The sequence below is a fragment of the Pectobacterium carotovorum genome, assembly GCF_900129615.1.
Classification (GTDB): domain Bacteria; phylum Pseudomonadota; class Gammaproteobacteria; order Enterobacterales; family Enterobacteriaceae; genus Pectobacterium; species Pectobacterium carotovorum.
On sequence record NZ_FQWI01000016.1, the window covers coordinates 1 to 56380 of the forward strand.

Consider the following 56380-nt stretch of genomic DNA (forward strand, 5'->3'; position numbering starts at 1 on the left):
CGTTATGGCTTAGCAGGACGGGGGAGGGGTTGGGGCGTTCTGGCAGTCAGCAAGGCCCGGCAATTTGACGAAACCGGCATATGTAGATCCGTGTCGTTGCCTTCTAAAACAATAAAATACGTACATATGTACGTGTTAATAATTGCATTTATAATCAATTGTACGTATAATTAACGACATGGAATCAACGGTGATTCCATATATAAAAGCCGAGCGGCTAGGGATAATGAAATGGAAATGATGTGCAGTGTTACCGCGATGTTTATTTTCGCGGGCTATCGTGATGCGATTATCGAACTGGAAAAAACAGATGCGGATGCCGCAGTTACCGCTATGAATTGGATTGGCGGAGCGGGTGAATTAGAAGTTGCCCAGCGTTTCCGTTCTGTTGAATTAATGATTGATAACGCCGTTGATCCCATTTTATTAACGGAGGGCTGTGTGGGTATATGGGAATACGATGTGGCGGAATATCTCGGTGGTTATCTGGTTAAACATGCCAAAAATGAGAGCGAGTTAACTGATGATGCTATCGTAGAGTGCGCGGTGAGTATAACGCGAGCATGGATCAAGGGGGATGGACGGATCAGTGATTCAGATATCAAATTTTGATTTACTCCTTTCTGATTAAATAATAAAAACTTAAACAATACGTACATATGTACGTATTTTTATTGATTGAAATCCATTGTTTATATATAATAACGGTCATGGGTTGGTAATATTTTAAATACAAAGGCCGCTCGGCCAGGAGCAATAAATGCACTTCACGAATTTTCTCACTAAATATTTCGATGTCGAAATTAACACTGAATTTGACCCATCCAGCGAAAGCAATCTCACTAAAATTTGGCTCTATGAAAAGGGCGAGGATTGTGAACCCGTATTGATTCTGACGCAGGTATATAATGTTTCTGGTGCGTGGCGTATTGGCAACGTGTCTTCAAAACTTGAGCATGATACCCAAATGCAGGAAAAAGAATTGCGGCACGTAGTCAAATCAGGATCGTATAAAAAATGATTAAAAATGAAATCAGTGCTGAATCAAAACGGTCGATAGTCGAAGCGCTGCGCAAAAGCAGCGATCGTGCAGATATCAACACACTGGTAGCGATGCGGACATACACTAAAGCCGGTGATTTAAAAGCGGGTGACATTGTTATTAATTCGCTGACGCGTAAGCCGGAAGTGGTTGAATCGGTAGAACGCTGTTCCAGACTGGGGTGTTATTTGGTGCAGTTGAATACCCGTGATCATGGCCGAGAATTTACGCTGGAGATAGACAGGAGGATAGACGTTTACAACCTATAAGACAGTGTTAAAAAGGCGAAGGCCAATCTGCGCTAACAGACTGGCCCTCTGTGTCATTAATTACCACACGCGAGAGATAATTAAGATGACGAATGAAATTGTACAGTTAGCCCAAAAAATTGTAAATAAGCAGCCTGTACGGATTCCTGCGATGAAAATGCACCAGTGGGATGATCTGAGATGGTGGATGGATTATTTACGTGGATATGCGCTTTAAAAAACACCAAGCCGCTTTTGCGGCTTTTTTATTACCAATTCCCAGGTTCGTTAATTGTGATTGATATTATAAAAATGTACCTATCAGGTAACTTTTAACTGGATTTAGTGACCTGACAGGTACATAATTAACTCATCGAAACGAAAGACGCATTCACTATCGGAGATACAAAATGGCTACGATGCATGTCACATACGTTAAAGTTATCAGCGCCGAAACTGTAATTGACGTTACTCGCGCGGTTAAAGGCTCTATCTATAACTCTGCAACTAACACATTTCAGACAACAATCGGCGAAGCCGTTGCAAACGAAAATTTCGACACCACCAATGGGTCGATGGTCGTTGTTGTTGTGGTTTCTGGCACCGGCGAGAGCGTTTTTATGCATAAAAACAAACCGTGCGTGGTTGTCTATAACGACAGTAAGAACATGAATTCATACGGCCCCGATAAATACAAAACAGTGGTTGCATCACAAAAAAAACTTGCCGAAATTGAATACCTGAAATCGTGTGGTTTCTAATGACAAAAGAGAAACTAATTGCAGCTCAGCACAGCCTTGGTTTAAATAATAAAGAGATGGCCGCCGCTCTTAACGTCCCGTACCGGACATACTACAAATGGGTGAGTGGGGAGCAAAAACAGACAGCAATCGCAAACTCGGCAGTAAAAATGCTACTCATCATCAACAAGCACGGATTGATGGACGAGACAAAAAAACAATTAGAGGATTTCATATGAGTTATGAAAATTATAGGGATATCATTCGTGTTAATGATCAACTGTACCGCAACGGAGGGGCGTGGATGCACAGTGCGCCCAGCATCCCGAGCCTAGCATCAGCTTACGCCAATCCCGTTTATATCACGGCAATCCGTGAAATTGAGTCTCGTTGCAACATTAGTTCACTCGCCGCTGCATGCCTGTTATGCCTCGAAATAGGCATCAGATCTCGGCCTCGGATGTTGATAAAATTCGGTAAAAACTCAATACCTGCCGCATGGTCAAAATTGACATCAGCAAGAGCTGGCGCTGGTACTAATAAATTTGAAAAATGGCTAAAAATAGAGCTGGATGAGTTAGAAGATTGGGAATCATTTTACAAAAACACAACTCAATTTATAGAATTGTGCGTGAAATACAAAATAGGTTTTTTGCCGAGTTCGCTATATGACGTGATAAAAATCAGGGATGAATCTATAAAAAATATAGCGAGTGGCAACTACCCCTCGTCAGATAAAACAAAACATTTCCCGATTGCAATGTCTATAGAGTTTGCAGAATCATAAATCGGCCTCTTATTTCCCCATTTTATGGGGATAAACCGGATGTATAAACTAATGTCTCCGAGCTTCCTCGCGTAAGCGGGAGTAAACCTGATTATTTATATCCTCTGGCCGTTGCGCCGATGCCCCGCGTTCTACACATATCCACAATCCCCCGTCGCGCCCTTCCGGGCGCTTGCCGCTCCCGCTTAGCAGGATGGCTTGATGGCCCCCTGCTAAGCTGGCTGGGTGGAATGTGGATATGTGCATAACGCTCCCTCGTCAAGTCTGCTGCGCGTTCCAGGTATGGCCCCGTAACCGCCTGCTATGTAGTCGCTAACGCGCAGTACAGCGCCCCGCCCCGCTGACGCGGGACGGCGTTCCCTCGCAGGCTCGGCGCTCACTGCGTCCCCCCGGAGGGCCAGTAAGCATTGGTGTGGCCGGAAAGCCCGTTATGGCTTGGCAGGATGGGGGGAGGGGTGCCGGTGTATGGCGGATCGTACCGCCCTGATGGGCGGGCTGCGGCGGATTAATGTCGGTGTTTCCTGGATTGCGGAGTGCCGCCTTTCATGCGCCTAAGCGCATAAAAAAACCCGCATTACGGCGGGTTAAAAGTCAGTTGATAACAGGAAGATTATTATTATGCAGTTTGTTTTTGCAATTCGCGGCGTGCTAATTCAGCGATGAATCCGCTGCGAGAACCTTTATTTAATTCAACGTGATGATCAATTCTTGCTAACAGATTTTGTGGTAATGTAATATTTAATTTAACTGATTTACCGTCATATTTTGACAGGTCGATATCAACAAATGCCCAATATCCGCCCTGACAATCCTCATCAGTGAGATGTACTTTGACATCCTGCGCAACGGGTAATTTTTTACCTTTTTCTGCTTGATATTCTAAATGCAGATCGATGGCGGCATAAGCATCTGTTATCGCGCTGTCGATATCCTCACCGGCAAAAATCACGCCGTCGATATCCGGCACAAATCCCGAAAAACCGCCGTTCTGTGTTTCGTGAAGATAGATCGGAAATTTCATGCTGTTACTCCTACTTGGTACTAGAAAAGGGCGCTGGGCGCGCCACTTGAGTTACATCTGTTTGAGAATTTTCTTTAGCGTTCCTGTCGCTATGTCTTTCTCTGGATGGGGAACCGTGATGTGATGCGCCTTGCCTGCTTTGACGAACACATGATGACTGCCCTTGACACGATCTAAAACCCACCCATTTTCTTTTAACAATTTCATTAGTTCATGACTGCTCAATCTCCCCTCCTTCGTTATCAACTGGTATTCATTATACCCACCAGTAACTACTGCTGCAAGTTGTTTGTGGTTATTGGTGGGTATTGGCTTTTGTTTCACTGGTTAATGTAAAATATACGTACATATGTACGTAATAAATATATTTATTACTTTCTATTGTATGTATAATAATGGTTATTGAATCAGCGGTGATTCTGCTTTACAGGCCGAGCGGCCAGGGGTGAAAATGAGAAAAAAAGCAATGAGCGTGCAATCTGCGGCGTCTGTTCAGTTTACCGCCCCGGATGGCAATGAATATCGCTATGAGCGCGGTATTATCTGTGAGCGCGATGACAGCGCCGTTAAGCGTGGCCCTGGGCCGTTCTTGCTGCTTTGTCGATATGATGTGCAGAAATACGGACAGCCTACCGATCAGAACCTATGGCGTTGCATCAGCGACGTATACGAAACAGGGAATACCTGCCTTTACTTCTGGTAATTTCGCCGAGACTTTGCATCAATAATCAAGATGGAGAAAAGTGATGATGGACGAGAAAGAGAAGCGCGAACCGGTGTATATTGTTTATTGCAATTCTGGCTTACGATCAGAGCGCGGGGCGTTTGATCTCAATAAAATTTTATCAGGCCAGCGTATCGGTTATATCTATTGCGCAAAAAACCAATATTTTGCTGATAAATGGATGCGTCAATATTCATTCAACCGCCGTATTGAGCATACCGTTGCGGGAATTATCACAGAGCAGCAGGCGATGATCATCGAACCCAATAAAAAAGAGCACATCATGGTTGATAGCGAAGATTACTTTAAAGGGAAAAAACATGCAGGCCGTTAAAGTGAAAATTGATGACCGGCATTTTCTATTTCCTGACGGATTCGAATTCCCGTTTCCTGAATATGTCATTCAACATCTGCCGCAGATCCGAGCATACATCAGAGCGGGTGAGGATTTGCTGGCTGCGATGGAGAACCAAAATATAGGCGTAGAGAATATCCTTAAACGCCTCAATATTATCAAAGCCGAATTGTCTGAATTCAAGGCGCGAACGGGTATTATCGGCACCCCGTTTGATTTACGTGATGTCGATCTGTATATCGCTAATAGACACATTGATGTGACGCTGATTATTGACCTGAACCAATACGCCCCGTAAGGGGCTTTTTTTCGCCATCTGTCTAACTCCATTATATATAATTGCGTACATTTGTACGTATTTATAATTGATAAAAAAATCATTTATACGTATAATTATTCTATTGAATCAATGGTGATTCATATTAAAGGCCGAGCGGCCAGAGGCATAAAATGAAAGAAGCCACTAATTTAACAATTTATAAACTCTACTTAAGTTATCGTGGTAACTGCCCGTACCAGATGGTGTTTTTCTCATTAGAGGCTCTGGAGGAATTTACGACACGATTACCTGATGACACGGAAATCAGAGAGCAGGAAACGAAAGTTTTATTTGAACCTTTCTATCGGGACCATTCAATTCCGTGGGTTAAATTAGCATGGCATGAAGGGGTTTTAAATGCGGGATCGGTGATTGAGGACATTCGAGCGGGGTTTGCAGGTAAAGTACGTTGTTACACAATCTCATCACTAATGTCCTCAGCTCAAGAGCGTATAAATGAAATCAACAATGAGCAAAGGAAGCGGGCTGATAGATTCTTTTCTCATTATTATGACTAGTTTCTGTGTGTAAACGCCCTGTAGGGCGTTTATTGCTCGTTCATGTAACTCAGAAAATTATTCATGTACTTATTTGACCTGAACCAACACGCCCCGTAAGGGGCTTTTTTTTCGCCATATTTCTACCTTGCTCTATATAAATACGTACATTAGTATGTATTTATAATTGATAAAATAATCATTTGTACGTACAATTATTCTATTGAATCAATGGTGATTCACATATAAGGGCCGAGCGGCCAGGAATAAAAAATGAATGAGTATTCAAAAATAACCGTTAATGTGCTGATGCGGTGCAATGAATTATTAGGTCACGAAACTTACTTTGACGGTGATAAAAAAACCAGCGAACATGTAATGATTGCATCAATAATTGATGACACACACGCAAAAGAAAACCCGCTTGTGCTTTACGTAATCACGGATTCATCACGGTTAGATCTCAAAGGGGATACGATGCGCGAATATTTTTACAATCAGGACGCATCTGGCTCTGCTAATGATATAGCGGTTTTTTGGGAAGCGTCTGGCGCTCAAATTATCAGTATCAAGTGATTGCACCCTGCGCCTGATCTACGGGCGCAGGAATGAAATTTCTGAAATGAGGAAAGCGTGATAATGATGAATATTTCAATTCAAGATGTTGCAGCTATATTTGATGAGCATGGTGTATACCTTAGCGAACGTGAAGCGGAAGCATTAGCGCAACAATGCAACGACAACGCGGGCCAGGATGATCGGGATGCCGAAGCATGGGCCAAATATTACGCGGCTGGGGAAGCTCATCAGCAACAATGTGATGCCCTCGCGCATGCACAGTTTTGTCGTGATGCATATGGCGATGATTAAGTGCTCCCAAATAAGCCCGGTTTAGACCGGGTTTTTTGTAATCAGTGTCGTTACCCTTCCCTGTCATTCAGTTTTTTTCACGCCGAATTTTTCTGACCGTAAATTACTAACCATCTGTTTTACAACAAAACACCGTCTTGCCTGGTTCGCGCTGGATGGGGTTGGCCAGCAGCTGAAGCTGACGACCGGCAGACCCTGTTTATCAAAGAAATTGACAGGTAGAGAAGAGACATAATTATTGATAAGTAGGCGCAGTGCGCCTATAATTATTTCCACGGTGGCGTTAGAAGGTCACTCGTTACGAGAAGGCCATGCTGCCGATGAGGAAACGAATGAAACTGTCAGATGTTGCGACCGTTCGGGCACATTTTCAGGAAGCTGATTTCTGGATAGTGCGCCGAGGCTCTTTAAAATCCTGTGGTAAACCGACCCGGCAATTTAACCCGGAACATATCGGGATAAAGATTGAACGGACAGATATTCTGTTACCCGATTACCTTTTCCTGTGTATGGAGTATTTACACTCACAAGGGGTGTGGGCGCGGTTAGCGACAGGGGCATTAGAGTTGGTCAACATCAGGGTTTCAGACGTAAGATCTATCGTGCTGAATCCATGCTGATACCAGAGGGGGGGGAACCCCCTTCTTTATCAGTGAACATAAACAGGACAAGCAGATGCTTAAAATAGACATACCTGATATCAGGACGCAAAAAGACATGGTGCGGCGTGATGCTGTTCGTAAGGCTTGCATACAGTTGGACAAAAACTTGCTGGCTGAGCACATTCCAGGGCCAGTACATTTCGATTACCGGCAATATGGCACGCGTCACCTGAACGTTGAAAATGATGGCTGGGAGCCACCGGCGGCGGCGCTGGTCAATGCCTGGTTCGAGCACTTCAAAAGTGCGTTTCCCGAATACGGATCAGACAAGAAATTAGGTATTCTGCTGGGATTGAATGGTAACGTAGATCGGCGTATACGCTCCTTTCGGAACGGTGAACGTCCGGTTCCTTATGGGGTGTGGCGGCATTTTCTGGTCATCACTGGGCGTGTATCTCAGGAAATTATTCCCGTACTGGTCATCATTGATGATGAGTCATAAAAAAGGGAGTTAATAATGAACCATGATTGTAACGGTGATTATTTTATCGCCGAAGGTAAAAAATTTTATCGCTGTATGGTAAACCTCAAACTAATACCAGCTGATGATGCCATGCGAATCTGCCCATGTTGTGGGCGCAATATCATTGCCGGTGATCATGGCGTGGTTCAGGTCACGACACGAGCAACGGTAGATAAAATTGCCATTCTTCCTAACGGTTGCCAGATAATGATTAGTAGTTCGATCTCGGATAGGTCAGAGATGCCTGAAATTATTCACCATGAAAAACATAAATATGGCGATGATTATTTTAGCTTTATCAGTGATAAAACAAGAATCAGGATGGTTATAGCTTTGTTAGGTATTACCACGTTTGCTTGCATTTTATTTTTTATCAATAACTACCTATAAGTTAAGGTAATTATGATTAAGGAAACCATGAGAATTCGTGGAAAGCCTTATCGAGAAATGGGATTTCATAAAGAAAGAACCGGCATAATTCAAGGAAGCGAGGTTTATGTTAAAGTTTAATGTGATGTTCAAATTTAATGGTTTCCTCATCGGTCTGGTTTTGGTGTTAAGTAGCATTGGCAATTTTCTACATTTACCGGAACATGTGACGTTCTCTATTGTGATGGGATGTGGTGCGATTGTTACATTAATATTTATCTGTATGCTATTTAAACGTTACGGTAATTCTGATTAAGGAAACCATGATGGAACATCTATATATAAAGATAGAATCGGCTCAGGAAAAAATTCTCAGTGTCGATCCTCAAGGCGATGCCGTGCTGACAATGGAAGATGTCGCCAGACATGTGAGAGAACCTGCTAAAACAATGCTAACGCGTATATCTAACGGCTCATGCCCCGCTTTTGAGTATTGGGTAGACCGTTTGAGGGTTGGAGAACGTCTGCCTCGCGGGAAATACTTTAAAACCTGCGAATTTTTCCGATCATTTAAGGCCGTAGCCGAACTAGACGATTTCACCGAAAGCCTTGAGAAATTTATCTAGGGACACTTATGAAAAGGAAGCGATTCACGGTACTGATTGACGGTAACAGCGGCTACAGGGATTACCAGGTACAGGCTGAAGATTACAGAGCCGCCGAAGATAAAGGGCGTGAGGCTCATCGAGTCGCATATCCAGACGATGATCAACCTGGTTGTGCAGCGGTAATTGCTGGCTGGCCTACTGTATGGGCGAATGGATAAAAAACGCCCCTAAGCGGGGCGTTTGGTTAGGCAGTCTTATGATGATTCAAATAGGCGGATATAATGAACGGAGTTATAAAACTCACTAAGCAGCATTTACCTAGCCGTTTGCGTATTATTAACGTTGAACGTAAAAATAAAAATTTTAAGTTAGGCAGAATAATGACTTCAATGTCAAAAGTTGGAAGGCGAAATAGTTTTGTTATCCCGACTAAAGCGATATTATGTAAATTACTCTTCCCTTTTCACTTCAAAGCGACTAATAAATGGCAACAGAGATACACTACTCGTATAACCTCATCACGGCAGCAACAGAAAAGAAGCTGAATGAATATATCGCTTCCGCCGTGAAGGAGCCGGAAAAAACCGAAACCTTTCGTAAACACTTTGTTGCCACGTTCTGGCTGTGGTTTGAGGTGACCAGAGACGATCCGCTGCAAAATAATGACGGGCCACGATTTATGGAGTTGCAACTGGCGTTCCCCGACGTTGCCCAGGAGCTGGCAGCATTCGACGCCGCTGACTGACCGCCTCCGGGCGGTTTTTTTTGGCCGTTCGCCCGGATTCGGGTTTACGGATAGTTTACCGAGCCACGCGCCCTGCCCCGTCATTCAGTTTTTTTCACGCCCCACTTCACGGCCACGCTAAACGCTAACCTGCTGTTTTAAATGAAAACACCGCCGTGCCTGGTTCGCGCTCGATGGCGGTGGCCAGCGGCTGAAGCTGACGACCGGCGCAGACAGTCATTCAATCAATTTGAACCCCCTTCCCCCGACCAAACGGGCGCCCGTTTCGGCGGTACGGCACCGCCCGGACTGGCCCTAATCCTCCCCGCGCCGGTGTTGCTGTCACCGATCATCACATTCGGTAAAATGTCCCATAATGGAAGTTTAACCGAACGGTATTCACGGCCAGCGGGGTTAATGTCGATGACAGCGCTTCTCCCCCTGTCCTATCATGTTGCAAAGATGGCACATTGCGGAGATTTAAAAATTGCCTCATTTCCCCCGTGAAATTTCGCAGATTTCACGTAGCGCACTCGATACCATTGCGACACCGGCGATCAATTTCGAGCTGGCGTTATCCGTGCGCCAGCTGGCCGTGATGCACCGCGATTTTCCCAAGTACCTGTTAGAGCCAGAAGTGACACTGTTACTTTCACAGGTGGCGAACCTGCGCCAGCGTATGCTGTTCGATCTCATCTGGAACACAGGCGCACGGCTTAACGAAGCACTGGCGCTGACGCCGGATGACATTCACCTCGATGCGCGACGGCCTTACATCAAGCTGACCACGCTGAAACAGCAGCGTACCCGCAAACCCGGACGCCCCGAAAAAGGCCGAGCGTTCCGTGATGTGCCTATCCTCGATGGGGGATTTGCGGCGCGGCTGGGGGATTTTTTAGCGACGTTCTGCAAGTGGCGCACCAAACCCATCTGGCACGAAACCGACGACACGGCGCGAAACTGGCTGGCAACCGCCCTCACCCGCTGCGCGGATCAGGGGATCGCGCTGTCGGTGCCGGTGACGCCGCACACGCTGCGGCACTCGTTCGCCATGCACCTGCTGTACTGTCAGGCCGCGCCGCTGACGCTCCAGGCGTATATGGGCCATGCGGATTTTAAGAGTACGCAGGTGTACCTGCGGGTGCTGGCACTAGAGGCGGGGATCGGCGGCCACTATCAGGTGCGGTTCGGCATGAGTACCGACGACGCGGCGGCGCTGCTGCGCCAGGCCGGACAGCTGCGGCACGACAAATGATCACCTACACTGTAAACATGGTGTATTTACAGTATGTTTACGATAATGTGTTTACAGTGTTATTACGTTGCATTCTTTTTATGTAATGCTGATGTGTATGCGGTGTATGTACGGTGTGTTTATAATTATGTGTTGATACTGTATGTACGAAGTGATTACAGGAGTGTATTATCATTGTGTGTGCAGGGTGTTTACTCTGTAAATCTATATATGTATTTACCATGTACATACTATGTAATTTTACTGTATGGAGGATGTGATGGGAAGAATCGCGGTTTTTGGTTCAGACAAAGGCGGTGTCGGTAAAAGTACCACTGTTGCTAATCTGGCTGTCATGCTGGCTTATAAAGGGATTAGTGTCATTATCCTGAAAACGGATAAAAACCCGGATATGCTCAGCTGGGCAAAAAAACGTGAGATCCTGGGATTGCCCCCGATCCCGGTTTATGAAGCCTACGGTGACGTCAGCCAGCAAATCAAGAAACTGGCTAAATTATGTGGTGTTCTGCTAGTAGACTGTGCAGGCCATGACAGCGTTGAATTCCGTAGCGCTCTGCTAGTCAGTGACGTGCTGTTAACGCTGGTCAAACCCACGTCAATGTTTGAGAAAGAAACACTCACAACCGTCACCGAAACTGTTCGCAAAGCGCAGGCCAGCGGTAATCCCGATCTGGAGCCCTTTGTGCTGATCACCCGCGTAAAACCGAACAAACTGAGTGATGCGGTAGAACTGACAAAAGAGCTGACGAGTGACAGCGTGTGGATTCAGCCGCTGAAAACCCGACTGTCTGAGCTGGATATATTTGAAACGGCGTGCAATAACGGGGCCGGTGTTCATGACATGGCGCGTGCATCCAGCTTGTCGAAAGCCAAAGCACAGATTGAACTGTTAGCACAAGAAATTGGCCTTGTGGCGTAGTGAAATAAACACAAATACATTGTGTTTACTGTGTATATACATTATTGTGTTTATACCATGTATTTACATTGTATGAGGCGAACAATGAAAGGTTTTACACTAAAAAAACCTGAGATTTCATCTGATATTTCCAGTCCAGAAGCGGTCCCGTCAGGCCATGCGGCGGCGCAGTTTATCAAGGCCGGTGATCGCCGACCTGATACTGGCCGCGCTATCCCTTGCCAGTTTCGTTTAACACAGGGCTTTATCGATATACTCGAAGCTGAATCACTCAGAACGGGCCAGAACAAAACGACGATTCTGAAAGCGGCGATAGCGGCGTATGCCGGGCTGGATGATAACAGTAAAAACATGTGTGTATTGGAGTCGGCCAAAATCTAAGGGAGGTCATATGAGTCAACACTGGATAGAAGGCAACACGGCAAAGGGTAGGGTAGAGATACTGATTGGCTGGGATCAACCGCTGGCCTACTTTTTTATGGTGATTGAGCCGGATTTAGACCCGCCGCTTTACAGCAATCTGGATGAGCCCGATCCGGCGTCTCTTACTCTGGCCCATTTTCAGACCGTGCTTGACCGGTTCGGTATTACGGACGTAAGTTTGCTCCCCGGCCATTCATCCGGGCTGTATGGAATACTGATGTCTGATCGTAAGAATGGCCGTTGACGGCCATTCATTTTAGATAACCGCTTTTACCGAGGCGATTATCTAAAATATGATAAAATCACGTAACGGAATTTCCCCTAGGGGATTTCTCCGTGCGTGAGCATTTCTCTTTTCTGGATCTTGCGATGCGCGTAGCGCATGAAAGGCGGTACGCAAGAGACAAGGGGATCATCGGCATTAATCCGCCGAAACCCGCCCCAAGGCGGTACGATCCGCCATACACCGACACCCCTCCCCCCATCCTGCCAAGCCATAACGGGCTTTCCGGCCACACCAATGCTTCCTGGCCCTCCGGGGGGACGCAGTGAGCGCCGAGCCTGCGAGGGAACGCCGCACCGCGTCAGCGGGGCGGGGCGCTGTACTGCGCGTTAGCGGCGGCGCAGCTGCCGGTTACGGGGCCATATCACGGAACTGGAAGTTTTCAGTATTTATCTGAAAAATTTATAAGAGGTTGGTCAAAATGAATAGGAATAGAAGTTCAGTTGAAAGAATTAAATATCTTCTATTAGGTGTATTGAAAAACGGTCATGACAAGTTAGGGAAATTATCTAACACCAAAATATTTTATACAGGTTTGTTAATTATTATCTTTTCTCTTTTTATGTCTTTCGTTATCAATATGCTAGAGCCGGAGCCTCAAAATATAACAAATCTATACGTACTTATAAAAGTTCTTTACGACGATCTTTTTTGGTTTGGCGTACTAGTTATTTTTATCGCATTTTTATCATTCAGAAAGGGCGTCTAAGCTATTGTAGATCAGTCGGTTACGGGGCCATACCAGGGAACGTGCAGCAGACTTGACCAGGGAGCGTTATGCACATATCCCCATTCCACCCAGCCAGCTTAGCAGGGGGCCATCAAGCCATCCTGCTAAGCGGGAGCGGCAAGCGGCGGCAACGACGCGACGGGGGATTGTGGATATGTGTAGAACGCGGAAAGCTCGGAGTGATCTTGATAAGGAAAAAGGCGGCAAAGCCGCCTTTTTATCTAATTATAAATCAGATACTGCCTAATTTATATAAAACACACCAGAATGTAAATATGAATCCTAATAGAGAAGTTGCTAAAATATAATTTAAAATTGTCGAATTTTTATCTCTTATATTGTTTGATAAAAACTTTATTTTACTTTGGATTTGATCTAAATCGTTTTTACTTCTATCAAGAGAATCAGCCACTTGTTTATCAATGCTTGTTTTTACTGCATTAGATAGCTCATCAGAAATGCGATTAACTTCTGATTTTGCTTTTTCTTCCATCAAAGTTTGACTCTCTGATTTTAGTTTTTCAGCTGTATTCTCGGCTTCGCTTACCGCTCTAGCCAAGAGTTCCAACGACTCTGAAATTGAATCATTGATGACTTTTGGTAGCATCTTAATCTCATCATGTAGGCGACCAACGTCGCCTAATAATTCAATAATTAAAGCGTCCCTAGCTGTTCTTGGATCTTTTTCTTCTTCTGACATGATTTTCCCTTTAGGCAAAAAGCTCAGAGTAGACATGATCTAGGTTTCTTTTTACACTTTTCGCTAAGGATCTTAGGCCAAACATATCAGACCAAAAATTACGATCTTTAGCACTGGCCTCTTTGTTTTTTAACAAAGTTTTGTAATCTGTTTCATCGGCAAGTAAAGCATCAACGGTTAAACCTTTAACTGCTAAAGCATCAAATAATTCATTTTCATAAATGGCACATTCTTTATTTAAAATGAATGTTTTATCTTTTTTGTGTCGAGCTAAAACGAATGTGAATTCATCATCAACATCGCTATCGACACGATTAAAAATAACTTTGATCTTATCAGCTGGAATGCCAATGCTAGCGAGAGTATCAAGCATTTGTATCGTTTCTTTTTGTTCTTTTGTCCCTGATGTGACAGGAACAACGAAATAATCGAATTCTTCATGCGAGTCATCAAATTTAATCATGTTTTTCATGAAGTCTTCAATGTTTGAAGCACCAATGTCAATAATTGCATCGTCTTCTAACATGATTTTTTTGAATAGATGACGAAATTTATCGCCATTCATCTTTTCTACATCAATACCGAGTCCTTCCGCTGTTTCGTTAATGGATTCTATGGCGAAAATCTGTGCTCCATTCATGCGTGGAGATAGTAAGTGTGCTGCAACGGTTGTTTTTCCTACGGTGCCAGTGTAGTTAAGAATTGCTACTTTCATCTTCGTATCCTTGTAAATTTTGGAGTTCTTCTAAATCTATAGGCTTTCTTCTTAGTCTAAGAAGATCTGCCGGGTTTCTGATTTTTGTCGGCAGGTTATTGATTTTTTCACTTTCTATAACCTGTTTTTTTATTGTCGGTTTATGAGCCGGATTACTTTTACTATCACTACCTAAAATAATACGACGTACATAGCTGTTGAATTGCTTATAGCTCAATTCAAAACCATTTTCTACCAAACTGTCATATATACACTTTTGGGTTTCACCGTTACGCAATCGTTCGCTGATCTGATCAACGTGCTGCATGAACGCCTGTCGCCCAACTCTGGGCTTTGTTCGCCAATCTTCCATCGTATACCTCTGATTGCAAGGATCTCCTTATATGTTACCTCATTAGGAGGCATTTGTAAGATTTAGAGAGATTATAAGAGATTTAGAGAGACTGTCAATGATTTTAGAGAGACTTAGAGAGATTTAGAGGGACTTAGAGGGATTTAGAGGGACTTAGAGAGATTGCAACGGGGCTACAGATACCACAGAAGCCAAAAGAGGCACGTGACCGACTGTATACAAAATCCTGCGGATTTCGATACGTCGACGCGCCAAAGGGGGGGCCCCTTTGAAACCCCCGCTGGGGACTGCTTACCTAGCGGTGTTATTAAAAGCTTTTTACCGGAGGTGTTATATGTCAGAAAATAAAAAACAGAAGCAGAATAAGTCAGTTGTGGTTTCATTAAGATTTACCGAAACTGAGATTGCTTCTTTTTCTGATGCTATAAATAAAACCGGGCTAAGCCGCTCTGAATTTTTTAGAAAGTTGATATTGGAGAAGTCTTCATCCGTAGTTATCAATGTTAAAGATACATCTAAATTAATTTATCATTATAACAAATCCGGGAACAATCTTAATCAGCTAGCTTATAAAGTTAATGCGGCTCATTTAACGGGCATTGTCTCTGAAAAGCTCTATGTAAAAGTGCTTAATCGGCTTGTTGATATTGGGAACTTATTATTGACGGGGTTAGGCGATGATAATTAGGCTGAGGGGGTATAATGATGGAGCTAAAGAATATTTAGAGGAAGGTGTTAAGAATGGTAGGGAGTTAACCCGTGATGAGTTAGATGATCGGGCCATTCTTTTTGGTAATCTTGATGTGACACAAAAGGTATATCAGAGTATCCCGGATAATGGACAAGAAAGATATATTTCTGTTACTCTTTCTTTCTTAGAAGATGACATATCCATTGAGAAAATGAGGGATATAACAGAAGAGTATCGTCAGTTTTTAATGTCCGCTTATCACGATAATGAATACAATTTTTATGCTGAGGCTCATCTTCCAAAAATAAAAAAAGTGGAAGATAAAAAAACTGGCGAAATGATTGATAGAAAACCACATGTTCATATAATAATTCCAGAGGTTAATTTACTGTCTGGAAATATTATAAATCCGCGAGGTGATCACAAAGCAAATGAAAAATATTTTGAGGCATTTCAAGAGTACATAAATCAAAAATATAGCCTTGTATCACCACGTGAGCGTGTACGCGTTGATCCAAAAAATTCTGCTGATGTTTTATCTCGTTATAAAGGTGATGACTTTCAAAGTAAGAATCGTGAATTTAAGCAGAAATTAGTTAAAGATATTATTGATAAAGATATTCAATCACGGAATGGATTCTATGCGCATGTAGCATCTTTCGGTGAAACTAGAGTTAGGAATGAAGGAAAGGAAAATGAATACATTGCGGTCAAACTACCAGGCGATGCTAAATTTACTAATCTAAAAGAGAGTATTTTTTGTGATGATTTTATTGTCAGGAGAGAAATTAAAAAACCACCACTCGATAGTAATGTCATTCAGCAGAGGCTACATGAGTGGGTGCAACGTTCCAAGGAACTTAAATATATCAGCAAAGCCGGTGAGTCATTTAGAAGTAAGTATAAAAACTCTTCTCCTGATGAGAAGTTGAAGATATTAGCTAAGACGCAAGCCGATTTTTATAAAACTAAAGGGGTAAATGATGAGTTATATATTAGCAAACGGCAAAGAGGTAACCAGCGAAGTATTACTGAAATTGGAAGCGAAACATCTGCCAGCGTTACCGATGGCTTGCAAAGTATGCACGGTCGGGAAATGGCAAATATTCGGGACGGTGGAAAAACCCAACGTGAGATGTTTTTGCCCGCTGATGCACGTTTTCTCTTGGGACAGCCAGAAGCCATCGGAGGAAATACTGGATTGCGACATGCTCTACGAACCGGAAGAGGACGAAGTACCCCCAGTGACAACCCAAAGCGAACATCCTCAGTTCCTAGCCGTTCGCCAGCAGCCTATTACGAAAGATGGTCAGGAATCCAGCAACGAGATGGACAAAGACGAGGAACATTGGCAGGAGACATAAGGCTACCTGCTTATGCAACGAACCGTAAACGAGTTCCAACTATCAATGACATCGAGCAACGAAGCAACCTCCTGTTAAAGAGGGGGGATCAAGCAGGAGGGAAGAGCCTTAGCCTGGCAAAAGGGCTACCCATACCAAACGCGAAAGAGTCTTCTGCATCCTCAATTCTTGGCCGTTCGCCGACAGCCTATTACGAACGATGGGCAGGAAGTCAGCAACGAAATGGACAAAAGCGAGGAATACTGGCCGCGGAGATCAGGCTACCCGCTTATGCAACGAGTCGTAAACGAGTTGCAACTATCAATGACATCGAGAAACGGAGCAACTTTCTGTTAAAGAGGGGGGATCAAGCTGGGGGCAAGAGTTTTAGCTTAGCAAAGAGACAATGGCCGCATCGAAATAAAAACTCATCTTCAGTAGCTGCGTGGTTTCTCCGACAAAACGAGCAAAACCAAATTTTGCCAGAGCACCGGCGGGCTATACGTGACGTAGATAGCCAGTTTTATACGGCTCGGCGTCTTATTTATCAAGATGAGCGCTTAACCCGGAGCCAAAAGACACAATATTTATCTGTTTTAACTTTTGAGCGGTTAAAAGCTCATCAGCACATTACACACCCGGATCACCCGGATAACTTGGAGAACAATGATATGGGAAGTGAAGATATTAGGAAGTTTATTAAAGAAAAAAATCGTTCATCGAGGAACACAATTGGGGCCGGGGCAGAAAAAGATCGCACTATTCCCCCGGCTAGCCGCCGTTTTTCTCGCATAGTGTTAAAGATGAAGAATCAGATTGAAAGCGGATCAGATACTAACTTGGAGCGTCAAAAAACTTTGACTTCTGCTGATCTTTACACGCGTCGGTCAAAGCTCAGTAAAAACGTTCACTACATGGATAAAAAAACAGATCACACATTATTTGTTGATACTGGCACTTCAATTGCTGTGCGTCGTGAAGGGATGTCTCCTGCTGCTCTGGCCGTTGCACTTGAACTAGCAAAAGAGCGTTTTGGCAGTACGCTAACAATCAAAGGTACTGATGAGTTCAAGAAGCAGGTGATCGATGTTGTAGCTAAGAACAATCTTGATATTCATTTCACTGATAAATCAATGAATCGCCAGTTAGAGGAACGTAAGGCCGAATTAGCCCTAGAACTCGACGGTCAGACGATAGAGCAACCAGAAAATATCCACGCCTCATCCGAAACGCAAAGTCATGTTGAAAAATCACAACCCGCTAGTGACGCAACTACATCGGGAGAAACACCATTTTGGCAGACGATCGTTCATCTCCAGGGAAAACTGATCTCTCACGGGAAAGCGCCGTTGAATCATGAAAAAGGGAAAGAGGAAAGCTATTTTGTAACGATAAAGGACAGCCAGGGAGCTGAAAAAACGCATTGGAGTGCGGACCTTCAGGACATCATGAAAGGGCAGCGCAGAGGTAAAAATATTTCTCTGAGCCTAAACCAGTCACGCCCTGTAGAAATAAATGTCCGTGATGCTAAGGGGAACAGTTCGATACAGGAAGCTGTACGTCACAAGTGGGAATTGTCTCGACTTCCAAATGATAAAACAACAGAAGCTAAGCCTGATAGGGCAACTATTTCAGAGCCTCAAGTGCCGGTATCACCGGAAGAAAATACACCGGCCAGCAATGAGCCGACTAAACAGAAGATTGATGTTCATGAAGGGGTTCTCGTTGCTTGTGGGCCTGCACCATACAGATTCAAACCTGATATGAATAAGCCAGAAGACGAGCGAAATGATAGTTTCTATGTGAAACTAAAAATGGATAACGGAAAAACGCGGACTCTATGGGGGGTGGGGCTGGAGACAGCTACTCGTGGATTTCAGGATGGTGACAGAGTGAAACTGGCTGATAAAGGGGTGGAATCAGTAACGTGGAAGGAAACGCAGAAGGACGGATCTGAGGTGGAAAAATCCGGTGACCGTCGTATCTGGGAAGGTTCTGTGTTAAGTCGTGAGATTGATTTATCAACCTACAGCGACACTGATCGTGATAACGATGGTCCCGGAGTAGCATAGCCAGGTATCAGTCTAACCTTAAATTGCCAGCCTCTAGGGCTGGCATTCTGTATTCAGTTCGTTGTTTCGCCAATTTACATCACCGTGAATAAAACACGAATTCTGCAATACGAGCTGTCAAGTTACGGAATTTGTAGTAGTCTTTGCCAAATGATCCATTTTTGATCCTTGAGGCGGCAGAGATGTCAAACGTCGTAGGTTCAGCTACTTCCTCAAAGAAAACAAAGCGACCGTATAAGAAAGGTAATCCCGTACCTTCCAAAGAACGGCAGAAAGCCTATCTTTCTAGAAAAAGTACGACACATAAGGCTCTTAGCGCCGTTATTCGTATTGCGTTGAAAGATAGGCTAGCTCAGTTTGCAGAAGAAGCGGGAATCACCCAAGCTGAGATGCTGGAAAGATTGATCGAATCAGAAATCAATCGCAGGTTGGAAGAAGATGAATAGTGTACATTTTTGTCACTTTTTACATTTCTTGATCCTTGACCTGATGGGTGCTAGATTACGGAGCAGTTTGTAAGTGAGAATTAATGGTTGCCGCGCCACAAGGCGGTAAGGAACTGGCTAAAGCCAGAAAAGCAAAAACCCCGATAATCTCTAGTTTGGCGACAGGAAGATTAACGGGGTCCTACTAAAACTGTATAGAAGCGTTGCTCTATGCAGGGAGTATAGTTTTATGCCTTTTAAAGGTCAACTCCCCCCGCGCAACATAAGTGACGGGGATTTTGTCTGAGCACATATTTTCAGCATCTCCGCTCGCTGGTGCATACCGTACTTCGCGGCGTGGAGAATCTAACCGCTTGCGTAAAGGTCAAGCGAAAACACACCGCAACCATATCCCTCAATTCAATGAAAAAATTCCGCGTGGCATGGCGTCCAAAGTGGTGGCCTGCATTCGTGGTCACGACTGGTGCCGCAACGGCGACCTGACAGAACTGCGTCGTCGGGGTTACACACCGTACTCGAGGATGTTTGATAAAACGTTCCGCCCGAAACCCATGCGAATCACCCCGCGTTCGGAGAGCCGCGAGGCCCTGACCGCGTTATCATTGGTGCTGGCCGCTAACTGCGACTACAGTCCTGACAGTGAGTACATGTTCGAAGTGATGCTCCCAGTTGAAGAAATGGCCAGACGCATGGGAGTCCTTCACATCTATGCGAGCGGCCGCAAGGCGTATGACGTTCTACTTAACGCCCTGCGGGTACTGGAGCTCCTAGACTATATCGTCGTACACCGAGCTCGTGACACAGACTCCGGCCAGAACAAGCCGATGCGCATCTTCCTCACTGAAAATTTCTTCACTTCGCGCGGCATGACGGTCGAAAACGTGCGCCAGTGGCTGCACAAATACCGCCAATGGGCAGTAGCATCGGGTGTTGCGCAGTCCATGCACGAGAAGTATGAACGTCACCAACTGAAGATGGCTCGTCTGTGCATTAACATCGACGGCCATCACTCCCTGAAGAACCGCCTGAAACAGATAAAGCGCTGGATTGTCAGCCCGGAGCTACGTGCAGAGAAGCAGCGTGTGATCTCCGACATCGAGCGCGCACTGGAAGAGCGTCGGCAGTCGCACCAGAGTAACGGCTCCGACCGCTACCAGAACGCTTGGCGTCGCTATGCTGCCAGTGGCGAACTGACTATGGCTATGCAAATGACGCTAGAAAAGGGAGTTAAGGCTGATTTTCCGCTGCTGAATGTAACCGACGCTGAGAAGTATTACCGTCTGCTGTTGGAACGAGCCGGTATCACCCTCTGAATATACACACCATTAAATAACCGCGCACGTCGCGGTTTCTGTGCTGGCGCTTAACAGTAGAACCTTCGCCTGGCAGGCTTTCGCACGCCTTAAATTTGTTTTTGGCACATTCGTGACTAATTAATCTGACGATACAGTCGGCAAAGTACAGTAAATAGCCAGTTAATTTCGAATACTAGGCGGCAATGCGACCGTTAATACCATTAATTTCGAAAGGAGGATACGGAATATTGCTAATTTCGAACGTTACTTCTGAACAAAACATGCTTTCTAAAGAAAGACTACCCTGAGCCAGCTACGCAGGCTTAGAGGTAGCTCCCTTCGCTATGCTCAGGGCTAATCCTCTGCATAAAAAAACCTTCATAGATGAACATTTGCGCTTTCAAAAGTAGCTCCCCGGCAAGCCGGGGCAAAAAATGCAGACAGTATCAGCTTCATAGAAAATATTGCTTAAAGTCACCAATACACGCCCGTAAGCGGCCTACGGCACGCTAACGCGGAGATACGCCCGGTCTACGCCCGGACCACTCCGACGGCGAAAATAGGCTTCTTCGTGGCTGTAAATTGGTATGGCTTAGCAGGATGGGGGGGTTAATAGGTATATTCTATAAAGGTATCGGCTGCGCCGAGTTTTCCGGCGGATGAAACCACATTGATACATGAGATTTCATTTCCGCCTGCATGTGCCTTTGGCACATCGAAAACCGATCATACTCATCACACGGAGGATCATCATTGGATCTTTAGATCTAAACCCAAAACCCGCTTAACAGGGCGATGGCTCACTACGTGAACCATCACCCAGGACAAGGATATGTAAAAGTGTGTCGTCAAGTCCCAAATCGGAACCCCAAAGGGGCCCCCGCGATTTAGAACTTGACGATATCAGGGGAGCTGAAATACGCGGCTAAAAAAGGTCAGGGCTTTAAAGATGAAGGAATTTCTTCATTAAGCATGATTTCAGTACGTCTATTAAGCAATGACGCAATCGTATCGGTTAATGAGGTTAGATTGGAAACAATTCTTTCTAGCTCAGTTACCTCGCTAGGCGTGAATCTGAATTTTTTATGCCGTTTATGAACAGAAAGCAAATGCTCAGCAAGAAGATCGTCACGGCAATACAGAAAGCATTCAGGAACGCCCAGTATGTCGGCAAAACGGCAGGCTTGCTGAAAGTTTGGGCTATGTGTGTCCGTCTCATAGTGAGAAATTCGGCTTACTGTTAGCTCATCGATACCAGCTCGTTTCGCTAACTCCGATTGTGTCATTTTAGCTGCTTTTCGGGCAGCTTTAAGTCGCTTACCAATCATGCCAAGTCTCCTTAATCCATTACAGGAGTTTAGGCCTGTTAACTAATCTTTATTAGTTAGTAATATTAATAAGTGTATGTTTTACTAACATTTTAATGCGTACAAACGTGTACCTATCGGCAAAAACTATTGATAGGTTTGATCGTTTAAAACGATCAATACATAAAGGATTGATCTATTAAAACAATTAGACTAGATCCTCACCAAACTGCAAAATTAGAGAATTAACAATATTAAATATACTAAATGTACTGTTATCAGGGGGCTGATGCAGTGCGATAGCTATTGTAATTCAATGCGTTAAATCAAGGGAACACTTATGCAAGAGTGGTGTGATGCATGGTATCTTCTGCGCTGCCGTGAAAATGCCTGGAAAATGACGTTACAAAACTTAGATCAGGCAGGGCTGAAAACATGCTGCCCCGTGATTATTGAACGCCGACGACGGAGAGATAAAAAAGAGTCATATAGACTAATCAACATTCCTGCTTTCCCTGGTTATATTTTTGTTAAATTTAATCCATCATTAATACATACCACTGCAATTCAGAGTATTCCCGGCGCAATTGACTTTGTTCGATTCGGTAACAATATGGCTACAATAGCCCAAGAAGAAATCGATGCAATGCAACGAGTGCGTTACGATTCTACACACGGAACGTTACGGTTAGAATCTGTATTATTATCAGAAAAAACTCAAAAACGGATTGCAGAAATTTATTCCTCTGAAAACCCCGGTGTTCGCATTGATTTACTTTTTTCTATGCTGACACGACCTAATAATTATGTAATACGGAGTGAAAATAGTGTCCCAAAAAACAGAGTCCAAGAAAGCATATTCTAATACGGTTTATGTAGCACCTGAACCGCGTAAAAAATTGGAAGAGCTGATTACTGAAATTGGTTATAAAAGAGGCAGGGTGATGTCTGCATCAGGATTTGTTAGATACTTAATTGAAAACTGCGGAGAGGATGCAAAAAGGAAAATTTTAGAAAATCTATCAAATGAGTAAATGACATGACCATATTAACCGCTAGTGCATTTCTGGCGTTAGCAGCACAGTGTGCGCCAAATGTTCATCCAGACACATCCCTCGATGTTGTCAAAACAGAATCAGGCCGTAATCCTTATGCTATTGCAGAAATTATACCTAAATCAGAACGTATACCTGGCGGTAAAGAATTCATAACTCATTTACCAAGTAATAAATCAGAGGCAATGAATATCGTCAGGAGGATTGAAGGTAAAAAACGTCGTTATTCTGTTGGGTTGATGCAAATAACAAGTTCTAATTTTGATAAATTGGGGGTTACTGCTGAAATTTTATTTTCACCATGTGAGAATTTAGCAGCATTTGAAAAGATAATTATAGACTGCTGGGAACGGGGCGGTACTTTAATAAGAGCACTCAGTTGCTATTATACGGGGAATTTTACGGCAGGACTTAAATCGGAATCAGCACTAGCTAATACTAGTTATATTCAGAGGATTGGATACCCCCCGCCAAATGCTAAATATATTGTTCCGGGGACTAAAGATGATCAAGGGAAAGATAATGATCAGTCTAACCGAATCTACGAAAGAACCCCCCCGAGAACATATGAAAGTTGGGATGTTTTACGAGAATATCCCCGAGAATCACAAGTTATACCACCCTCACCAAATAAACATGAAGCGCCAAAGGAAGCCTTAAATGAAAAATCTGAACCTGAAAAAAGCATTTCGTAAGTTAGCATCAATTAATAATTTAATTTTAATGTCTCTTTTCATTCCAATCTATGCACATGCGGCATGGTATGACCCTATTGTTAAATTCGTTAAAGAATTCCAAACGGCGATTATTATCATTGGTGGAGCCGCCGCTGTTGGTTCTCTTGTCTATGTGGGTGTCTGCTGGATCATTTCCCGCATGTCTGGAAACATGGAAACTACAGCGATGGATTACTTCAAACATGCTGCCGTTATTGGCGTGGTAGGGGGTGCTGTCGCTCTCGCAACGTGGGCATACTCTGTTTGGGGGGGACAAGTCAGCTAATGGAGCAAGATGAGATTCTTGAGTTTGATACTCATAACGCTATGAGTCGCGTTCCAATGGCCTGGGGAGTTCCTGTTTTTGCCCTGTTATTTCTCGCAGTTGGCGGTCTTATTGCTACATTCGCTGGCGTGTATTTATGGGGATGGTGGGGATTTCTTGCAGCATTACCATTCATTTTGGTGATTGTAGGATTGAGGGTTATATGTGAACGCGATGATAAAGCATTTCGGCGTCTGCGTTTTTATTTTCGTCGCCAAAAAATGAATCGTAAATATGGCCGCCATCTATTAATAACCCCTAGAAATATTCGTTGGAGAGAAAAGAATGCCAGACGCGTTATTCAAAAACGCATACTCACTGGAAAATGACGCTAAGGTGCCCTGGTTAGGGCACCATGTTCATCCAGAAATATGTACGTTAGGCACCGGGCACCTTTTAGCACTTGTTCGTTTCAAAGGGGTTCCGCATGATACCCGAGATAAGAATACGTTAAATAGAGAGTTCATGCATGAAGCTCGTTGTTTTAAGGCACTAGGAAAACAAGAGGGTGCAAATCTTAAATTACAGACGTATACATTCAAACAACGTATCCATCTTGATCATCGATATAGGATGGAATTGCCGATTATTCAAGAATTAGTGGACGTCTATACTCACCCATTTCGTAATGGAACATTTCGGCAAGTCGGCTATGGAATGGCGTTAATCTTGAAATATCGTGATCTAGATGACGGTATTAGTCGTATGATTGAATTGCTTGGCTTGTGTCGTGAAATGCTGGGCGATTATGGTGTATCTGTCATGGGGATGGAGGAACGTGACGGAAAATTATATTCTCAGATTGGGCGATTTTACTCATTTGTATTAAATGGCATCGAAAAAGATATTCCGATCACCGATACCCGTCTTGGGGATTGTATTATCGAAAGCGAAACAGCCTTTGGTGCCTATGACTATGTGGAAAATCGACCCTACAACGGGCAGAGGCGCTTTGCATCAACGTATGATCTACGTGATTTCCCTTCAAAATCGGTTCCGGGGATGTGGGATGAAGCGATTGATGAGCAGTATGATTTTTGTATGGTACAAAGTTTTCTGTTTGAAGATCGTAACCGTATCAAGCGGCGACTCAAGGTACAAATGGCCGACTTATCTTCAACGGAAGGGCAATCTACCCAGACTGAAGAGCTGGCTGATAGTGTTCAGGAAGTGACGCAAGGCAAGCTGGTGTATGGGGAATATAGTGCGAGTCTGATAGTTTTTGGTGACACACCAGAGCAGGCCGTGGATTGCGGCTCAAAAATGCAGTCTTTGTTAATGGCAAAGGATACCGGTTTTATCCGTTCGACGAGTACAAACTATGTAACGTGGCTGACCCTATTCCCTGGATATGCTGATGTTATCTACTCGATGCCGAAATCTAGCGAAAATTTGGCCTGCGGTTTTTCATTGCATGCAACACCATCAGGAAAGGCATCAGGGAACCCTCCCGGTGACGGTACGGCGTTAATGCCGGTTATGACGGAGAATGGTGGGCTGTTTTTCCTTAATGCACATGACAGCCCGCCAGGACAGAATAATACAGGGGAACAATTTCCCGGCCATAAAACCACTATTGCAATGACAGGGGCAGGGAAAACGACTCTGGAGGCAATGGAGCTGCTGTTTTTTAGTCGTTGGAATCCGATGATTTTTTCTATTGACTATAACAACTCACTAGAGAACCTGCTTCGGGCATTGAATACCCGCTATTTCACTATTGAACCTGGTGTTTTCACTGGAATACAACCATTCCAACTGCCTGATTCTGTTGCTGTACGCCAATACCTTTTTGATACAGTAGTTCAATGTGTCGGAGAGGCAGACAGCAACGAGGAAATCGTGATACAGAAGGCCATTGATAGTGTCATGATGCATCATAATGTCGAGGCTCGTTGTTTTTCATTATTGTTGCAATCTATCCCTGCAACTGGTCCTAATGGCCTCAGAGCTAGGTTAATGAAATGGTGCCGAGATGATGGTAATGGCCGTAGGGGACAATATGCTTGGGTACTTGATTCCCCACGTAATCAGTTTGATCCAGCAAATTTCCGTCGATTAGCTTTTGACTGTACAAAGATTTTGAGTCGTGAATTTGCGAAACAGCATCCAAAAGCAATGGAAGTGTTACTGAACACGTTCTTTTTCCTGAAACGGCGTATGCATGAAACTGACCCCGGTTGCCTTTTAATTAATGGTATTGCAGAGTTTTGGGCACCATTAATGTTTGAAAGTACGGCAAACTCTATTATGGAAATTCTACACGCTGGTAGAATGCGTGGGGAAATGGCGATGATGGATACTCAGGTTCCTGAATATGTTTTAAGTAATGAGAGAGGGCCTTCTGTGATTCAGCAGACCATTACGCAGCAATGGATGGCAAATGATAAGGCTAAATTTGATAGCTACAGTAATTTTTCAGTTACGCGTCGTGAATTTGATAAGATAGCAGAACTGAATCAACACAGCCGCAAGGTGTTAATCAAGCAGGCAGGGGGAGCAGTAGTCATCAAAATGGATTTAAGCGGCCAGCTGAAATATTGGCTACCGTTACTGTCATCAACAATGACAAACGTCAAGGTGGCTAAAAGTGTACGGGAATCTTTAGGGAGCGATGATCCGGCTATATGGGTTGAACCGTTTTTGAATGAAATGGTAGCTATCGATGTGAAAAAGAAGCTGATTCAGCAAAACTCAGAGCTGGATGTGGATGACCCTACGGTGTGGAAGCCTATATTTGAAGAAACTATGCGCGAGTTGGGGCGGTCCGTCTAACTTTACTAAACTGATTTGAATAGTAGGGCTTATCCATGAATAACTGTAAAAACCGTATCATTGCCTATTTTGTACTGGTAGTGTCTACCGCTGTTTGCTTGCCTGTATTTTCAGCTGGGGTGCCGACTGTGAGTGTCGCCGAGTTAACGCAAATGGTATTAAATGCACAGCAGCAGGCTCAACAAGCGTTGGCACAACTTGAAAAGGCAAAGGAATCTATTCAGCAAGCAAAAAACCAATATGATCACTACAAATCCATAATGGAAGGTAATGATAAATTAGGGGCGTTTCTGAATGATCCGTATGTGAATAAATTGCTACCTACAAGTAACTGGCAAGATATTTATTCTCAAGCAAAAAATCTTCCTGATTTACGTAAGCGCTATGGATTCGTCGGGTATGAACCAGAAGCGCAGAAAGTTTTTGATAAATTGTTGTCACAGGTCGGTGTTCTAGAAGAACAGTATGAAGCGACAAACACCCGTAAAAAGAATGCCGAATCTATGCGGGAAAAATTGAACACGGTGCAGACTCCCGCAGAACGTGAGCAGCTAGCATTACGCTATCAGCAAGAGCAACTGGAAATGGCTAACCAGCAGGCACAGTTGCAAAATACCCGTTATCTGATGGAGCAAGAAGAAAAACTTGAACAGAAGAAAAAGGAGCAAGATTTTGTGAATTACATGTTAGGTAAAAATAAAACGCGCCCATAATATCTTTAATTTAAAAACAGGATTGAAATATGAAAAGGTTTTTTTTATTTGCTCTTACTATAATCGCAACATTAATGATTTCTGGGTGTGAAGATAAAGGGCAGGGTTTTATAGGTTCATGGGGGCAAGTTTCAGGGGATAAGTATCCTGCACATATATCTATTAAGTATGATGATGGGGTATATCATGTGGATGTTAACTCTTTAGATGTTGTTGCCGTTCAGAAAAAACAGGAGAAGGCGTTCACCGATTACATGTTAGGTAAAGTAAAAGAAAAACCATCTAAAGACCTTGATCTTTCTGACTGTTATAAATCTATTTCTTTGGAAGCCAAAGCATTAAACGATAGTACATTACAAGGTGATGGATTTTCGATGAGAATGGAAAATGGTAAAGTTAAATACAATGGTGAACTCTTTGCCAAAAAATAGGGTAGGCTATGGATATTCAGGTTACGCAAACACTGTTTGATGCCATAGACTCCGCTTCAAAATCCCAAATGACAAACATGAATACAATCATGTCTGTCATGGGGATTGTTTTTGGTGGGGTTTGGGTTGTTTATTTCCAAATGAAGTCACTATATTGGTATTTCGACGGATTGACGGCGGCTATAAAAGATATTTTCTTTACAATGTTAAAGGGGGGGATTATTTTTTTTATGGCTTTTACTGTTTCTTGGTACACAAGCACAGTAGTTCCTGTGGTTACTGAGTTCCCGCTATGGCTTGGTAATACTATAGCGGGAACTGAAAATGGATCGAAAAACCTAGTTGATAGTGTCATTAGTTCGTACTTAGATGGACTTATCTCACTAATAGATTCTATGGAGTTTGGTTGGTCTGGTGCCTCGGTAAAAGCACTCCTGTTAGGTGTACTTTCAACTGTTATATATTTATTAGGCGGATTGCCATTTCTTGGAGTTGCTGTTGGTACTCTGATTACGTTGAATGTAGCAACGAAGTTAATTCTTATCATTGGCCCTATATTTATAGCTTTTCTACTTTTCCCTCAAACTAATAGATACTTTTGGGGATGGGTAGGGACTCTTGGGGGATTTGTTTTAACGCAAGCTTTATTTGTTATAGTGCTAGGGATGGAAATTGCGTTTATAAATAACTTTATAATTAAAGGTGGTGAGGTAGTTACGGATTTAGCTAGCTGTTTAGCCATGCTTTTTTATTTTGGTGCTTTCACTCTACTAGCTACTGAATTACCATCTTATGCTGCTTCAATTATGGGCGGTGCATCAAGTGGTACAGGTGGGGTTGGTGGAATTTTAGGTAAAACAACTGGAGCCGGGGCAGCAGGTCAAATGAGTCGTGCATTTGGTAATAAACTGATTAATAAATTTCATAGTAGGGGGAAAGGAAATATTTCATAATAAAAATTGTCTTTTTGGTTTCCCTTCTATTTAACGATTAATAATATAAAAAACTCATGACACCCTCACTATTATGCATTGTGTTTTGCACGATGACTAAGCTGCTTTCTGGAGGAATTAAATGCTATTAAATAAAAAAGTAAAGGAAAAAACTGATCTGGAGCGCCAGCTGCATTATGGTGATGGTCCATTAGCAGGTAAAAGTAATGAAGTAGGATTAGATATACAGGCCTATAATAAAGCAGCCCAGTATTTTGAAAAGCGTGTTGCGGAAGATTATCGTAAAAAGGCTAAAAGTAATAAGATATTGGCGTTTTTATTTGGTGGTTTAGCTCTGTCGGCAATTATTGCACTTGTGGGGCTTACACCATTAAAAACCACGGAAACAATAGTGATTCGTGTGGATAAAAACAGCGGCTATATGGATGTGATTCGCCCAGGGTGGAAAAAGGAAGACACGAAAGAGGTTGCTGACGATAAACACAATATAGCTATGTATGTAATGGCCCGCGAAAAATATAATTGGGCTAGTCAAAAAACCAATTTTTCGATAGTGCAACAAATGTCTTATCCCGATGTTTTCACTGATTACAAAAATTTTCAATTATCTAGTAAAGGTTATGTTTCTACTCTGGGAACTTCTCGCCAAGTAGATGTTGATATAGATTCTATAGTCCCATTACCAGTTAGTCATGAAAAGAAATTAGGAGAAAGAGACGATATAAAAACGTATCAAGTTCGTTTCTCTCAGACATTACTTGATTCCGAAGGTAAGCCCGTTCCTGAAACTGGGCAAGCACTTAAACTTGATTCCAGCGGTAGACCTATTATCGAACCTAAAAAGGTCTATTGGACGGCACTAGTTTCATTTGATTACAACAACGCCCCACTTACCGAAGGTGAAGGGTGGGTAAACCCGAAAGGATTTGGTGTGCTGGCATACGGTAAAACACAAGAAATTCGGGAGGGGAAATAATGCGATTTCGTAAAGAGTTGTTAGCTATTTTTCTGACTGTATGGCTACCCCAAGCTGATGCCGAAATTTCGGGGCAAGGTGCTACTAATGATCGTCGTATTCAGACAGCGCTTTATAGCCCTGATAATATTTTTCGAATTTATACAATGAAAAATAGGACGACAATAATTCAACTTGAAACAGGTGAAACTATCAATACAGATGCAGGGGCTATGAGCCTTGGGAAACCAGGTGGTGAGCAAAGTCCCGAATGGGTGTTAGGCGCTAACAAAGAAGGGCGGATCATAATGATTAAGCCCAGCAGCTACGCAGAAGAGCCTGAAACAAACCTCATTATTAGTACCAACCGGCGCACCTACCTGTTTGAACTGAAACTAGCAAAAAATTTAGCATCAACAACGTATCTGTTCCGGTTTGATTATCCTAAACCGCCGGTGATCGGAGAAACACCATTTACGGGCCGCGATATTAACAAGAACCCATGCGACGGAACGATAAACAGGCAATACCAAAAACGTGGAGACGTAGCTATATCGCCTTACTCCGTTTGGGATAATGGTACGTTTACATGCTTCCGGTTCCCTACAAATGCACCGCGCCCTGTTATCTATGAAGTGCTTCCAGATGGCACTGAAAGTATGGTTAATATGAGGCCGGTCAATGACATTATGGTTGTGCATGGTGTTAGTCAGGAATTTAGGCTCCGTCTGAATAAAATGGTTTTAGCGATACGTTCAAAGGTGAATAATACAGGATGGTACAATTATGACGGTACGACTACAGGAGATATCAGGGAGATTAAAAAGTGAGTAATGATATTTCTCCTCAAAGTAGTGATTTATCCGTATCTAATGTTCAAGGAAATAAAATAGGTCAGGGTGGGTTTTCATTAAAACCTGCTGGGCGAAAAACTCCGATTAACTGGAAAATTGTAGCAGTAATTATCGGTGGTATTATTTTTGTGCTTGTCTTCACTATTTTTTTTGCAGCGTTAGTAATAAAAAACAGAGCAGAACCTGAGACTGAAATTGATGAATCTAAAATTAAGACTGAGGTTGTGACACAAGGTAATCGTAGGTCTGAGGATGTAATGGGTGAATACATGGAAGCAAATCGCCCTACTGTAACCCAGGAACAGCCAACAACAGTAACAGCACAGCCAAACACTCCAGTAGATAAACAGGATAATAACGTATCTAACACAGACAGTGCTAAGGCAGCAGAGCATAACACTGATAATGCAGCTAAGGCCCCTAGAGAGCCGGAAACAATGTTTGCCCCAATAGCGCGTTTTGATTCTTCAGGGATGAGCCAAGGAACTGGGGGAAATAGTGATAGTAGCGGAGGGCGTTCCTCTGATGCAGAAGAGCGCCTACGTGCCTTTGCTAATGCTGATCCTACAGAGTTGGTTAACCAAGCGTTGCGAAGCCAGGGGGGGAATAACGATTTATCCGGCAGTACCAGCGGGCGGGGCGGGTTGCTCAGTGAGCTGGAGCCCTCTCGTAATTATGCAACTGCAAAAGCCTATATGTCCCCAGCTCGTAAGTATCTACTGAAACGACAAACCCGATTTCAGTGTGTTTTGTACAATGGTGTGAAAACGGACTATCCAGGCTACATCACCTGTTATTTATTAAGGCCTTTATATTCATCCGATGGCAGTACAGTTTTAGCGGAAGCCGGTGCTGAACTTAACGGTGAGCAGAACGTTGAAGTGAAGGCGGGACAAAGCAGTATATTCACCGCATGGACGCAGCTTGAAACCGCGCCAGAGGGCGTTAGAGCTTCATTGAACGGATTGGGAACAGATTCAATGGGGCGTAGCGGTACAGATGCATATATCGATAATCATTACGGCCAACGTTTCGGCGGTGCGGTCATGCTCTCCTTTATTAAAGACGCATTATCTTCTGCATCGAATGCGACGAAGAAAAATAGTGATGGTTATAGCGTCGATAATACTGAGCAAAATGCAGAGGACATGGCGAGTAAGGCGCTAGAAAATAGTATTAATATCCCTCCAACTGGCTATGTTTTACCCGGAACTGTCATCACTGTTATTGTGGCTCAGGATATCGATTTCTCTAGCGTGTATAAAATTCGACGTAGGTAACTATTACTGAGAGAGCAACGATGATAACGAACCTTATCGCACGATTACCGCGCCGCATTATTTTGGCAGTGAGCATGTTCTTAATCGCCATGTTAATTACATTAATTAAACCAAATAAAACAACAATAAATAAGGAGCCTCCACCTTCTTGTTCAGCTTCACCTCAACTACTTAATTCTTCGGATAATAAACCGGATGTTTGTATTAAAAAAAGGGGAGAATCACATGAATGACTTCATGTATCAAGATTCTACACTTAAAAATGATGAACTGGTTCTTGGTTACCTTGATCAATCCGGTGTGACTGAACGTTTAGCTATGGAGGGAGTAACAGAGGTAGCCATTAATCGACCTTTTGAAATCTGGCATGAAACATCAAAGGGAGGTTGGCAACGTGAAGATGCGCCCTGGCTGACGCTAGATATCTGTGAGCATCTGGCGGGAACGTTAGCTGTGTACAACAGTCGAGAACTAACACCTAAATCTCCAATAAAAACTGTGGAGTTACCAGGCGGTGAACGCGGCCAGTTAGTTATCCCCCCCGCTTGTGAACGAGGCACTGTATCGATGACGTTCCGTAAGCCGTCGCTACAGCGGTTCACCTTGAATGATTATGTGTCTAGCGGTCGATTTGATAAGGCGAACCGCATAGCACACAGACAGACGGAATTATTCGACTGGCAAAAAAAAATGAAACAGCTGATCGAGGCCCGTGAGTATATCGATTTTTTCCAGCTGGCCGTGGAACATAAACTCAACGTTATCATTTTTGGCGGTACTGGTTCCGGTAAAACGACATTTGCTAAAGCTGTAGTTGATATTTATCCCAGTAACCGGCGTTTACTAACGATTGAAGAACTGAACGAAATGAAATTACCGAATCATCTCAATCATGTTCATCTTTTATACGGAGACTATGTAACGCCGAAAGATCTTGTTTCATGCTGTATGCGAATGAAAGGGGATCATATTTTACTGGCTGAACTTACCGGTGATGAGGCGTGGGATTTTATGGAGTTATTGAACACTGGTCATCCCGGAACGATCACTACTGCACACGCCAACGGCAGTCTTCATGGTTATGCGCGTATTGCTGGGTTAATTAAGCAATCTGCTGTCGGAGCTGGGCTGGAATTTAGCTATATAGATCGACGTGTCAGAACATCTTTTGACGTAGTTATGTATATGGAACACACCGAGATTCTTGATGTTACATATGAGCCTGAAATTCAGTTAGCACTTTTGAACGGTGCAAGTCTCGAAAGTGCCCTCTCTGTAAAATGAGGTATTCCAGTTGGAAAAAATAAAACTATTACTAGTCATCGTTGCTCTTTGTTGCCTATTTTTTATTGTAGGTTTGTACGCGGGGGGATGGGTGTGGATTACTTTGTCTGACGTAAAACAACCTTTATCCTTGTTGACTCTCTTTAATCAGGGTGGTGTGCAATCTTTGACTGATAAATCCCGGATGTTATTACCGTGGGCTTGGAGTATCACTGCCGCTATTACTTTCTTTCCTGCCGGAGTCTCACTGTTAGCTATGACCTCTGGATCTAACGGTAATAGAAAAGATCTTCATGGTAATGCTCGATTTGCTAATAAAAGGGAACTCCGTCGTCTTTGGTATACTGGGCCAGAACAAGAGGAACGTGATTAATGAATAAGAAGAAAATACCTAAAGGTTGGGCTATAGAAAATGGTCGGCTGATACAAAAGAAAATAACCAGCTATCCACCAATAATCTATGGCAAAGACCCATTTAGCAATAACCTATTAGCGTCCTACGGCCAGACTTATTTAATGTTAGCAGCGCCGCCTGGTAGTGGTAAGGGTGTTGGTATAGTTGTTCCTAATTTACTATCATATCCACATTCTGTAGTAGTTAACGATTGTAAGTTTGAAAACTGGCATCTAACCGCAGGATTTCGTAAGTCGTGTGGTCAAAAAGTATTTCGATTTTCTCCTGAACGTTTAGAAACTCATCACTGGAACCCTCTAAAAGTTATTAATAAAGACCCATTATTTCGTTTGGGGGATACGCGTACATTGGGATCATCACTGTATGTTCCCGACAACATGAAAAATGCCAGTTGGTTTTCCAAAGCCCGAGACATTTTCACGGCTATTGTTCTCTACTTAATTGAAACGCCATCACTCCCGTTAAGTTTACCGCAGTGCTATGAAATAGCATCGCTGGGAACCCGTCTCGGGGAATGGGCTCAACGAGTAATTGACGAACGAGACGGAAAGACTGATGAATTATCTGCTGAGACAGTTCGTGAGATGGGAGTAATTATCTCTGAATCAAAAAGCAAAGAATTTTCAACTCTTATGTCATTCGTTACTGGTCGCCTGAGTCTATATGGTGAAAAACTCGTTGCGCTGGCATTGACTGAAAGTGATAACCCAGATGAAAACATCGATTTTAGCAAGCTGCGTGAAGAGCCAACTAGCATTTATTTTTGTGTGACCGAAGGCGCGTTAAAGAAATTTGGGCCATTGATGAACCTGTTTTTTTCTCAAGCGATTCGTGAGAACAGCAAGGTATTGCCGGAACAAGGTGGACACTGCGAGGATGGATCACTGAGATTGAAATACCAGGTTCTGTGTTTAAAAGATGAATTTGCCGTCATGGGGCGCATAGAAGTAATGGAAACAGCACCGGCATTGACTCGCGGTGCAGGGCTGCGTTACATCATCATTTTCCAGAATAAAAGTCAGGTTTGTTCGGATAGCTGCTATGGCCCGGAGGGGGGGAAAGCGGTTATGGACCCGTTCCATATCGAAGTAGCATTCGCGCCCGGTAATATTGAAGCGGCGAAGGAATATAGTGAGCGATTAGGCACGATGACTCTTAACGTGGCAAGTAGTAATAAGGGACTATCAGAAGGACAGCGCCGTTCGAGAGGGCAAAGTTTTGCTGATCAAGCAAGGCCGTTGATGTTGCCACAAGAAATTAACGAACTACCATACGGGGAAGAACTAGTTTTCTTGCAACCAACAAAATGGAATCCAGCAATGAAAATCAGGTCTGAAAAAATATTCTGGTATAAGGAACCTATATTTAAAAGCAGAGTGGATGAATCACTTTATCCGATACCAATAGTACCAAGCGGCGATGTGTCAAAAATTGATACTTTAGTTGTTCCAATGAATAAACCTAAGAAAAATAGTGTGAAAATAGCCACACCAGAGGGTGATTATTTAAATGCTGAACAACAAAGGCGTTCAATAAAGGAGTCGGAGCTTGAACCGTATGAAGAAGAATAGTGATTGTGATTTAATTATTATCTGAATTAAATATTATTATGATAAAAATCCTTTAATATAAATAAGGTCGATCTTCATGAAATTATCTGTAATTACGGTGGTGTTGTTTTTTTTTGTATCTACTTCTTCATTTGCCGAAAAAAACAGTGTTAATCCAAATGACCCTTGTGATGTTTTTTTCTGTATGGCTGGAATGTTTTATGGGGAAAGAGCTGAATGTCAATCGGCAATAAATAAATTTTTCAGTATAAATTCTTTTAAGAAAAAAGGTCGATTTGACCCATCAAAAACATTCAGTCAGAGAAATGATTTTTTAAGTCAATGCCCATCAGCCGATCGAGATCATGTAAGTAAAATTATGGATAAATTCGGAAGAGTCAGAGGGTAAAACAAAAGGCGCTGAAATGTACAAAAAAAGACTTATTGTTAGCAGCATCCTAGCTAATATATTAACAGGTTGTAGCTCTCCGCCTGAACTATCAGAACCCACTGGTAAATGGATCGACTTTGAAAATACACCATCGACAATAACTGTTACACCTAGGCCAATTACAGCCACAGCAGCACCAACACCAGGGAAACCGGCAGTAACGCCAATTACGGCCACAGCAGCACCAACATCAGGGAAACCAGCAGTAACGCCAATTACGGCCACAGCAGCACCAACACCAGTAAAACCGGCAGTAACGCCAATTACGGCCACAGCAGCACCAACACCAGTAAAACCGGCAGTAACGCCAATTACGGCCACAGCAGCACCAACATCAGGGAAACCAGCAGTAACACCAGTTGCGGCCACAGCAGCACCAACACCAGTAAAACCGGCAGTAACGCCAATTGCAGCCATAGCAGCATCAGGGAAAAATCCATTTAAGCCACAAACAACGGAGCTGAAGACCCCGGTTACTCCTGCTATCACTACAGCGCCACCGAAAGCGCCGGTTGTACTGATAACGCCTAAACCTCTGCGTCAGTGGGAAGTCAAAAGCGGAATGATGCTGAGAGCCGCGTTCACCTCTATTGCGGAAAAAGAAATGTGTGCAGACAGGAAGTGGCGTGTCGAATGGCAGGCTACTGATGTTGATTACCCTGTAGACGCTACGTTGCGATTTACCGGGGAATTTGATGAGTTTTATTTCAAGCTATTCAAGTTATACGAGAATGCCGAAATTCCGCTCTTTGTAAAAAAATATCCTAATTGTGTACTTGAAATAGTAAGGTGATTTGATAATGAATCGTAAAGTAATACTTACATTAGCCGCTGTGGTTACGTTATGTTCCTGTTCAATTTCTCGTGTCAATAACACAATGAATAAGAATGAAAAACGGGCTGATGATATATCTCAAATGTATAAAAATGTCGGCAGGCCTATTGTTTCAACAGAAACAACTCAGTGGGTAAACCGAAATCCATTAAAAATAAAACCGAAAGAGGAAAATAGAGATATACCTTGCAATGTTTTATATGCAACGGATAAAAGCGTTGATATTAATCAATTCGCTCAGGATATCACCTCACAGTGTCGTATACCTGTGAGAATCACACCTGATGTAATGCAGATATTGTCCGGTTCGTCCAGTGCCGCAACCCCTACAATGCGTTTAGCAAGCAATAACATTCCTGCGCCAACGCTTGATCCGAACGGAATGCAGCCCCTAAATACAATGGGTGTAATAAATCAGGTCGCTATGCCATCTGTGCCCAGCGTGGCACCAATGATTAGTGATGTTTCATATCATGGGAAACTCGCGGGTTTGCTGGACTTGGTAACGTCGCGTCTGGGGCTATATTGGAAATATGAAGATAATGTGATCCGTATTGCCTACGTTGATACACGCATATTTATGCTAAAAACGGCTAACGCTAAATTTGAGCAAAATAGCACTGTAAAAAGCGGGGTGACAACAACAGGCGGGGATTCTGCCAGCAGCAGTTCTGGAACCAGTACAACCAGTGGTACGGTTACAACTCAATCGACGGAAATGGGGAATGATATATATAGCGACATTCTACAATCAGTGAGAAAACTACAAACGCCGTCTATTCTATCGTTCGTCGGTGAGCCAAATCTTAATAAAACCACCGGTTCGTTAATTGTGTCAGATACGCCGGATACACTAGCTCGTATCGATAAATATCTAAAAGGCGAAAATGAAACGCTATCTAAACAAATAAAATTGCAGGTGATGGTTTATAAAATAAGTAGTGAGTTAAACGATAATTTTGATTTAAAAATGGGGTTGGTATTTAAATCACTTAATAAAAATTACGGTATCAATTTGTCGTCTACAGCCGCATCAACAGCGTCAGGGTTGACCAGTGCAGGTATTGAGATTCTCGACACAGCATCTGGCCGATTATCCCAATTTTCTGGCTCTAATCTGTTAGCTAACGCAATTTCAGAGCAAACGAAAAATTTTGAAACGCAAGACTTGTCAACAATGACCAGTAATCTTGCAACGACGAGTATTCAAATCGCGCAAAAATCGACGTATAAACGCCGGGTTACGCTCAGTACATTGAGCACTAACACATCGTCCGGGCAACTGGCGCAGTCTATTGAACCCGGAGAGATAACAACAGGTACTGATTTAGTCGTGTTCCCGCGTTACCAGACAGATGACGGCAAGATCCAGCTCAACATGAATCTCAACATATCATCGTTAAAGGCCATGAGAACTATTGGTGATACTGGTTCTTCATCGAACACGGCTTCTGAAACGATTGAAGGGCCAACGGTCGATACTCGCTCTGTACCGTTGCGTGTCTGGTTAACACCTGGTGAGACAGTTATCGTTTCGGGATTTGAAATGACGACGGAAAAAGCAACTAAGCAAGGGGTTGGTTCACCATCCAATATGTTTTTCGGGGGTAAATCGGAAGGAGGTTTAGTAAAAGAGACCTTTGTGATAACTATTACGCCAACCTTGAGGTAATGGGATGAGTAAACTGACTACCATTGTCATAAACGGTATGAAGTTTGTGATCGGGCTGGAATGGAAAACATTATCCTTCTCACGGAATTATCTAAAAGAGGTTAAAAGGATCGCCAATGAAGAAAATGAAAAGATTGACAATAAAAATGAAAAATTAAGCGTCGTAGCAATTCGTGAAATAGAAAATAAAGGGGTTCCTACTATCCAGGCTGGGTATGCTACAAAGGAGATAGATGTCAGAGGCTGTTTTTCATTTGCTCTTTCTGTCGTTTCTGCAATAAAAGAACTAGCGAAGAAGGAAGGTAATAAAATCAATGAAGGGAAATGGATTACCGTTTTCCCTTTTGATGATGATTCCTATGTTGTTGTTGCCAGTATAAACGGAACGATAGTCCCCTGGACGGATAGAGTTATCGGAAAGGATGCGGTAACAAAAGAAATAAATTCTTTAAAATCCCGTCTTTCACAAGATATAGATAGTGGTGAGATTTCTATCTTTGGGCCGGATGAAATTGACTTAGTAAATTATGTTTTAGATTTGAATTCTATTCTTACCAAAGGGCTATTAACTCGAAAATGGCTTTTTTGGAATCTAAAGCATAATGACCTTGTTTTACGGCCATTAAAATTTGGATTAACTAAAAAGCAATGTGTTATCGCCGCTGTTGTCTTTTTACTGATAATCATTGGCTTAATTTTACTGAATGAATACAACAATAGAGTTGAGGCAGAGAAACGGCGGCAACAAGCATTAGTGAGAGAACGGCAAGAGCAAATAAATAAAGAGGCAAAAAATAAGGCGCTGATGGAGAACATGCGCCATCCTTGGATTGAGCAACCGTCGGTAAGCCAATATATAAAAGCCTGTGATGTTTTTTACAAGCGTATTGATTTATCACTAGAGGGCTGGAAACCTGTAAGGATAGATTGTGGAGAAATGGACAAGTTGGAACCAGCTGGAAAAACAACCGTTAATATAAAGTATTATCGGTCTGATAACTCCGCAGTTGGAATAATGGAATTTAAACGTGCGGCTATTGAACATTTCGGTGTAGTTCCTACATTCAGTTATGTTGAGTCTACTGTTGCATCAATTGCATTAAAAATTGACACACCGGCATATGGAGATGATCCCCTTGGTAACATTGATGAACGAGTCGATAAGGTCATTACTATCTTACAACGTATTAATATTATCCCATCGTTAAAGTCAATACCGAAGCCCAGCCCAAAATTAGATAGTGATGGTATGGAGCTACCTCCGCAAAAATGGAGTGGTGTTAATTTTGAATATACGTCTAACATCCCGCCGCGAATGATATTTAACGATAATGATGATTTGTTAGGTACTCGTATTGTGTCAATATCATCAGTTATTAACGATGGGCAAGTTAAGTATTCTGTTAAAGGAGTCATTTATGGTGATTAGAATTTTTGTTTTGTCTTCCCTTCTGCTTTCTGGTTTGGTTTTCGCTGAAACTAAAACATTTGGTGACTTAGACGTGATTCAGGGAGAGACAGCGTATTATCAAGCTCTGGCAGAAAGAAACAAGGCTTTGGCTGCTTCTCAGGAGTTTTCCAGCGAATTTAATGTTCAGGGCAACAATAACGATAATACAGGTGGGAGTCGTTCTAAAGTTGATACGGCTACAACTGCATTACCTGTTATAGAAAAAATAATGGGTTCAAACGTCACAGGGGTAACGGCTAAGCTGCGCTTTCCTGATGGTTCGACGTCTAGCGTAAAAGTCGGTGATTCAGTCGGTAGCTTTAAAGTAATTTCGATTTCTATTGACAGTGTGAAAATCACAAGCGGAGATAAAACCTTTAATTTGCGGAGATCTTCATGATAAATAGCAGTTTTTCGTTATCAAAAAATAATGATCTTCTTCGTATTTCTGATGCGTATAAAGGAAAAATATTCATATTACGGTCGGATGGTAAAGATACGCTCTGCGTCGAAAAAACTATTTACGATAGCGCCGTTCTTTTAGACTGTGAGAAAACGTTAAAAGAAAACAACGTCGATTATGATTTAAAATCATTAACGATTGCTGAGATGGATTATCTTAATAAGCGATTTAATAGGGCTGATGAGAATGAAAGCAGGGAAGAAAGCATTAATCTTTCTTTGGATATTTTTAAAGATGCAGCCAGCAAAAACGCCTCCGATGTTCATTTAGATGTAAAAGAAAATCTATGTAATATCGAATATCGTATAGATGGCAAACTTAGATTTCAGAGAGAAATACCTGCTGAAGCCGGTAAGCGACGTGCAAGAACGATATTTAACTGGATAAGCGTCGAGCAAAGTGAGGGAACATTCATTCCTAATGCTGTTTGTGAATCGCGGGTTCTTCCGTCCTATGTAGATCAATTTGGGTTAAGCGGGGGGCGGTTATCCAGCCGACCCACAAAGGACGGGTTTCACATGGTTATACGCCTGTTTAAAACTCGGCCCCCTGTTTCGAATTTTTCGGATTTAGGCTTGCTACCCGAGCAAGTTGCTGCAATTAAACGAGCAATAGCTAAACCAGCAGGCGCGATATTTTTCACCGGGCCGATGGGTTCTGGTAAATCGACGTTAGCCCAGATTATCTGTGAAGATGTGAAACGTTCAGATCCGGGGATACACATCGCAACAGTAGAAAGCCCGATTGAATATCCAATGGATGGAATTACTCAAACACCATTACTACCCGGCGAAGCGTGGGGAGACGCGTTGTCGTCGATCTTGCGCCAAGACGTAAATATGTTTCTATTTGGTGAAATTAATAATTCTGCCAGCGCAAACGGCGTGATTGAAGCGGCTGAAACTGGTCACTATGTTATAACGTCGCTGCATACACCGGAGGCTATTCAAACGCTAATCCGTCTACGTGGCCTGGGCGTACCGCTGGATTTGTTAACAAATCCCTCTTTGATCGTTGCGATGGTCGGCCAGCGTCTGGCCCCGCTGCTGTGTGAACACTGCAAAGTGCCGTATCAGCAGGCAAAAGATAACCCTGAACTTATCAAGTATCCCCTTGATCAACATAAAATCGAACTCATTGAAAAGCACTGTGATGCACATAACGTCTTTTTAACCAGTAATAGCGGTTGTTCAGAGTGTGACGATCAGGGGGTTAAGGGGCGTACCGGCGTTTTTGAAGTTATTGAAACTGATCGCAAAATGCTACGCATCTATGAAAAAGAAGATGAATTCTCAGCGTATCAGTATTTTTTAAAAAAAGGGGGCATTTCATTATGCTCCTCAACTAAACGTTTAATTAATAGTGGATATCTTGATCCAATTCTTGCAAATAAAGATATTTGTAATCTCAATCGAGACGATATGTATAGTTAAATCGCTTAATAAACAGGTCATAGCCAATGAAAGCTTATCAACGTTTTCTTTTTAAAGCGACGCTGAATTCACGGGATAGAATAGAGTTGTATGACAATTTTAAATTGTATGCAATGAACAATATGAGTGTTAAAGACATTTTTGAAAATCTAATCAGGAGTTATACGCGGCAGGGAAAGAAGCCTAAATCTGCAATGGCTATGATATTAAAGGAGTGCGCTGCAAGGTATAAAGAAGGGGAAGGTGGGTTTTCTACTGCATTTGGGGATTGGTTACCTGAACAAGAATTAACGGTAATTGATACAAACTACCTTTCAAAAAAATCACATATCGGTTTTGAAAAAGCAATGGTTCTTGCGGATAATGCCGATATTCTGAATAAGGAAATAAAAAGCACACGAAATACAATCCTATACTTGATATTTATTTGTTTTTCTTTAATAGGTGTTATTTTTTATTCCGTGATACCGGAAGTTATATCAACCACGCCGCTGGAAAGATGGAGTTCAGCACAAAAAGCAGTGTACTACCTTTACATTTTCATGACTGACTATAGCTACATACTTGCGCCTTTTTTAATCTTTGCGACTTATGTTATCAAAAAGTCAATACCGGTCTGGACGGGGGATCTTCGATTTTATTTTGACAAGTATCCTCCATATTCATTCTACAAGTTAATGATGGGGGCAAGTTTTATAACATCTGTAGATGCAATGTTATCCTCTGGTATGTCGCTAAAGTTTACATTAGAGCACATCCATAAATCATCTAAATCGAAGTGGTTAAAAGAGCGGGTTAAAGCTGCGATGTCCGGTGTGAATACGGGGGAAGAGAATTTAGGTTCGGCGCTTTCTGTCTCTGGTTATGAATTTCCTGATGAGGATTCAATAATCAAGATGCAAACAATTTTTAACAATCAAAACTCGGCAGGATCACTAAGTCGATTCTCAGAGCATAAGATGAAAAAAACGTTGGAGGATATAAAAGGAAAAGGTCAGAAATTAAAGATTTGGGTTATGTTCGGATTCGCATTTGTATTCATGACAATATGTATTGTTATGTATGATCTGATAAAAGTATCTTTTTTTAGAATGTAATTTAAGGAAAAAAACCATGAAATTAATGAAGCGCGGATTAATTGATACTACCGATACCAGTATTTCAACAGGTATGCGTTATTTTGGCCTGGGTATGGTCGGTGCAGCGGCATTGCTGGCCTATTATATGTTTTTTAGTGTATCAGCATCACAAGCGATGAGTACGTTGATTTCGGCAGCAAGAAGCGGGTATACCTACGGCGTTGGGTATTCGGGTAACATGGTTCCGGCCTTGATTAAAAGTAAGCAAGTTGCGAAGGTATTTAAAGTAGATGGTGATAAGATTTATAATAATGACGGAGGTGAAGTAACTGTAGTCGGTAACGGATTTGGTTTTATTGCAACCACTAATAATGTTAGTGAATCAACATGTACAAAAATGTCGCCTCAGCTTAGCCTGAATGATGTTAAAAGCGTGTCAATTAATGGTAAGTCATTTACCTCTACTATTTCAGAAACGGATTCTGCCGCCTCTTGTAATGCGGGGAGAACGAACACCATTGTAGTTACAACGAATAGCTAAAAGGTGTAAAACTCATGGCGAGTCTGTCTGACTCGGAGTTTGTTGATATTTATGTCGGTGAGGGATACACCGACATAAAGGGATTAAAAGGAGCGAGTAATTTACTCGTTCCTGCCCCTCCTGATCTATTAGATAATATCAACGCTCTGAAATTTGAATGCGTAAAGAAGCATAAAGAAACTAAACGGCGTGAATTCAATATTAATTTTGATGATGTTCTCTATCGAATTACTGTTTCAAATGATGCATATGACCATCCGGTAATATTTATAAGACGGACTAAAAACAGCGTCTTGCCTATTGATGATTTAGCTATCAGTGATGAAATTAAATCTATGCTGGCTAATCCGAAAATCAACGGATTGTTCCTGGTAACTGGCGACATGGCCGTAGGTAAAACCACGTCAGCTGCATCATTTATGGCATATCGAACAGATAAGACCGGATCAATAACGGTAGCGCTGGAAGATCCAATCGAAACCGCGCTAGGTGGCCCTCACGGGAACGGGCGCGGTATTCAGTTTGAGGTTGACGAATATGAGGGCTACGCCGGTGCTCTAAAACGGGCGCTTCGAATGGGAGTACCGAATCTCTTTGTTGGTGAGATTCGAGACTCAGAAACAGCGTATGAAGTGCTTAAAATGTCGTTAAACGGAACGTTCGTGTGTGCGACGCTGCACGGTGTTTCAGTCATCGATGCGATAGACCGGTTTTCTATTCTGTGCACAGAAAAAAACAGTCAATCGAATCCAATGATAGCTAAAGCCTTGTGCGGTATATCGCATCAAAAATTACAGCCTAATTACCGAAATGGGCAAGATAATATAAAGACATTGAGAGGCTATGATGTATCTATTTCTGCATATAAGTTAATAAACACCGAAACAGATACAATTTTGCAATCAGTAAAATTAAAAATTGCGCACGGCAATTTTTCTACTCTTGTTGATGATTTTAACGCTCTAGCGCAAAGGAGTATCAAGAATGATTATTAAACGCGGGTTAATAGATATTACTTCGTTTTCTCTCGCTACAGCACTCGGTTATTCGGTGTTAGGGACTATCACAATACCAGCAATAATTATGTTTACGAATAATATTCGTGAGGACAATACAGCTGGGCATATAACAGCCGTTTCAAAAGCAGCAGACAGCTATTTGAAAGATAAAAAAGATATTTTGCTGGCAAATACAACCGCTACGACCCCGTTTACTCTCGATGTCGCTACATTAAAGAATGCGGGGTATTTAAGGGCGGGTTTTTCTGAGAAAAATAACCGTGGGCAAGGTTACCACGTTCGAATATATCAACCGGCTAGCGGCCAGCTGCATATGATGACGTTCACGACAGGCGGATCTGAATTAGATTGGGATGAAGCTGAACGTATCGCGCAGCGGATTGATAACGGCAGCGGCAAAGGGGGATATATATCAGGAACCACGGCAAAAGGGGCGGTTGGAGCCTGGAATGAAGCGCTCAGTGCATTCGGTAACTACAATCCCGGTGAAAATCACCTGGTTGTTGCCAATTTCTATGCTGAATCTGGCGCTAATAACGATTTTCTGCATCGCGGGGCGATTGATGGCCATCCAGAGGTTAATCAAATGCGCACGGCCATCGATATGAACGGGAACAACGTCAATAATGCAAAAGAGGTCACTGCTACTGGCGCTGTAACCACTGATGAATGGTTTCGTACAAACGGCGATACGGGCTGGTATTCAAACAAACACGGCGGCGGCTGGCATATGACAGATGATACCTGGATACGTGCGTACAACGGTAAAAGCATCCAGACAGACGGCCAGCTAAAAGCGGGAAATCGGATCACAACAGATGAGTATGTTCAGCTTGGAAAAATTGAAGTTGCAGGCACAGCGTGTGCGTCAAACGGGCTTGTAAGCCGCGACGCGAACGGTGGCGCACTTTTCTGTCAATCCGGTGCGTGGAGTGAGCCAGGTATCGGCGATGTGTATTATTCCCAAAAATCGGGGTGGCATGCACAAAACATCGGTAAACATAAATTCTGTGCTTTGGGAACTATACAAAATGGGAATTGGGGTAAAGAGGGTCCCGGCCCTCTTTGTTCTGTACAACAAAATGCTAACGGAGAATGGATCGTGAGTGGGCAAATGGACACTGGCTATGTTTATTCCAATACCGATTGTAGAGCTATCTGTTTTTAAGCCTTAACCTCCCTGTCAATCCGGTGCCTGGGCAACCGCAGGCGGAGGGCTGCTTACGGTTGATGGTAATGCCTGCCCAAACGGAACTGTGCCTGTTTTGTACCAAGCGTTTACCAACACGATTCCATCACTTCGGATATTGCAGTGGGTGCCATCTCATCTCATAAATGACACGTATGAGTCGTGTCGTGGGAAGGACGATCACATCTGCGAAATCCGCCGTTTATATTTAGATCCGATAAAAACAAAGTGCGGCTAACCTCCCTGTCAATCCGGTGCGTGGGCAACCGCAGGCGGATTGATCGACGTCGTTGTTAAAAATGGCGGATACGGTGGGTATCTGGATGAATGTCCGCCAGGCACGATGTTAATCGGCATGTACGGATTTATGAGAAAAAATACAGGTAGAAGCAGCTCTACCTCAGGTTACATGTGGATTAGCCCGTTTGATGCAACTCAGAATATTGATTGTTCAAACTCGCAGAATTCATGTTCTAGAAGAGCATACGAGTTTAGCAGCATCGAGAAAATCAAGTGCGGCTAACCTCCCTGTCAATCCGGTGCGTGGGGGGCCGCTAGTGCTTCAGGTGGACAATACAACTTAGCTACAGCGACAAACACAGTGTATAGCTATATAAACGTTACGGATGGAGGCACGAAACCGGGAGCATTTAACGATATCTTGAACTCGTTTGATCAACGTTATTGCTCTACGCAAAATCCGTTGATCGGGCGGTGTGGGTGCCCTGTTGGTTACAAAAAATTTATAACCGGAGAGTTTGAAACTCGCAGCTCATCAGGTAGCGGGGACAATCAGAGTGATAACAGGTCAAAGTTTACATCTATCAGCTGTGTGAGGTAGTGAACAGATTGCTGTTAGCCGCATTTTACACTCGTTATTTTTGAGTATTTATTGAACAGAGCACAACGCTGTCCGCCAGAGCCGTTTTCGCCGTTTGAGCCTGAATCCCAGCAGTTTTCGCCCGTATCGTTAATCTGACTAGACGATATCCATTTTTGCCCGATTTCAGTATAACGACGATTGCGGTTTCCCCAAGCGTAGCCCTCTGTCACATAGTACATCACCGGTACATTACTCGATCCGGGGCACAACGAGCCGGTCAACGTCTGTAATCCGCCGCCTGCGGCCCAGATACCGGATTGACAGGGAGGTTACATACAGGGGGATTCTCAATCACATAGCATCAGCAAGCCAACGTATGACGAGTTACCCTCTGAAAGAACAACCCCCATTTTTTTTGTTTTATTACTCGGACATCCACATTTTCCTGTTTCATTCGTGCCAATCGAACACGCCCCAGCTTCATAATTGGCGATGAGGTTACAGGAATATTGCTCGTTAGAATTTTGGCAACGTTCGAAATATCGTGAAAATGGGAAGTCGTTTGGGATTCGAATTGCGTAGAAATCACGTCCATTACTCGGTGCGGCCCACGCACCGGATTGACAGGCATGTGAGCGTGTTCTAATGTCCTTCCCTTTTGTTTTCACCGGGGGGAATATGCGTATAAAAAAAATGTTATTCGCTGATGCACTGGATAGGTATTACACAGCTGTTTCTCAGTACAAAAATGGGGCGTTGCAGGAGTTCTATAGAATAAATGTAATCAAACGCTATGATATTGCTAATTTATATATGGATAAAATATCAACTATAGATATTGCTAATTATAGGGATAAGCGGCTTGGTGAATATAATAATAAAACAGGAAAGAAGATATCGAATAATACTGTTAGGTTAGAAATGGCTTTGATTTCCAATTTGTTTAATATCGCCATTATTGAATGGGGAACATGCAATAGCAATCCTGTTCTCAGCGTCAGAAAGCCTAAGCCATCACCGAGCAGGGAGCGGCGTTTGCAACGAAATGAAGAACGCAGCATATTCAATCATGCGAGTCGATTAAATAATGAATTGTATTGCATCGTTGGTTTTGCCCTGGAAACCGCTATGCGGCAGGGTGAGATTCTATCTATGAATTGGTGCGATTTTTCTTCTTCCATGAACAGTGTTTTATTAAAAAAAACAAAAAACGGAAAGTTACGAACCGTACCACTGACTAAAAAAGCAGTGGGTTTTATAAATTTAATGAAGCCAGTTACTGGTTGTAATGAAAAGGTTTTTCTGTACACGTCTAGCGGGTTTAAATCAGCGTGGAGGAAGATGGTAAAAAATTTGAATATACATGATCTACATTTTCATGATTTACGGCATGAAGCTATTTCTCGTTTGTATGAGCTAGGGATTTTAACTGATTTAGAAATCAGCAGTATATCAGGACACATGAATCTGAATATGCTTAAAAGATATGCGCATTTAAGAACATCTTTTTTAGCTAAAAAACTTAATGCGAAAAAGAAAAAAATAAATACGGTGGAAGCCGATCCTTTTGTCCCATATCCGGCAAAAATTGATGAAACCTCTGGCGCGTTCACGTTAACGTTTCTGGATTTTGATGAACTGTCAGTTGTTGCGGATTCGGTTGATACAGCAACGGAACAAGGTTCAATGGCATTGTTGAGAGCGATTGCGACCAGAATAAAAAACAAGCAGCACATACCGTTCCCCAGCAACATTCTACCGGGGAATATTGAGATACACCCACTTTAATAAATCGCGCCTTTTTGAAAGGCGCATTCTCTATGACGAGGTAAACATGAACTCTCCAGCGATCACCGGCGCTTTTGCTTTTTTTGCTCTAGCCAGTGCATTAACTATCACTAGCATGAATTCGAGGAGTGAAGTTTTTGAACAGGCAAAGGTAAAAACTTCGGCTACTGCTTTTATTCTGTACTCTGATGTTTTTGCAAGGTACATCAATGCAAACCCCGTTCAGGGTGAGGTTAAAATATCGTCACTTAATGGCTATTATCCTGCGTGGCTTACAGCCAGGACGGATATCAGGGCGTTCTATATCAATGGAACAGGTTATGTTTTCATGCAGGATGAGAAGGGGATGATGAGAGAACTTAATGAAAAAACATATAATTCAAAAAATATTGGCCTTACTAACGATGGTTTACTGGTAACCCCAAAAGGGAATGTTACAAAACCGTCATTTATTCCAGATGGATATGTTGTTTATTTATTCTGAGGGGTGTATGAATTATTTTTCCTGCGTATTGATTTTTTTTCCTGTTTTATTCTTCTGTGTGTTTCCGATTTTGTATAAACGAACGCTAAATGACTTTGTATCAAGTTACGATAGTGTCATAGATAATAAAAAATATAACGATAAGCCTTATAACCTTCCTCTTTTTTCTGTTTCGTTGCTGTTATCGCTATCAGTGGCTATTTTCCATTATCGTTATGGTAATCTCACTGAAAGTTTTTTTTTAGTTTCTTTAGCGATGATTTGTTATGCCGATATACATAAGCAATGGGTGCCGGATTTTCTCATCTATATATTGTGTTGGGTTTCGGCATACCACGTTTTTGTAGAAGTGGATCTGACCGAACGCTATCTACACCTCACCGCCGGTGTTGCGCTTTATCTGATTTTTTTATCTATTAATCTATTTTCGCGTGTTAGGGTTTTTTATAGCGGTGATTTATATTTGTTGTTTCCAGTTGGTATCTATTTGTCGTTTTATAGTTTGCCAATATTCATATTCGGAACACTACTAACAACATTAATGTATGCGTGGTTAAGAAAGAAAGAATCAATGCCATTCGTCCCTCACATGTATGTTGTTTTTCTCCTGTGCAGAGTTATATATCATGAGAATTATGATATTGAGTCTTTTTTTTATTTCCTGTAGTGCATTTTCTCAATCGAAATACTGTTTTTCCGATGCGGCTAAGCGCTATAGCATCGATGCACTGCTACTGATAGCGATAGCATCACAGGAAAGCGGTATGAATCCCTCCGCTACGAATAAGAACCGAAATAAACAGGGTGTGGTCGTTTCTATCGATATCGGCGTTATGCAGATTAATTCTTATCATCTGAAAAGATTGGCGGCTATGGGGATTACTGAAAAGGCTCTGTTTGAACCCTGCCAGAACATCATGGTGGGGAGTTATATTTTAGCGGAATTCATAGCAAGAAATGGTGTGAGCTGGGAATCAATAGGCGCTTACAATGCGGGGCTTTATGATTCCGACGAGAAAAAAAGACTACGTATCGTTTACGCGAAAATAATTTACGCTAATTATCTAACCCTTCTTACAAAGAACAGAGCCGATATCATTGCCAGAGCTGAACGGGGCGAAAAGGTTATTTAATTTATGGAGTGTGTTGAATGAATGAACTTCATGAAAGTTACAGGATTGCGCTGTCTAAAATGAAGGAACTGCATGATATGGAGCTGAGTGGCCGTGTAAGCCAGATGAATCAAGATGATTTGCGCCAGTTCAGAATAGAAATAGCGTCGCGTGTATCTGATGTGCGTTTTATTTGGTGTTGCTTGGCACAAATGGAATCGAACATCAAGGATGTAACAGAAGACGAATTGTTTGAGTTTATCAAGTTGTCGCAAGACGAAAATAAAGTTTTTTTAACTATGCCTCACTAATAGATGAAAGGATGTTTTATGAATAAAATTAAAAAAATCATGGCTTCTGTATTTGTCATCACTTCAATTGCAAGTGCAAGTGTTAATTCATCTGATGGGAACACGGACGGTACTAAAATCGTAACAACGTATCTAGCCGGGTCGTCATTTAAAGAAATTGTTGAAAGCGGTAAAGAGATGAAATGTAATTTTGGCGGTAATTGGTCTGTATCATGGAATGCCAAAAAGGACGTTTTTTTGCCTGAAACTGTTTTTGCAAATGGTAGCTATGATGAAAATATAATTCTTATTTATAGAACATTTATTGATGATTTTAATAGAAATAGTAAAGTTAAGGATGGTGATATTAACCGTAAATACTACGGAGCTTTGAATGTTGTCATAAAAATAGATACAAAAAAAGATGCTTGTTCACTATCTGTAGAAGATAAAGGTTATTAATTATGCTTATACATTTAACGCCTCGTTTTTATTTGCAGTATGCAAACGTTCAAACTGATTTGATTGATGTCAGTATTCCAGAGTTAAATATGGTTTTGAAAAATGGTGTTGGCCTGATGGTTAAAACGCCTTACCCAAATAAATGTTATAATGTGGCCTGTAGAAAAAAAGGCCGAAAGGCAATAAACGGATTATTTATTGAAACAGATAAACCTATTGATAATTTCACTGTCATTACCCGATGGTCTGTAACAGGAGTCGGCGGCTATGACGCAATAGATACTGTCAGCCACACAATTCATTTTCATGTAAATGATGCTGATTTTGATGCGGTAACAGAATGCCAATTTCTTTGGAATGGATTTAATAATACCCCGTATAGAACGCGCATAAGCAAAATTCAAGAAAATTGGATTCCGGCCAATGATCAGCCCTGCATGTATCCGATGTTAGACGACAGAAATCGAAATCGCGGTGAACGTCTCAGCCAGGTGTTCAGTGAAATAAATGAAAATCGGTTGATTACAAAACGCGTTGAATATTATGTCGTGCCTACCGTCGAGAGGGAACGGCTCACCGTGCCGTTCTTCGGCAATGACAGATTACCAGCGGCTGCTGATGCGTTTGGTGCGACAGTGGCAGATAACTACCCATACACGCTAAAACCGTCTCCACGGGCTTCATACGGCGTTTACGCTACATCCCTTTTTGAGTTTGTAGATGATGAGTGTAGTGAACTCATTGAGTCTAGTCCGATTCATGAAATCGGCAGGGAGTTAGTAGCTAACGCTGATAGCTATTTCTTTTCAAACACAAACGATCTGCTTAACAAAGCGCGTATGCATTCTGAAACATATAATAAATTAGAGGCGAGTAAGCGTGAGAGTATTGATGCTTTTCTATCGCAACACTTTTTTGCAATAGTGATGGGTGATTCAAATAATGACAAATAAACAGAGTGTAGCTGTTAATATCACAAAGATTGATAAGGGTAATGACACACTTCCTTGTCATTTCTTTGCCTCTGAGACATGTACTAGCGTTTGTTTTGAAACAGACCCCGGTATAGATTCTGATATGATTAATGATATTATTTATTCTCTTTTTGATGATGCTTGCAATATTGAGTATTCCGTTTCAACAGGAAAGGGGAAATTTAAAACAATCGACAGAGCGCCAAGTGTTGGCAGTTATGAATATTTAATGTAACGCTTATGAGAATCGGAGTGATAAGTAATGGAAGAGAAGCGTTCTAAAATGAGTGAGTCCGACCAACTACGTTTTCATAATCGAATTGTTGGTCGCGGGGTTATTATCAGTGCTGATGGCTATATTAATCCGTTGGCAACACAAAGTCTCGCCGAAGTTAACGTAATAGAGCCCCTCTTGTATGAGCGTATTAGCCAGTATGCATTCCTGAACGGTGAAGATTTACAGGGCATGTTTAAGACTAAAGAATTTCTGTATATGTCTTGTTTTATTCGTGATGTAGACGATTTTAAATCAGTGTTTGGTAATGAAGAGTCGTTACATTCTTTATTTAATCACGGTAAAGGTGATACGGCTGAGATTCTTATCAGCTTCCCTGAAAAGTTAACCGATGATAACCAGCCTATAAGAAACGATTTTATTCGTATCATTCAGGAACATGTCGAACGTATTGATGAAGAGTTATGGGATGATTATATATTCAGGGCAATGACCGGTGATACTGTCTCAAATGGTTTCGATGTTATAACTGGTGAATTATCTAACATAAACGATTGTCGCGATAACATTGAAAAACTATCCCGTAAAGAACTTGTAAAGACCAACGTGATTGATTCTTGTGTGCCTGATTTTTATATCAGTCGATTATTAAATCACTCTCAAACAGAAAAAATAGGCGTGATTGGTGAACATTCTGTTTACTTTAATCCAGGTGGTTATTACTTTTACTGGAATCCTGAAACGGAATTCTCACTAGAAAGCTGGTTAACGTTTCCTGCATACCCTTATAACTTTCACTAGCGATGGGGATTTCATGAATAAATGTTTGTGGCCTGCCGGTGACTCCATGACCGTTAAATGCCCTAACTGCGGTAACGCCGTTGAAGTACAGATTTCTATGGTTAAAGAAAATGATTTACCTTGCCGCCTAGCTGAGTGTGACAATTGCCATTGCGATTTTGATGTTTCCCACGATGGGAAAATAGAGTTACTGCGTGCGCCCCCAAAAAAATCCGATCCGATTGCTAAGAAAGAGTTTTTAGAGCGCTTTGAAAAATTAGTATTTGATCCTTCGATTGATAACTAGATATTCATAATAAGGTTTTCGATAAATGGTAATGTCAAATAATCATCTGAGAGAAAAAATCAAAAAAATTAATCTTAGCGAAATCACTTACCCAGATAAGGAACGTCAAGTAAGATGCATGAATGAAGAAATAGCAAACGGAAAATATGATGCTGCTGATTTTAGAGCTAGTAATATTCTTCAATCATTAAATAATCTTTCCGGTATTACGCCTTTGTCTCTAAAGAAAAAACTAATAAAAATTCATCTTAACCAAGTTACTTATCCAGATAAGGAACGGCAAATAAGGTGTATGAATGAAGAAATAGCAAACGGGAAGTACGATGCTGCTGAACAGAGAGCCAACAATATCATACAGTCATTAGATAATTTGACTTACGATCCGATGTTTGATGATGAAGGTGAGAACATTTATTTATTGGCTAGTGAAGTTAACGTTCAGCTTTCCATCATAGTTAATTCGGTTGGGAAAGATGGTGCAGAGGACGTTATTTATAAAGCGGCTGGATGCATCCAATCATTAGTACAAGCTGCTTGTGCAAAGAATGAGTAGAGGGGGCTATGGAATCATCTAATAGTTCGATTACTGAATCCTATACTCATATCGTAATAGGATTAGTCGATACCGTTAATCATGGTACTGCAATTGATATTAAACCCTTCCCGCCGGGCATTGGCCTTTCAGGTGAAGGGGTTACTTTTTCTGATAAAATAAATAAATCCTATGGCGGGGTGATTGAAGCTAAATTTGAATCATCAAATTGGGAGCATGTTCTTAATTCATACAATGAATATCTAAAGGCGAACAATAAGACGCCTACTTATTGTTATGTTGTTTGTGACGATATTCTTGTTTTCAGTAGTATTGATGTCAGATTTTCATCGATTTTATAATCGACCAATATTTACTGCGTGAAAATATCATCGATACTAAAACTCTAAAAAGGATTTTTTATGATAGTTGAAATTCTTGTTGTATCTAATGACGGGGTTGAGTCGGTTGTTGAGTTTGATCTCAATGACGACTTGAATACGATAGTAAAGAACTCACGAACGCCAAAAAATCGGATGGTTTGTATTCTTAAAGACGGGGAGCGCGTGCTTAGATGGGACAGGGATTATTTTTCCAGACAGAAAAATCACTGGAAAAAAGTTGATGTTGATAAATTTGAAACTCTCGGCTCCAGAGAGCGTATACGGCAGGATATTAAATTAATTCATTAGAAAATCGTTAATAAATTCTTATATGGCTTCAAAGCCTAAACGGGCAGCATTTCCAATAAAATCAATTTATTAATCAAAGGAAACAATAATGAGAGTATTTATCGCAGAAAAACCCTCTTTAGCTAAAGCTATTTTTGAAGGGCTGGGTGGTAATCCAAATACTGAAAAGCAAAACGGCTATTTTCAGCACGGCTCTGACGTTGTGACATGGTGTTACGGCCACATGTTGGAGCTGTGCGATCCGCAGGACTATGATCCGAAATACTCAAAATGGGAATTCAGTGATTTGCCGATCAAGACGACATACCCGCCAACGTACAAAATGAAGTCTGAATCAGAAGCGCAAACACGGATTATTCTGTCGCTGATTGAGAAGGCAACTAGCATTGTCAACGCTGGCGATCTGGATGATGAAGGCCAGCTGCTTGTAGATGAAATTTTAGGGTATGCAAACAACAAAAAACCCGTCCAGCGTTTACACGTCGCTGACCTTAACCTCGCGCCGGTGAAAAAATCTCTGGCTAACATGCAGCCGAACGAACAGTTCCGGGGCATGACTAATAGCGCATTGTCACGCGCACTGCTGGATCAAAGTTTTGGCTATAACCTGACTCGCGGTTGTACCGTGAAAGGCCGGGAGCGGGGCTATCAAGGCATTCTTAATGTTGGCCGCGTACAGAGTGCTGTGCTGGGGCTGGTTAACCAGAGAACGTTGGCAAATCAAAACCACGTAGAGAGCTTTTACTATGATGTGTTCGCAGAACTGGAGCTGAAGGGGAATCTGGTTAAAGCGAAGTACCAGGTAACGGATAGCGACCAGATCGATGAAAAGAAACGGCTAATTTCAGAGGCCCAGGCTCGACACATTACAGAACGGGTTTCTGGCAAAGAAGCCATTGTGACGATCGCGGCCACTAAACCTGAAAACACTAAACCGCCGATGCCGCTCAATCTCTCCATGCTCCAGCGAATCTGTGCGAAACGATACGGATACAAAGCGAAAGAAACGCTTAATATCATGCAGGGATTATATGAAACACATAAACTGCTGACGTATCCGCGTACAGATAACCGCTATCTGTCTGACGAGCATTTTTATCAGGCTGGCGATATTGCTGCTGCTATCAGTGCGACGATGCCGGAACTCGCAGCGTCAGTTGCTGGCATGGACAAGGGACAGAAACATAAAGCGTTTAATGCCAGTAAAATTGAAGCGCATCACGCTATTGTTCCAACAACAAAAAGCGGTGCCAGTGTTCAATTAAACGAAAAAGAAAAAAACGTTTACCGCATTGTTTCGACCTATTTTATCGGCCTGTTCTGGCCTGATGCTATTCGTAATAAAACGAAAGTGCATTTTGATATAAAAGGGGACACGTTCACTGCGACACAAAGTGTTTTAGTAAAAAAAGGCTGGGAGGCGCTAGGCAAGGATAACATTGATGATGAAGACGCTGACGCTGATGATCAAACAGAAATGACAGGGTTTGATTTATCTACACTGAAATTTAACGATAATGGCGTATGCGAATCGTCCAGCGTAGACAAAAAACCGGCATTACCGCCGAAATATTTCACTGAATCATCGCTACTGGCCGCAATGACCAGGGCGGCAAAATTTATCGACGATCCTGTCCTGCGTAAATCCCTTGAAGCGAAAGACGCGGGGAGCACTGACCAGGGCAGTATCGGGACGGAAGCGACACGCGGAGGGATTCTGGAGAAGTTAGCGGCCAACACCGGCTTGATCTCTATCGAGAAAGAAAAAGGCTACTCAGAGCTGGTCTGGAAAACGACAAAGCAGGGGCAGGAGTTTTGCGCTGCACTCCCACAGGAGGTGGTTAAGCCCGATATTTCGGCTCTGTGGGCTGAAAAACAGGCCCAGATCAAGGCGGGAACACTGACTGTTACCGACTTTATTAAAGAGACAGATGCGTATATCAGCGGCTTGATCGGTGAGCTGGAAAAGAACGGTATCAATATCTCGTCAAATCAAACCCCTTGCCCCGTATGTGAGAAAGGGGATCTGCGTAAGAAGAAAGGCGCTAACGGATTCTTTTGGGGCTGCTCCTGTTATCCAGACTGCAAAACAACGTTCCCGGATAAAGACGGGAAGCCGGTCACAGAGAAACAAACTAATAGCGCTAATGCTAACCGTTTAGAGGTGCCTTGCCCTAACTGCGGTGGTGCTATTGCTGTCTCACCTAAGCGTTTTTCGTGCTGCGGTTGCAAATTTGGGATCTGGTCAATTATCGCTACTAAAAAAATTACGAACAATCAGGCCGAAACACTCATAAAGAAAGGGAAAACAGCGGTACTCAAGGGTTTTAAATCGAAAGAAGATAAGCCCTTTGACGCAGCGCTAGTGCTGAAAGATAAAAGCACCGGCGCAGTGACATTCGAGCTTGAGAAGAAGAAGAAATAGTGCGACTTCTTGGAAATAAGAGCGGCTGTAAGAATAGCGCGAAAGATAGCCTAGATAGAAAAATTGCTAACGGTCTTT

68 protein-coding genes are annotated in these 56380 nt (G+C 42.5%); 62 read left to right on the top strand and 6 right to left on the bottom strand.

Features of this window, described 5'->3' with window-relative positions:
• Positions 1-231: 231 nt before the first annotated feature.
• The 5 genes from BUB06_RS20870 to BUB06_RS20900 all read left to right on the top strand — a co-directional run bounded on the left by BUB06_RS20870 (position 232) and on the right by BUB06_RS20900 (position 2817).
• Positions 232-612, top strand: coding sequence for a hypothetical protein (locus BUB06_RS20870; RefSeq protein WP_039476466.1), 381 nt, complete (start codon positions 232-234; stop codon positions 610-612).
• A 148-nt stretch (positions 613-760) separates the two neighbouring features.
• On the top strand, positions 761-1021 hold the full coding sequence (locus BUB06_RS20875; RefSeq protein ID WP_039476464.1) for a hypothetical protein: 261 nt from the start codon (positions 761-763) through the stop codon (positions 1019-1021).
• A complete protein-coding gene (locus BUB06_RS20880) occupies positions 1018-1311 on the top strand; it encodes a hypothetical protein (protein WP_039476461.1) in 294 nt (97 codons plus the stop codon). The genes BUB06_RS20875 and BUB06_RS20880 overlap by 4 nt, the downstream gene beginning before the upstream one ends.
• Before the next feature lie 389 nt (positions 1312-1700).
• Positions 1701-2051: a hypothetical protein gene (locus BUB06_RS20890; protein ID WP_039476454.1), complete on the top strand. Its 351-nt coding sequence runs from the start codon at positions 1701-1703 to the stop codon at positions 2049-2051.
• Positions 2052-2148: 97 nt separating this feature from the next.
• Positions 2149-2817, top strand: coding sequence for a hypothetical protein (locus BUB06_RS20900; RefSeq protein ID WP_139294563.1), 669 nt, complete (start codon positions 2149-2151; stop codon positions 2815-2817).
• Positions 2818-3433: 616 nt separating this feature from the next.
• Here BUB06_RS20900 and BUB06_RS20905 read toward each other — a convergent pair.
• The gene (locus tag BUB06_RS20905; RefSeq protein ID WP_039476448.1) at positions 3434-3838 is read right to left on the bottom strand and encodes a type II toxin-antitoxin system HicB family antitoxin; all 405 of its coding nucleotides are present in this window, start codon (positions 3836-3838) and stop codon (positions 3434-3436) included.
• A gap of 51 nt (positions 3839-3889) precedes the next feature.
• Positions 3890-4063, bottom strand: a complete 174-nt coding sequence (locus tag BUB06_RS20910; RefSeq protein WP_072013062.1) for a type II toxin-antitoxin system HicA family toxin — start codon at positions 4061-4063, stop codon at positions 3890-3892.
• A gap of 226 nt (positions 4064-4289) precedes the next feature.
• Here BUB06_RS20910 and BUB06_RS20915 point away from each other — a divergent pair, with 226 nt between their 5' ends.
• The 14 genes from BUB06_RS20915 (at position 4290) to BUB06_RS20995 (ending at position 12270) form a co-directional block, all read left to right on the top strand.
• Complete coding sequence (locus tag BUB06_RS20915; RefSeq protein ID WP_039476446.1) at positions 4290-4541, top strand: hypothetical protein; 252 nt, start codon at positions 4290-4292, stop codon at positions 4539-4541.
• Between the two features lie 43 nt (positions 4542-4584).
• A complete protein-coding gene (locus BUB06_RS20920; RefSeq protein WP_039476445.1) occupies positions 4585-4896 on the top strand; it encodes a hypothetical protein in 312 nt (103 codons plus the stop codon).
• Entirely contained in the window at positions 4883-5215 is a 333-nt protein-coding gene (locus BUB06_RS20925; RefSeq protein ID WP_039476442.1) for a hypothetical protein, read from the top strand. Before BUB06_RS20920 ends, BUB06_RS20925 begins: the two co-directional genes overlap by 14 nt.
• 152 nt (positions 5216-5367) lie before the next feature.
• Positions 5368-5754: a hypothetical protein gene (locus tag BUB06_RS20930; RefSeq protein ID WP_039476439.1), complete on the top strand. Its 387-nt coding sequence runs from the start codon at positions 5368-5370 to the stop codon at positions 5752-5754.
• A gap of 252 nt (positions 5755-6006) precedes the next feature.
• The gene (locus BUB06_RS20935; RefSeq protein ID WP_039476436.1) at positions 6007-6309 is read left to right on the top strand and encodes a hypothetical protein; all 303 of its coding nucleotides are present in this window, start codon (positions 6007-6009) and stop codon (positions 6307-6309) included.
• A 63-nt stretch (positions 6310-6372) separates the two neighbouring features.
• Positions 6373-6603, top strand: coding sequence for a hypothetical protein (locus BUB06_RS20940; RefSeq protein ID WP_039476434.1), 231 nt, complete (start codon positions 6373-6375; stop codon positions 6601-6603).
• A 675-nt stretch (positions 6604-7278) separates the two neighbouring features.
• Positions 7279-7707 carry a hypothetical protein gene (locus BUB06_RS20950; RefSeq protein ID WP_039476428.1) on the top strand — a complete coding sequence of 143 codons (429 nt, stop codon included), beginning with the start codon at positions 7279-7281 and terminating at the stop codon, positions 7705-7707.
• A gap of 15 nt (positions 7708-7722) precedes the next feature.
• Positions 7723-8118 (top strand): hypothetical protein, encoded by a 396-nt coding sequence (locus tag BUB06_RS20955; RefSeq protein WP_039476425.1) that lies wholly within the window; start codon positions 7723-7725, stop codon positions 8116-8118.
• A gap of 302 nt (positions 8119-8420) precedes the next feature.
• The gene (locus BUB06_RS20965) at positions 8421-8723 is read left to right on the top strand and encodes a hypothetical protein (protein WP_139294564.1); all 303 of its coding nucleotides are present in this window, start codon (positions 8421-8423) and stop codon (positions 8721-8723) included.
• 466 nt (positions 8724-9189) lie between these two features.
• Positions 9190-9450, top strand: a complete 261-nt coding sequence (locus BUB06_RS20975) for a hypothetical protein (protein WP_039476412.1) — start codon at positions 9190-9192, stop codon at positions 9448-9450.
• A gap of 466 nt (positions 9451-9916) precedes the next feature.
• On the top strand, positions 9917-10684 hold the full coding sequence (locus tag BUB06_RS20980; RefSeq protein WP_039476409.1) for a tyrosine-type recombinase/integrase: 768 nt from the start codon (positions 9917-9919) through the stop codon (positions 10682-10684).
• Positions 10685-10943: 259 nt separating this feature from the next.
• Positions 10944-11603 carry a nucleotide-binding protein gene (locus BUB06_RS20985; protein WP_039476406.1) on the top strand — a complete coding sequence of 220 codons (660 nt, stop codon included), beginning with the start codon at positions 10944-10946 and terminating at the stop codon, positions 11601-11603.
• A gap of 84 nt (positions 11604-11687) precedes the next feature.
• Positions 11688-11984, top strand: coding sequence for a hypothetical protein (locus BUB06_RS20990; RefSeq protein WP_072013061.1), 297 nt, complete (start codon positions 11688-11690; stop codon positions 11982-11984).
• Positions 11985-11994: 10 nt separating this feature from the next.
• Positions 11995-12270 (top strand): hypothetical protein, encoded by a 276-nt coding sequence (locus BUB06_RS20995; protein WP_236689892.1) that lies wholly within the window; start codon positions 11995-11997, stop codon positions 12268-12270.
• A gap of 1001 nt (positions 12271-13271) precedes the next feature.
• On the opposite strand, the gene BUB06_RS21010 is transcribed toward BUB06_RS20995, so the two are convergent.
• Genes BUB06_RS21010 through BUB06_RS21020 form a run of 3 tightly spaced genes read right to left on the bottom strand, consistent with a single transcriptional unit; the run spans position 13272 to position 14806 of the window.
• Positions 13272-13739: a hypothetical protein gene (locus tag BUB06_RS21010; protein ID WP_051982143.1), complete on the bottom strand. Its 468-nt coding sequence runs from the start codon at positions 13737-13739 to the stop codon at positions 13272-13274.
• A gap of 10 nt (positions 13740-13749) precedes the next feature.
• Positions 13750-14454 (bottom strand): StbB family protein, encoded by a 705-nt coding sequence (gene stbB / locus BUB06_RS21015; protein ID WP_039476177.1) that lies wholly within the window; start codon positions 14452-14454, stop codon positions 13750-13752.
• Positions 14435-14806 (bottom strand): TraK family protein, encoded by a 372-nt coding sequence (locus BUB06_RS21020; RefSeq protein ID WP_048329445.1) that lies wholly within the window; start codon positions 14804-14806, stop codon positions 14435-14437. The genes stbB and BUB06_RS21020 overlap by 20 nt, the downstream gene beginning before the upstream one ends.
• 334 nt (positions 14807-15140) lie before the next feature.
• On the opposite strand from BUB06_RS21020, the gene BUB06_RS21025 reads away from it, so the two are divergent.
• The 4 genes from BUB06_RS21025 (at position 15141) to BUB06_RS21045 (ending at position 20671) form a co-directional block, all read left to right on the top strand.
• Positions 15141-15494, top strand: coding sequence for a plasmid mobilization protein (locus tag BUB06_RS21025; RefSeq protein ID WP_039476174.1), 354 nt, complete (start codon positions 15141-15143; stop codon positions 15492-15494).
• Positions 15484-18912 carry an LPD7 domain-containing protein gene (locus BUB06_RS22350; RefSeq protein ID WP_048329447.1) on the top strand — a complete coding sequence of 1143 codons (3429 nt, stop codon included), beginning with the start codon at positions 15484-15486 and terminating at the stop codon, positions 18910-18912. The genes BUB06_RS21025 and BUB06_RS22350 overlap by 11 nt, the downstream gene beginning before the upstream one ends.
• Positions 18913-19094: 182 nt before the next feature.
• Positions 19095-19358 carry a replication regulatory protein RepA gene (gene repA, locus BUB06_RS21040; protein WP_039476172.1) on the top strand — a complete coding sequence of 88 codons (264 nt, stop codon included), beginning with the start codon at positions 19095-19097 and terminating at the stop codon, positions 19356-19358.
• A gap of 278 nt (positions 19359-19636) precedes the next feature.
• On the top strand, positions 19637-20671 hold the full coding sequence (locus tag BUB06_RS21045; RefSeq protein WP_039476208.1) for a hypothetical protein: 1035 nt from the start codon (positions 19637-19639) through the stop codon (positions 20669-20671).
• A gap of 917 nt (positions 20672-21588) precedes the next feature.
• Here BUB06_RS21045 and BUB06_RS22490 read toward each other — a convergent pair.
• Positions 21589-21981 carry a helix-turn-helix domain-containing protein gene (locus BUB06_RS22490; protein WP_072013055.1) on the bottom strand — a complete coding sequence of 131 codons (393 nt, stop codon included), beginning with the start codon at positions 21979-21981 and terminating at the stop codon, positions 21589-21591.
• 319 nt (positions 21982-22300) lie between these two features.
• Here BUB06_RS22490 and BUB06_RS21055 point away from each other — a divergent pair, with 319 nt between their 5' ends.
• From BUB06_RS21055 to BUB06_RS21235, 39 genes are all read left to right on the top strand, one after another.
• Complete coding sequence (locus BUB06_RS21055; protein WP_039476169.1) at positions 22301-22825, top strand: transcription termination/antitermination NusG family protein; 525 nt, start codon at positions 22301-22303, stop codon at positions 22823-22825.
• Positions 22788-22994: a hypothetical protein gene (locus tag BUB06_RS21060; RefSeq protein ID WP_236689893.1), complete on the top strand. Its 207-nt coding sequence runs from the start codon at positions 22788-22790 to the stop codon at positions 22992-22994. The genes BUB06_RS21055 and BUB06_RS21060 overlap by 38 nt, the downstream gene beginning before the upstream one ends.
• An 11-nt stretch (positions 22995-23005) precedes the next feature.
• Complete coding sequence (locus tag BUB06_RS21065) at positions 23006-23710, top strand: lytic transglycosylase domain-containing protein (protein WP_080726820.1); 705 nt, start codon at positions 23006-23008, stop codon at positions 23708-23710.
• Positions 23676-24017, top strand: a complete 342-nt coding sequence (locus BUB06_RS21070) for a hypothetical protein (protein ID WP_048329449.1) — start codon at positions 23676-23678, stop codon at positions 24015-24017. The genes BUB06_RS21065 and BUB06_RS21070 overlap by 35 nt, the downstream gene beginning before the upstream one ends.
• Positions 24017-24385 (top strand): VirB3 family type IV secretion system protein, encoded by a 369-nt coding sequence (locus tag BUB06_RS21075; RefSeq protein ID WP_072013053.1) that lies wholly within the window; start codon positions 24017-24019, stop codon positions 24383-24385. The genes BUB06_RS21070 and BUB06_RS21075 overlap by 1 nt, the downstream gene beginning before the upstream one ends.
• A complete protein-coding gene (locus tag BUB06_RS21080; RefSeq protein ID WP_039476163.1) occupies positions 24342-26831 on the top strand; it encodes a VirB4 family type IV secretion system protein in 2490 nt (829 codons plus the stop codon). Before BUB06_RS21075 ends, BUB06_RS21080 begins: the two co-directional genes overlap by 44 nt.
• 35 nt (positions 26832-26866) lie before the next feature.
• Positions 26867-27544: a type IV secretion system protein gene (locus BUB06_RS21085; RefSeq protein WP_048329451.1), complete on the top strand. Its 678-nt coding sequence runs from the start codon at positions 26867-26869 to the stop codon at positions 27542-27544.
• Positions 27545-27573: 29 nt separating this feature from the next.
• Positions 27574-27975 carry a hypothetical protein gene (locus BUB06_RS21090; protein WP_039476159.1) on the top strand — a complete coding sequence of 134 codons (402 nt, stop codon included), beginning with the start codon at positions 27574-27576 and terminating at the stop codon, positions 27973-27975.
• A gap of 8 nt (positions 27976-27983) precedes the next feature.
• Positions 27984-28928, top strand: a complete 945-nt coding sequence (locus BUB06_RS21095) for a TrbL/VirB6 family protein (RefSeq protein ID WP_039476156.1) — start codon at positions 27984-27986, stop codon at positions 28926-28928.
• A gap of 121 nt (positions 28929-29049) precedes the next feature.
• A complete protein-coding gene (locus BUB06_RS21100; protein WP_039476153.1) occupies positions 29050-29904 on the top strand; it encodes a VirB8 family type IV secretion system protein in 855 nt (284 codons plus the stop codon).
• On the top strand, positions 29904-30713 hold the full coding sequence (locus BUB06_RS21105) for a TrbG/VirB9 family P-type conjugative transfer protein (RefSeq protein ID WP_039476150.1): 810 nt from the start codon (positions 29904-29906) through the stop codon (positions 30711-30713). The genes BUB06_RS21100 and BUB06_RS21105 overlap by 1 nt, the downstream gene beginning before the upstream one ends.
• Positions 30710-32017 (top strand): TrbI/VirB10 family protein, encoded by a 1308-nt coding sequence (locus BUB06_RS21110; protein ID WP_039476147.1) that lies wholly within the window; start codon positions 30710-30712, stop codon positions 32015-32017. The genes BUB06_RS21105 and BUB06_RS21110 overlap by 4 nt, the downstream gene beginning before the upstream one ends.
• Before the next feature lie 225 nt (positions 32018-32242).
• Complete coding sequence (virB11, locus tag BUB06_RS21115) at positions 32243-33301, top strand: P-type DNA transfer ATPase VirB11 (protein WP_039476143.1); 1059 nt, start codon at positions 32243-32245, stop codon at positions 33299-33301.
• Between the two features lie 10 nt (positions 33302-33311).
• Positions 33312-33674 carry a hypothetical protein gene (locus BUB06_RS21120; protein ID WP_072013052.1) on the top strand — a complete coding sequence of 121 codons (363 nt, stop codon included), beginning with the start codon at positions 33312-33314 and terminating at the stop codon, positions 33672-33674.
• Positions 33674-35287, top strand: a complete 1614-nt coding sequence (locus BUB06_RS21125) for a type IV secretory system conjugative DNA transfer family protein (protein ID WP_039476140.1) — start codon at positions 33674-33676, stop codon at positions 35285-35287. The genes BUB06_RS21120 and BUB06_RS21125 overlap by 1 nt, the downstream gene beginning before the upstream one ends.
• A gap of 76 nt (positions 35288-35363) precedes the next feature.
• Positions 35364-35675 carry a TrbM/KikA/MpfK family conjugal transfer protein gene (locus BUB06_RS21130; protein ID WP_072013051.1) on the top strand — a complete coding sequence of 104 codons (312 nt, stop codon included), beginning with the start codon at positions 35364-35366 and terminating at the stop codon, positions 35673-35675.
• Between the two features lie 16 nt (positions 35676-35691).
• Positions 35692-36510, top strand: coding sequence for a TcpQ domain-containing protein (locus BUB06_RS22390; protein ID WP_080726818.1), 819 nt, complete (start codon positions 35692-35694; stop codon positions 36508-36510).
• A gap of 7 nt (positions 36511-36517) precedes the next feature.
• A complete protein-coding gene (gene pilN / locus BUB06_RS21140; RefSeq protein ID WP_048329455.1) occupies positions 36518-38224 on the top strand; it encodes a PilN family type IVB pilus formation outer membrane protein in 1707 nt (568 codons plus the stop codon).
• Positions 38225-38228: 4 nt separating this feature from the next.
• The gene (pilO2, locus tag BUB06_RS21145) at positions 38229-39653 is read left to right on the top strand and encodes a type 4b pilus protein PilO2 (protein WP_039476137.1); all 1425 of its coding nucleotides are present in this window, start codon (positions 38229-38231) and stop codon (positions 39651-39653) included.
• Positions 39643-40074, top strand: a complete 432-nt coding sequence (pilP, locus tag BUB06_RS21150) for a type IV pilus biogenesis protein PilP (protein WP_039476134.1) — start codon at positions 39643-39645, stop codon at positions 40072-40074. The genes pilO2 and pilP overlap by 11 nt, the downstream gene beginning before the upstream one ends.
• On the top strand, positions 40071-41570 hold the full coding sequence (locus tag BUB06_RS21155; RefSeq protein ID WP_051982136.1) for a GspE/PulE family protein: 1500 nt from the start codon (positions 40071-40073) through the stop codon (positions 41568-41570). Before pilP ends, BUB06_RS21155 begins: the two co-directional genes overlap by 4 nt.
• Before the next feature lie 26 nt (positions 41571-41596).
• Entirely contained in the window at positions 41597-42667 is a 1071-nt protein-coding gene (locus BUB06_RS21160; protein WP_039476133.1) for a type II secretion system F family protein, read from the top strand.
• A 16-nt stretch (positions 42668-42683) separates the two neighbouring features.
• Positions 42684-43190, top strand: a complete 507-nt coding sequence (locus tag BUB06_RS21165; RefSeq protein ID WP_039476130.1) for a type 4 pilus major pilin — start codon at positions 42684-42686, stop codon at positions 43188-43190.
• 14 nt (positions 43191-43204) lie between these two features.
• On the top strand, positions 43205-44185 hold the full coding sequence (locus BUB06_RS21170) for an ATPase, T2SS/T4P/T4SS family (RefSeq protein ID WP_039476128.1): 981 nt from the start codon (positions 43205-43207) through the stop codon (positions 44183-44185).
• Positions 44175-45377: a shufflon system plasmid conjugative transfer pilus tip adhesin PilV gene (pilV, locus tag BUB06_RS21175; protein WP_072886170.1), complete on the top strand. Its 1203-nt coding sequence runs from the start codon at positions 44175-44177 to the stop codon at positions 45375-45377. Before BUB06_RS21170 ends, pilV begins: the two co-directional genes overlap by 11 nt.
• Before the next feature lie 1522 nt (positions 45378-46899).
• Positions 46900-48009, top strand: coding sequence for a site-specific integrase (locus BUB06_RS21180; protein WP_039476185.1), 1110 nt, complete (start codon positions 46900-46902; stop codon positions 48007-48009).
• Positions 48010-48055: 46 nt separating this feature from the next.
• Complete coding sequence (pilM, locus tag BUB06_RS21185; protein ID WP_051982132.1) at positions 48056-48493, top strand: type IV pilus biogenesis protein PilM; 438 nt, start codon at positions 48056-48058, stop codon at positions 48491-48493.
• Positions 48494-48500: 7 nt separating this feature from the next.
• Positions 48501-49160, top strand: coding sequence for a prepilin peptidase (locus BUB06_RS22495; protein WP_161797662.1), 660 nt, complete (start codon positions 48501-48503; stop codon positions 49158-49160).
• Positions 49129-49626 carry a lytic transglycosylase domain-containing protein gene (locus tag BUB06_RS21195; protein ID WP_039476125.1) on the top strand — a complete coding sequence of 166 codons (498 nt, stop codon included), beginning with the start codon at positions 49129-49131 and terminating at the stop codon, positions 49624-49626. The genes BUB06_RS22495 and BUB06_RS21195 overlap by 32 nt, the downstream gene beginning before the upstream one ends.
• Before the next feature lie 17 nt (positions 49627-49643).
• A complete protein-coding gene (locus tag BUB06_RS21200; RefSeq protein ID WP_039476123.1) occupies positions 49644-49916 on the top strand; it encodes a hypothetical protein in 273 nt (90 codons plus the stop codon).
• Positions 49917-49934: 18 nt separating this feature from the next.
• Positions 49935-50357, top strand: a complete 423-nt coding sequence (locus tag BUB06_RS21205) for a hypothetical protein (protein WP_039476121.1) — start codon at positions 49935-49937, stop codon at positions 50355-50357.
• Positions 50358-50359: 2 nt separating this feature from the next.
• A complete protein-coding gene (locus BUB06_RS21210; RefSeq protein WP_039476118.1) occupies positions 50360-51310 on the top strand; it encodes a DUF6012 family protein in 951 nt (316 codons plus the stop codon).
• Complete coding sequence (locus tag BUB06_RS22045) at positions 51300-51566, top strand: hypothetical protein (protein ID WP_139294565.1); 267 nt, start codon at positions 51300-51302, stop codon at positions 51564-51566. The genes BUB06_RS21210 and BUB06_RS22045 overlap by 11 nt, the downstream gene beginning before the upstream one ends.
• 27 nt (positions 51567-51593) lie before the next feature.
• A complete protein-coding gene (locus BUB06_RS21215; protein WP_039476115.1) occupies positions 51594-52367 on the top strand; it encodes a hypothetical protein in 774 nt (257 codons plus the stop codon).
• A 13-nt stretch (positions 52368-52380) separates the two neighbouring features.
• On the top strand, positions 52381-52653 hold the full coding sequence (locus BUB06_RS21220) for a hypothetical protein (RefSeq protein WP_051982130.1): 273 nt from the start codon (positions 52381-52383) through the stop codon (positions 52651-52653).
• Between the two features lie 25 nt (positions 52654-52678).
• Entirely contained in the window at positions 52679-53206 is a 528-nt protein-coding gene (locus tag BUB06_RS21225) for a hypothetical protein (RefSeq protein ID WP_039476113.1), read from the top strand.
• 8 nt (positions 53207-53214) lie between these two features.
• Positions 53215-53547 carry a hypothetical protein gene (locus tag BUB06_RS22050; protein ID WP_139294567.1) on the top strand — a complete coding sequence of 111 codons (333 nt, stop codon included), beginning with the start codon at positions 53215-53217 and terminating at the stop codon, positions 53545-53547.
• 60 nt (positions 53548-53607) lie between these two features.
• On the top strand, positions 53608-53877 hold the full coding sequence (locus BUB06_RS21230; RefSeq protein ID WP_039476112.1) for a type IV pilus biogenesis protein PilI: 270 nt from the start codon (positions 53608-53610) through the stop codon (positions 53875-53877).
• 88 nt (positions 53878-53965) lie between these two features.
• Positions 53966-56302, top strand: coding sequence for a type IA DNA topoisomerase (locus tag BUB06_RS21235; RefSeq protein ID WP_039476110.1), 2337 nt, complete (start codon positions 53966-53968; stop codon positions 56300-56302).
• Positions 56303-56380 lie beyond the last annotated feature (78 nt).

What these genes read in the sequence shown, in the direction of transcription:
- BUB06_RS20930 (WP_039476439.1), top strand. Translation starts at nt 5,368, where the DNA reads ATGAAAGAAGCCACTAATTTAACAATTTATAAACTCTACTTAAGTTAT.
- pilO2 (WP_039476137.1), top strand. Translation starts at nt 38,229, where the DNA reads ATGAGTAAACTGACTACCATTGTCATAAACGGTATGAAGTTTGTGATC.
- BUB06_RS20995 (WP_236689892.1), top strand. Translation starts at nt 11,995, where the DNA reads ATGAGTCAACACTGGATAGAAGGCAACACGGCAAAGGGTAGGGTAGAG.
- BUB06_RS21210 (WP_039476118.1), top strand. Translation starts at nt 50,360, where the DNA reads ATGCTTATACATTTAACGCCTCGTTTTTATTTGCAGTATGCAAACGTT.
- repA (WP_039476172.1), top strand. Translation starts at nt 19,095, where the DNA reads ATGTCAAACGTCGTAGGTTCAGCTACTTCCTCAAAGAAAACAAAGCGA.
- BUB06_RS20925 (WP_039476442.1), top strand. Translation starts at nt 4,883, where the DNA reads ATGCAGGCCGTTAAAGTGAAAATTGATGACCGGCATTTTCTATTTCCT.
- BUB06_RS22495 (WP_161797662.1), top strand. Translation starts at nt 48,501, where the DNA reads ATGAATTATTTTTCCTGCGTATTGATTTTTTTTCCTGTTTTATTCTTC.
- BUB06_RS20935 (WP_039476436.1), top strand. Translation starts at nt 6,007, where the DNA reads ATGAATGAGTATTCAAAAATAACCGTTAATGTGCTGATGCGGTGCAAT.
- BUB06_RS22350 (WP_048329447.1), top strand. Translation starts at nt 15,484, where the DNA reads ATGATAATTAGGCTGAGGGGGTATAATGATGGAGCTAAAGAATATTTA.
- BUB06_RS21095 (WP_039476156.1), top strand. Translation starts at nt 27,984, where the DNA reads ATGGATATTCAGGTTACGCAAACACTGTTTGATGCCATAGACTCCGCT.
- virB11 (WP_039476143.1), top strand. Translation starts at nt 32,243, where the DNA reads ATGAATGACTTCATGTATCAAGATTCTACACTTAAAAATGATGAACTG.
- BUB06_RS20890 (WP_039476454.1), top strand. Translation starts at nt 1,701, where the DNA reads ATGGCTACGATGCATGTCACATACGTTAAAGTTATCAGCGCCGAAACT.
- BUB06_RS21130 (WP_072013051.1), top strand. Translation starts at nt 35,364, where the DNA reads ATGAAATTATCTGTAATTACGGTGGTGTTGTTTTTTTTTGTATCTACT.
- BUB06_RS20975 (WP_039476412.1), top strand. Translation starts at nt 9,190, where the DNA reads ATGGCAACAGAGATACACTACTCGTATAACCTCATCACGGCAGCAACA.
- BUB06_RS21225 (WP_039476113.1), top strand. Translation starts at nt 52,679, where the DNA reads ATGGTAATGTCAAATAATCATCTGAGAGAAAAAATCAAAAAAATTAAT.
- BUB06_RS20985 (WP_039476406.1), top strand. Translation starts at nt 10,944, where the DNA reads ATGGGAAGAATCGCGGTTTTTGGTTCAGACAAAGGCGGTGTCGGTAAA.
- BUB06_RS21160 (WP_039476133.1), top strand. Translation starts at nt 41,597, where the DNA reads ATGAAAGCTTATCAACGTTTTCTTTTTAAAGCGACGCTGAATTCACGG.
- BUB06_RS20955 (WP_039476425.1), top strand. Translation starts at nt 7,723, where the DNA reads ATGAACCATGATTGTAACGGTGATTATTTTATCGCCGAAGGTAAAAAA.
- BUB06_RS20940 (WP_039476434.1), top strand. Translation starts at nt 6,373, where the DNA reads ATGATGAATATTTCAATTCAAGATGTTGCAGCTATATTTGATGAGCAT.
- BUB06_RS22390 (WP_080726818.1), top strand. Translation starts at nt 35,692, where the DNA reads ATGTACAAAAAAAGACTTATTGTTAGCAGCATCCTAGCTAATATATTA.
- stbB (WP_039476177.1), bottom strand. Translation starts at nt 14,454, where the DNA reads ATGAAAGTAGCAATTCTTAACTACACTGGCACCGTAGGAAAAACAACC.
- pilV (WP_072886170.1), top strand. Translation starts at nt 44,175, where the DNA reads ATGATTATTAAACGCGGGTTAATAGATATTACTTCGTTTTCTCTCGCT.
- BUB06_RS20920 (WP_039476445.1), top strand. Translation starts at nt 4,585, where the DNA reads ATGATGGACGAGAAAGAGAAGCGCGAACCGGTGTATATTGTTTATTGC.
- BUB06_RS21125 (WP_039476140.1), top strand. Translation starts at nt 33,674, where the DNA reads ATGAATAAGAAGAAAATACCTAAAGGTTGGGCTATAGAAAATGGTCGG.
- BUB06_RS21180 (WP_039476185.1), top strand. Translation starts at nt 46,900, where the DNA reads ATGCGTATAAAAAAAATGTTATTCGCTGATGCACTGGATAGGTATTAC.
- BUB06_RS20965 (WP_139294564.1), top strand. Translation starts at nt 8,421, where the DNA reads ATGATGGAACATCTATATATAAAGATAGAATCGGCTCAGGAAAAAATT.
- BUB06_RS20875 (WP_039476464.1), top strand. Translation starts at nt 761, where the DNA reads ATGCACTTCACGAATTTTCTCACTAAATATTTCGATGTCGAAATTAAC.
- BUB06_RS20915 (WP_039476446.1), top strand. Translation starts at nt 4,290, where the DNA reads ATGAGAAAAAAAGCAATGAGCGTGCAATCTGCGGCGTCTGTTCAGTTT.
- BUB06_RS21100 (WP_039476153.1), top strand. Translation starts at nt 29,050, where the DNA reads ATGCTATTAAATAAAAAAGTAAAGGAAAAAACTGATCTGGAGCGCCAG.
- BUB06_RS21220 (WP_051982130.1), top strand. Translation starts at nt 52,381, where the DNA reads ATGAATAAATGTTTGTGGCCTGCCGGTGACTCCATGACCGTTAAATGC.
- BUB06_RS21080 (WP_039476163.1), top strand. Translation starts at nt 24,342, where the DNA reads ATGCCAGACGCGTTATTCAAAAACGCATACTCACTGGAAAATGACGCT.
- BUB06_RS22050 (WP_139294567.1), top strand. Translation starts at nt 53,215, where the DNA reads ATGGAATCATCTAATAGTTCGATTACTGAATCCTATACTCATATCGTA.
- BUB06_RS22045 (WP_139294565.1), top strand. Translation starts at nt 51,300, where the DNA reads ATGACAAATAAACAGAGTGTAGCTGTTAATATCACAAAGATTGATAAG.
- BUB06_RS20870 (WP_039476466.1), top strand. Translation starts at nt 232, where the DNA reads ATGGAAATGATGTGCAGTGTTACCGCGATGTTTATTTTCGCGGGCTAT.
- BUB06_RS21230 (WP_039476112.1), top strand. Translation starts at nt 53,608, where the DNA reads ATGATAGTTGAAATTCTTGTTGTATCTAATGACGGGGTTGAGTCGGTT.
- BUB06_RS21085 (WP_048329451.1), top strand. Translation starts at nt 26,867, where the DNA reads ATGAATAACTGTAAAAACCGTATCATTGCCTATTTTGTACTGGTAGTG.
- BUB06_RS20990 (WP_072013061.1), top strand. Translation starts at nt 11,688, where the DNA reads ATGAAAGGTTTTACACTAAAAAAACCTGAGATTTCATCTGATATTTCC.
- BUB06_RS21090 (WP_039476159.1), top strand. Translation starts at nt 27,574, where the DNA reads ATGAAAAGGTTTTTTTTATTTGCTCTTACTATAATCGCAACATTAATG.
- BUB06_RS21170 (WP_039476128.1), top strand. Translation starts at nt 43,205, where the DNA reads ATGGCGAGTCTGTCTGACTCGGAGTTTGTTGATATTTATGTCGGTGAG.
- BUB06_RS22490 (WP_072013055.1), bottom strand. Translation starts at nt 21,981, where the DNA reads ATGATTGGTAAGCGACTTAAAGCTGCCCGAAAAGCAGCTAAAATGACA.
- BUB06_RS21155 (WP_051982136.1), top strand. Translation starts at nt 40,071, where the DNA reads ATGATAAATAGCAGTTTTTCGTTATCAAAAAATAATGATCTTCTTCGT.
- BUB06_RS21025 (WP_039476174.1), top strand. Translation starts at nt 15,141, where the DNA reads ATGTCAGAAAATAAAAAACAGAAGCAGAATAAGTCAGTTGTGGTTTCA.
- pilM (WP_051982132.1), top strand. Translation starts at nt 48,056, where the DNA reads ATGAACTCTCCAGCGATCACCGGCGCTTTTGCTTTTTTTGCTCTAGCC.
- BUB06_RS20900 (WP_139294563.1), top strand. Translation starts at nt 2,149, where the DNA reads ATGGGTGAGTGGGGAGCAAAAACAGACAGCAATCGCAAACTCGGCAGT.
- BUB06_RS21105 (WP_039476150.1), top strand. Translation starts at nt 29,904, where the DNA reads ATGCGATTTCGTAAAGAGTTGTTAGCTATTTTTCTGACTGTATGGCTA.
- BUB06_RS21165 (WP_039476130.1), top strand. Translation starts at nt 42,684, where the DNA reads ATGAAATTAATGAAGCGCGGATTAATTGATACTACCGATACCAGTATT.
- BUB06_RS21215 (WP_039476115.1), top strand. Translation starts at nt 51,594, where the DNA reads ATGGAAGAGAAGCGTTCTAAAATGAGTGAGTCCGACCAACTACGTTTT.
- BUB06_RS20905 (WP_039476448.1), bottom strand. Translation starts at nt 3,838, where the DNA reads ATGAAATTTCCGATCTATCTTCACGAAACACAGAACGGCGGTTTTTCG.
- pilN (WP_048329455.1), top strand. Translation starts at nt 36,518, where the DNA reads ATGAATCGTAAAGTAATACTTACATTAGCCGCTGTGGTTACGTTATGT.
- pilP (WP_039476134.1), top strand. Translation starts at nt 39,643, where the DNA reads ATGGTGATTAGAATTTTTGTTTTGTCTTCCCTTCTGCTTTCTGGTTTG.
- BUB06_RS21195 (WP_039476125.1), top strand. Translation starts at nt 49,129, where the DNA reads ATGATATTGAGTCTTTTTTTTATTTCCTGTAGTGCATTTTCTCAATCG.
- BUB06_RS21055 (WP_039476169.1), top strand. Translation starts at nt 22,301, where the DNA reads ATGCAAGAGTGGTGTGATGCATGGTATCTTCTGCGCTGCCGTGAAAAT.
- BUB06_RS21010 (WP_051982143.1), bottom strand. Translation starts at nt 13,739, where the DNA reads ATGTCAGAAGAAGAAAAAGATCCAAGAACAGCTAGGGACGCTTTAATT.
- BUB06_RS20950 (WP_039476428.1), top strand. Translation starts at nt 7,279, where the DNA reads ATGCTTAAAATAGACATACCTGATATCAGGACGCAAAAAGACATGGTG.
- BUB06_RS21235 (WP_039476110.1), top strand. Translation starts at nt 53,966, where the DNA reads ATGAGAGTATTTATCGCAGAAAAACCCTCTTTAGCTAAAGCTATTTTT.
- BUB06_RS21200 (WP_039476123.1), top strand. Translation starts at nt 49,644, where the DNA reads ATGAATGAACTTCATGAAAGTTACAGGATTGCGCTGTCTAAAATGAAG.
- BUB06_RS21205 (WP_039476121.1), top strand. Translation starts at nt 49,935, where the DNA reads ATGAATAAAATTAAAAAAATCATGGCTTCTGTATTTGTCATCACTTCA.
- BUB06_RS20880 (WP_039476461.1), top strand. Translation starts at nt 1,018, where the DNA reads ATGATTAAAAATGAAATCAGTGCTGAATCAAAACGGTCGATAGTCGAA.
- BUB06_RS21020 (WP_048329445.1), bottom strand. Translation starts at nt 14,806, where the DNA reads ATGGAAGATTGGCGAACAAAGCCCAGAGTTGGGCGACAGGCGTTCATG.
- BUB06_RS21075 (WP_072013053.1), top strand. Translation starts at nt 24,017, where the DNA reads ATGGAGCAAGATGAGATTCTTGAGTTTGATACTCATAACGCTATGAGT.
- BUB06_RS21070 (WP_048329449.1), top strand. Translation starts at nt 23,676, where the DNA reads ATGAAAAATCTGAACCTGAAAAAAGCATTTCGTAAGTTAGCATCAATT.